Annotated in this window: 58 protein-coding genes (2 of these 58 cut by a window edge); 29 read left to right on the forward strand and 29 right to left on the reverse strand. The window is 56.6% G+C overall.

All coding sequences use genetic code 11. The features are described 5' to 3' along the window. Together XMD517_RS10470 and XMD517_RS10475 are read right to left on the reverse strand one after the other, a co-directional pair. Positions 1 to 738: the 5' portion of a type I restriction-modification system subunit M gene (locus XMD517_RS10470; RefSeq protein WP_173487870.1), read on the reverse strand. 717 nt of this gene lie to the left of the window's left edge; only the first 738 of its 1,455 coding nucleotides appear in the window; it begins with the start codon at positions 736 to 738; its stop codon lies off the left edge, out of view. 20 nt (positions 739 to 758) lie between these two features. Next, complete coding sequence (locus tag XMD517_RS10475; protein ID WP_173487869.1) at positions 759 to 947, reverse strand: H-NS family nucleoid-associated regulatory protein; 189 nt, start codon at positions 945 to 947, stop codon at positions 759 to 761. Positions 948 to 1,091: 144 nt separating this feature from the next. Here XMD517_RS10475 and XMD517_RS10480 point away from each other — a divergent pair, with 144 nt between their 5' ends. The 3 genes from XMD517_RS10480 to XMD517_RS10490 all read left to right on the forward strand — a co-directional run bounded on the left by XMD517_RS10480 (position 1,092) and on the right by XMD517_RS10490 (position 3,193). Continuing rightward, a complete protein-coding gene (locus XMD517_RS10480; RefSeq protein ID WP_173487868.1) occupies positions 1,092 to 1,727 on the forward strand; it encodes a hypothetical protein in 636 nt (211 codons plus the stop codon). A gap of 502 nt (positions 1,728 to 2,229) precedes the next feature. Continuing rightward, a complete protein-coding gene (locus XMD517_RS10485; protein WP_173487867.1) occupies positions 2,230 to 2,472 on the forward strand; it encodes a hypothetical protein in 243 nt (80 codons plus the stop codon). Positions 2,473 to 2,617: 145 nt separating this feature from the next. Further along, positions 2,618 to 3,193, forward strand: a complete 576-nt coding sequence (locus tag XMD517_RS10490; protein WP_173487866.1) for a site-specific integrase — start codon at positions 2,618 to 2,620, stop codon at positions 3,191 to 3,193. A 96-nt stretch (positions 3,194 to 3,289) separates the two neighbouring features. Here the strand turns inward: XMD517_RS10490 and XMD517_RS10495 are convergent, their stop codons facing one another. From XMD517_RS10495 to secA, 3 genes are all read right to left on the reverse strand, one after another. Then, positions 3,290 to 3,667, reverse strand: coding sequence for a hypothetical protein (locus tag XMD517_RS10495; protein WP_173487865.1), 378 nt, complete (start codon positions 3,665 to 3,667; stop codon positions 3,290 to 3,292). 112 nt (positions 3,668 to 3,779) lie between these two features. Beyond that, complete coding sequence (locus XMD517_RS10500) at positions 3,780 to 5,069, reverse strand: site-specific integrase (protein ID WP_173487864.1); 1,290 nt, start codon at positions 5,067 to 5,069, stop codon at positions 3,780 to 3,782. 95 nt (positions 5,070 to 5,164) lie between these two features. Continuing rightward, positions 5,165 to 7,858, reverse strand: coding sequence for a preprotein translocase subunit SecA (secA, locus tag XMD517_RS10505; protein WP_173487863.1), 2,694 nt, complete (start codon positions 7,856 to 7,858; stop codon positions 5,165 to 5,167). Positions 7,859 to 8,037: 179 nt separating this feature from the next. Between secA and XMD517_RS10510 the strand changes: the two genes are divergently transcribed. The 4 genes from XMD517_RS10510 (at position 8,038) to XMD517_RS10525 (ending at position 11,234) form a co-directional block, all read left to right on the forward strand. Next, the gene (locus XMD517_RS10510; RefSeq protein WP_173486226.1) at positions 8,038 to 8,928 is read left to right on the forward strand and encodes a peptidylprolyl isomerase; all 891 of its coding nucleotides are present in this window, start codon (positions 8,038 to 8,040) and stop codon (positions 8,926 to 8,928) included. 11 nt (positions 8,929 to 8,939) lie between these two features. Continuing rightward, positions 8,940 to 10,241, forward strand: coding sequence for a bifunctional glutamate N-acetyltransferase/amino-acid acetyltransferase ArgJ (gene argJ / locus XMD517_RS10515; protein WP_173486227.1), 1,302 nt, complete (start codon positions 8,940 to 8,942; stop codon positions 10,239 to 10,241). Positions 10,242 to 10,432: 191 nt separating this feature from the next. Then, positions 10,433 to 10,831 (forward strand): 8-oxo-dGTP diphosphatase MutT, encoded by a 399-nt coding sequence (gene mutT / locus XMD517_RS10520; protein WP_368493335.1) that lies wholly within the window; start codon positions 10,433 to 10,435, stop codon positions 10,829 to 10,831. A 262-nt stretch (positions 10,832 to 11,093) separates the two neighbouring features. Beyond that, positions 11,094 to 11,234, forward strand: coding sequence for a hypothetical protein (locus XMD517_RS10525; protein WP_173486229.1), 141 nt, complete (start codon positions 11,094 to 11,096; stop codon positions 11,232 to 11,234). A gap of 163 nt (positions 11,235 to 11,397) precedes the next feature. On the opposite strand, the gene infB is transcribed toward XMD517_RS10525, so the two are convergent. The 7 genes from infB to pip form a co-directional block, all read right to left on the reverse strand. Beyond that, the gene (infB, locus tag XMD517_RS10530) at positions 11,398 to 13,890 is read right to left on the reverse strand and encodes a translation initiation factor IF-2 (RefSeq protein WP_173487862.1); all 2,493 of its coding nucleotides are present in this window, start codon (positions 13,888 to 13,890) and stop codon (positions 11,398 to 11,400) included. Further along, positions 13,887 to 14,525 (reverse strand): RNA-binding protein, encoded by a 639-nt coding sequence (locus tag XMD517_RS10535; protein WP_055187185.1) that lies wholly within the window; start codon positions 14,523 to 14,525, stop codon positions 13,887 to 13,889. The genes infB and XMD517_RS10535 overlap by 4 nt, the downstream gene beginning before the upstream one ends. A gap of 23 nt (positions 14,526 to 14,548) precedes the next feature. Next, positions 14,549 to 16,165 carry a transcription termination factor NusA gene (gene nusA / locus XMD517_RS10540; RefSeq protein WP_173486231.1) on the reverse strand — a complete coding sequence of 539 codons (1,617 nt, stop codon included), beginning with the start codon at positions 16,163 to 16,165 and terminating at the stop codon, positions 14,549 to 14,551. Positions 16,166 to 16,167: 2 nt separating this feature from the next. Then, positions 16,168 to 16,752 (reverse strand): ribosome maturation factor RimP, encoded by a 585-nt coding sequence (gene rimP / locus XMD517_RS10545; protein ID WP_173486232.1) that lies wholly within the window; start codon positions 16,750 to 16,752, stop codon positions 16,168 to 16,170. 185 nt (positions 16,753 to 16,937) lie between these two features. Further along, positions 16,938 to 17,552, reverse strand: coding sequence for a class I SAM-dependent methyltransferase (locus tag XMD517_RS10550; RefSeq protein ID WP_217360456.1), 615 nt, complete (start codon positions 17,550 to 17,552; stop codon positions 16,938 to 16,940). 101 nt (positions 17,553 to 17,653) lie between these two features. Continuing rightward, a complete protein-coding gene (locus tag XMD517_RS10555) occupies positions 17,654 to 18,283 on the reverse strand; it encodes a CDGSH iron-sulfur domain-containing protein (RefSeq protein WP_173486233.1) in 630 nt (209 codons plus the stop codon). 111 nt (positions 18,284 to 18,394) lie between these two features. Continuing rightward, entirely contained in the window at positions 18,395 to 19,381 is a 987-nt protein-coding gene (gene pip, locus XMD517_RS10560) for a prolyl aminopeptidase (protein ID WP_173486368.1), read from the reverse strand. Positions 19,382 to 19,431: 50 nt separating this feature from the next. Between pip and ubiG the strand changes: the two genes are divergently transcribed. Continuing rightward, complete coding sequence (ubiG, locus tag XMD517_RS10565) at positions 19,432 to 20,178, forward strand: bifunctional 2-polyprenyl-6-hydroxyphenol methylase/3-demethylubiquinol 3-O-methyltransferase UbiG (protein ID WP_173486234.1); 747 nt, start codon at positions 19,432 to 19,434, stop codon at positions 20,176 to 20,178. Positions 20,179 to 20,275: 97 nt separating this feature from the next. After that, on the forward strand, positions 20,276 to 20,476 hold the full coding sequence (locus tag XMD517_RS10570) for a hypothetical protein (RefSeq protein WP_055187178.1): 201 nt from the start codon (positions 20,276 to 20,278) through the stop codon (positions 20,474 to 20,476). Between the two features lie 89 nt (positions 20,477 to 20,565). Here XMD517_RS10570 and XMD517_RS10575 read toward each other — a convergent pair whose 3' ends face one another. The 4 genes from XMD517_RS10575 to XMD517_RS10590 are packed head-to-tail and all read right to left on the reverse strand — an operon-like array spanning position 20,566 to position 22,860. Then, positions 20,566 to 21,024 carry a MarR family winged helix-turn-helix transcriptional regulator gene (locus tag XMD517_RS10575; protein WP_173486235.1) on the reverse strand — a complete coding sequence of 153 codons (459 nt, stop codon included), beginning with the start codon at positions 21,022 to 21,024 and terminating at the stop codon, positions 20,566 to 20,568. Beyond that, positions 21,025 to 21,843 (reverse strand): carbon-nitrogen hydrolase family protein, encoded by an 819-nt coding sequence (locus XMD517_RS10580; protein WP_173486236.1) that lies wholly within the window; start codon positions 21,841 to 21,843, stop codon positions 21,025 to 21,027. Then, the gene (gene grxC / locus XMD517_RS10585; protein ID WP_055187175.1) at positions 21,843 to 22,106 is read right to left on the reverse strand and encodes a glutaredoxin 3; all 264 of its coding nucleotides are present in this window, start codon (positions 22,104 to 22,106) and stop codon (positions 21,843 to 21,845) included. The genes XMD517_RS10580 and grxC overlap by 1 nt, the downstream gene beginning before the upstream one ends. A gap of 37 nt (positions 22,107 to 22,143) precedes the next feature. After that, the gene (locus tag XMD517_RS10590; RefSeq protein ID WP_173486237.1) at positions 22,144 to 22,860 is read right to left on the reverse strand and encodes a ComF family protein; all 717 of its coding nucleotides are present in this window, start codon (positions 22,858 to 22,860) and stop codon (positions 22,144 to 22,146) included. Between the two features lie 48 nt (positions 22,861 to 22,908). Here XMD517_RS10590 and XMD517_RS10595 point away from each other — a divergent pair, with 48 nt between their 5' ends. From XMD517_RS10595 to XMD517_RS10615, 5 genes are all read left to right on the forward strand, one after another. Further along, positions 22,909 to 23,721, forward strand: a complete 813-nt coding sequence (locus XMD517_RS10595) for an SAM-dependent methyltransferase (RefSeq protein WP_254450026.1) — start codon at positions 22,909 to 22,911, stop codon at positions 23,719 to 23,721. A gap of 70 nt (positions 23,722 to 23,791) precedes the next feature. Then, the gene (gene hemH, locus XMD517_RS10600) at positions 23,792 to 24,826 is read left to right on the forward strand and encodes a ferrochelatase (RefSeq protein ID WP_173486239.1); all 1,035 of its coding nucleotides are present in this window, start codon (positions 23,792 to 23,794) and stop codon (positions 24,824 to 24,826) included. A 105-nt stretch (positions 24,827 to 24,931) separates the two neighbouring features. Then, on the forward strand, positions 24,932 to 25,489 hold the full coding sequence (hslV, locus tag XMD517_RS10605) for an ATP-dependent protease subunit HslV (RefSeq protein WP_173486240.1): 558 nt from the start codon (positions 24,932 to 24,934) through the stop codon (positions 25,487 to 25,489). Then, the gene (gene hslU / locus XMD517_RS10610) at positions 25,486 to 26,793 is read left to right on the forward strand and encodes an ATP-dependent protease ATPase subunit HslU (RefSeq protein ID WP_173486241.1); all 1,308 of its coding nucleotides are present in this window, start codon (positions 25,486 to 25,488) and stop codon (positions 26,791 to 26,793) included. The genes hslV and hslU overlap by 4 nt, the downstream gene beginning before the upstream one ends. A gap of 327 nt (positions 26,794 to 27,120) precedes the next feature. Beyond that, positions 27,121 to 28,125 (forward strand): alpha/beta fold hydrolase, encoded by a 1,005-nt coding sequence (locus XMD517_RS10615; RefSeq protein ID WP_173486242.1) that lies wholly within the window; start codon positions 27,121 to 27,123, stop codon positions 28,123 to 28,125. Here XMD517_RS10615 and XMD517_RS10620 read toward each other — a convergent pair. From XMD517_RS10620 to XMD517_RS10630, 3 genes are read right to left on the reverse strand one after another with little or no spacing between them, the layout of a single operon-like run. Next, positions 28,122 to 28,715, reverse strand: coding sequence for a Smr/MutS family protein (locus XMD517_RS10620; protein WP_173486243.1), 594 nt, complete (start codon positions 28,713 to 28,715; stop codon positions 28,122 to 28,124). The genes XMD517_RS10615 and XMD517_RS10620 overlap by 4 nt on opposite strands. Before the next feature lie 3 nt (positions 28,716 to 28,718). After that, a complete protein-coding gene (locus XMD517_RS10625; RefSeq protein ID WP_173486244.1) occupies positions 28,719 to 29,777 on the reverse strand; it encodes a murein transglycosylase A in 1,059 nt (352 codons plus the stop codon). Next, positions 29,774 to 30,433, reverse strand: a complete 660-nt coding sequence (locus tag XMD517_RS10630) for a Tim44/TimA family putative adaptor protein (protein ID WP_173486245.1) — start codon at positions 30,431 to 30,433, stop codon at positions 29,774 to 29,776. Before XMD517_RS10630 ends, XMD517_RS10625 begins: the two co-directional genes overlap by 4 nt. A 105-nt stretch (positions 30,434 to 30,538) precedes the next feature. Here XMD517_RS10630 and XMD517_RS10635 point away from each other — a divergent pair, with 105 nt between their 5' ends. Then, a complete protein-coding gene (locus tag XMD517_RS10635) occupies positions 30,539 to 31,045 on the forward strand; it encodes an FxsA family protein (RefSeq protein WP_173486246.1) in 507 nt (168 codons plus the stop codon). A gap of 55 nt (positions 31,046 to 31,100) precedes the next feature. On the opposite strand, the gene idi is transcribed toward XMD517_RS10635, so the two are convergent. Continuing rightward, a complete protein-coding gene (gene idi / locus XMD517_RS10640; protein WP_173486247.1) occupies positions 31,101 to 31,619 on the reverse strand; it encodes an isopentenyl-diphosphate delta-isomerase in 519 nt (172 codons plus the stop codon). Between the two features lie 124 nt (positions 31,620 to 31,743). Between idi and secB the strand changes: the two genes are divergently transcribed. Further along, complete coding sequence (gene secB / locus XMD517_RS10645; RefSeq protein WP_173486248.1) at positions 31,744 to 32,226, forward strand: protein-export chaperone SecB; 483 nt, start codon at positions 31,744 to 31,746, stop codon at positions 32,224 to 32,226. Positions 32,227 to 32,238: 12 nt separating this feature from the next. Here the strand turns inward: secB and dnaQ are convergent, their stop codons facing one another. Genes dnaQ through XMD517_RS10665 form a run of 4 tightly spaced genes read right to left on the reverse strand, consistent with a single transcriptional unit; the run spans position 32,239 to position 34,994 of the window. Then, positions 32,239 to 32,976 carry a DNA polymerase III subunit epsilon gene (dnaQ, locus tag XMD517_RS10650; RefSeq protein ID WP_173486249.1) on the reverse strand — a complete coding sequence of 246 codons (738 nt, stop codon included), beginning with the start codon at positions 32,974 to 32,976 and terminating at the stop codon, positions 32,239 to 32,241. Next, complete coding sequence (gene coaE / locus XMD517_RS10655; RefSeq protein WP_173487861.1) at positions 32,969 to 33,565, reverse strand: dephospho-CoA kinase; 597 nt, start codon at positions 33,563 to 33,565, stop codon at positions 32,969 to 32,971. The genes dnaQ and coaE overlap by 8 nt, the downstream gene beginning before the upstream one ends. Next, positions 33,562 to 34,398, reverse strand: coding sequence for a shikimate dehydrogenase (locus XMD517_RS10660; protein WP_173487860.1), 837 nt, complete (start codon positions 34,396 to 34,398; stop codon positions 33,562 to 33,564). The genes coaE and XMD517_RS10660 overlap by 4 nt, the downstream gene beginning before the upstream one ends. Then, on the reverse strand, positions 34,395 to 34,994 hold the full coding sequence (locus tag XMD517_RS10665; RefSeq protein ID WP_173487859.1) for a nucleoside triphosphate pyrophosphatase: 600 nt from the start codon (positions 34,992 to 34,994) through the stop codon (positions 34,395 to 34,397). The genes XMD517_RS10660 and XMD517_RS10665 overlap by 4 nt, the downstream gene beginning before the upstream one ends. A 397-nt stretch (positions 34,995 to 35,391) precedes the next feature. Here XMD517_RS10665 and hemJ point away from each other — a divergent pair, with 397 nt between their 5' ends. The 7 genes from hemJ to XMD517_RS10700 all read left to right on the forward strand — a co-directional run bounded on the left by hemJ (position 35,392) and on the right by XMD517_RS10700 (position 42,767). Further along, on the forward strand, positions 35,392 to 35,841 hold the full coding sequence (gene hemJ, locus XMD517_RS10670) for a protoporphyrinogen oxidase HemJ (protein WP_173487858.1): 450 nt from the start codon (positions 35,392 to 35,394) through the stop codon (positions 35,839 to 35,841). A gap of 134 nt (positions 35,842 to 35,975) precedes the next feature. After that, the gene (gene rho, locus XMD517_RS10675; protein WP_173487857.1) at positions 35,976 to 37,247 is read left to right on the forward strand and encodes a transcription termination factor Rho; all 1,272 of its coding nucleotides are present in this window, start codon (positions 35,976 to 35,978) and stop codon (positions 37,245 to 37,247) included. Between the two features lie 27 nt (positions 37,248 to 37,274). Then, the gene (gene mnmE, locus XMD517_RS10680) at positions 37,275 to 38,564 is read left to right on the forward strand and encodes a tRNA uridine-5-carboxymethylaminomethyl(34) synthesis GTPase MnmE (protein WP_173487856.1); all 1,290 of its coding nucleotides are present in this window, start codon (positions 37,275 to 37,277) and stop codon (positions 38,562 to 38,564) included. A gap of 30 nt (positions 38,565 to 38,594) precedes the next feature. Continuing rightward, positions 38,595 to 40,469: a tRNA uridine-5-carboxymethylaminomethyl(34) synthesis enzyme MnmG gene (mnmG, locus tag XMD517_RS10685; protein ID WP_173487855.1), complete on the forward strand. Its 1,875-nt coding sequence runs from the start codon at positions 38,595 to 38,597 to the stop codon at positions 40,467 to 40,469. Then, positions 40,466 to 41,089, forward strand: a complete 624-nt coding sequence (gene rsmG, locus XMD517_RS10690) for a 16S rRNA (guanine(527)-N(7))-methyltransferase RsmG (RefSeq protein ID WP_371734348.1) — start codon at positions 40,466 to 40,468, stop codon at positions 41,087 to 41,089. The genes mnmG and rsmG overlap by 4 nt, the downstream gene beginning before the upstream one ends. Beyond that, entirely contained in the window at positions 41,082 to 41,870 is a 789-nt protein-coding gene (locus XMD517_RS10695; protein ID WP_173487854.1) for an AAA family ATPase, read from the forward strand. Before rsmG ends, XMD517_RS10695 begins: the two co-directional genes overlap by 8 nt. 9 nt (positions 41,871 to 41,879) lie before the next feature. After that, a complete protein-coding gene (locus XMD517_RS10700) occupies positions 41,880 to 42,767 on the forward strand; it encodes a ParB/RepB/Spo0J family partition protein (protein WP_173487853.1) in 888 nt (295 codons plus the stop codon). Positions 42,768 to 42,775: 8 nt separating this feature from the next. Here the strand turns inward: XMD517_RS10700 and hemW are convergent, their stop codons facing one another. From hemW to rph, 3 genes are read right to left on the reverse strand one after another with little or no spacing between them, the layout of a single operon-like run. Then, on the reverse strand, positions 42,776 to 43,933 hold the full coding sequence (gene hemW, locus XMD517_RS10705; protein WP_173487852.1) for a radical SAM family heme chaperone HemW: 1,158 nt from the start codon (positions 43,931 to 43,933) through the stop codon (positions 42,776 to 42,778). Next, positions 43,926 to 44,537: an RdgB/HAM1 family non-canonical purine NTP pyrophosphatase gene (gene rdgB / locus XMD517_RS10710; protein WP_173487851.1), complete on the reverse strand. Its 612-nt coding sequence runs from the start codon at positions 44,535 to 44,537 to the stop codon at positions 43,926 to 43,928. Before rdgB ends, hemW begins: the two co-directional genes overlap by 8 nt. After that, positions 44,534 to 45,244, reverse strand: a complete 711-nt coding sequence (gene rph / locus XMD517_RS10715; RefSeq protein ID WP_173487850.1) for a ribonuclease PH — start codon at positions 45,242 to 45,244, stop codon at positions 44,534 to 44,536. Before rph ends, rdgB begins: the two co-directional genes overlap by 4 nt. 71 nt (positions 45,245 to 45,315) lie before the next feature. Here rph and hrcA point away from each other — a divergent pair, with 71 nt between their 5' ends. The 3 genes from hrcA to XMD517_RS10730 all read left to right on the forward strand — a co-directional run bounded on the left by hrcA (position 45,316) and on the right by XMD517_RS10730 (position 48,077). Next, positions 45,316 to 46,380, forward strand: coding sequence for a heat-inducible transcriptional repressor HrcA (gene hrcA / locus XMD517_RS10720; RefSeq protein ID WP_173487849.1), 1,065 nt, complete (start codon positions 45,316 to 45,318; stop codon positions 46,378 to 46,380). A 3-nt stretch (positions 46,381 to 46,383) separates the two neighbouring features. Next, on the forward strand, positions 46,384 to 46,971 hold the full coding sequence (locus XMD517_RS10725; protein ID WP_173487848.1) for a nucleotide exchange factor GrpE: 588 nt from the start codon (positions 46,384 to 46,386) through the stop codon (positions 46,969 to 46,971). A 65-nt stretch (positions 46,972 to 47,036) separates the two neighbouring features. Then, on the forward strand, positions 47,037 to 48,077 hold the full coding sequence (locus XMD517_RS10730) for a YgcG family protein (protein WP_173487847.1): 1,041 nt from the start codon (positions 47,037 to 47,039) through the stop codon (positions 48,075 to 48,077). 47 nt (positions 48,078 to 48,124) lie between these two features. Here the strand turns inward: XMD517_RS10730 and mutS are convergent, their stop codons facing one another. Then, positions 48,125 to 50,746 carry a DNA mismatch repair protein MutS gene (gene mutS, locus XMD517_RS10735; protein ID WP_173487911.1) on the reverse strand — a complete coding sequence of 874 codons (2,622 nt, stop codon included), beginning with the start codon at positions 50,744 to 50,746 and terminating at the stop codon, positions 48,125 to 48,127. A gap of 132 nt (positions 50,747 to 50,878) precedes the next feature. After that, on the reverse strand, positions 50,879 to 51,889 hold the full coding sequence (gene galE, locus XMD517_RS10740) for a UDP-glucose 4-epimerase GalE (RefSeq protein ID WP_173487846.1): 1,011 nt from the start codon (positions 51,887 to 51,889) through the stop codon (positions 50,879 to 50,881). A 256-nt stretch (positions 51,890 to 52,145) separates the two neighbouring features. Between galE and XMD517_RS10745 the strand changes: the two genes are divergently transcribed. The 3 genes from XMD517_RS10745 to XMD517_RS10755 all read left to right on the forward strand — a co-directional run. Next, positions 52,146 to 54,407, forward strand: coding sequence for an NADP-dependent malic enzyme (locus tag XMD517_RS10745; RefSeq protein ID WP_173487845.1), 2,262 nt, complete (start codon positions 52,146 to 52,148; stop codon positions 54,405 to 54,407). Positions 54,408 to 54,551: 144 nt separating this feature from the next. Next, positions 54,552 to 55,535, forward strand: coding sequence for a glutathione S-transferase family protein (locus XMD517_RS10750; protein WP_173487844.1), 984 nt, complete (start codon positions 54,552 to 54,554; stop codon positions 55,533 to 55,535). A gap of 79 nt (positions 55,536 to 55,614) precedes the next feature. Next, positions 55,615 to 56,173: the 5' portion of a hypothetical protein gene (locus XMD517_RS10755; protein ID WP_173487843.1), read on the forward strand. Its footprint extends 302 nt past the window's final position; 559 of the gene's 861 nt are visible here — the first part of the coding sequence; its start codon is at positions 55,615 to 55,617; its stop codon lies off the right edge, out of view.

The following is a 56,173-nucleotide window of genomic DNA, read 5'->3' on the forward strand; positions in this document are numbered from 1 at the left end:
GGCTAGGCTTTTCTTCTCCTTGCCGTAGAACGTGTTGGTTTGCAGCGTTTCATATTCTGCTGCACTCAGCTCTTTGCTGTTACGCATCCAGTCATAAGCTTCACACAAAAAGCCCGCACTGCCCACAGCACCGTCATAAACAGTTTCACCAATCTGTGGATTAACTACCTTCACAATGCTTTTGATAAGCGGACGTGGCGTGTAATATTCACCACCGTTACGCCCAGCATTGCCCATGTTTTTGATTTTATCTTCGTACAAGCTGCTCAACTCGTGCTTGTCCGCGTTACTTAAGAACTTAAGTTCGTCTACTTTATTGATAACGTCACGCAGTGCGTAGCCACTTTGCAGTTTGTTACGCAACTCACTGAAGATTTCGCCAATCTTATAGTTGATGCTGCGTGGATTGTCTGTGGTTTGTTTGAAGCTGGCTAGGTATGGAAACAGCTTGAGATTAACAAACTCACGCAAGTCGTCGCCAGTGAGTGCTGTGTTATAGTCCAGTGTTCCGTCTGTACGACGCGGTGCAGCCCATTCTTGCCAACGGTATTCACCGTCAATGATACGGCTGTAGGCTTCACCATTCAGCAGTGCAGCTGTTTCTTTTTCAGCTTCGTAGTCGTCCAAGTATTTGAGGAAAAGCACCCAACTTGTCTGCTCAATGTAGTCAAGTTCGCTGCTGCAACCAGCGTCTTTCCAAAGTGTATCGTCAATGTTTCTAAACGCGGCTTCGTACACGAGTGCTTTTCCTTATCAAATTACTTCTTTGCAGTGCGTGGTTTACGCCCTTCAGCCAAATAGCCTTTTAGCATATTGGCTGTGAAACCATGTGCTTTGCACAGCTGACGCACAGTCTTCAAATCTTCTGTTTTCTGTGCCTTTTTTGCAGCTTCAATCTCAGCAGCCAGTGCTTCTTGCTGAGCTAGCAGTTCTTCAAGTTTGCTCATTGGTGTCTCCCTATGTTCCACAGCACCTGTGCTGCTTGTGAGTACAGTCCTATGTGGAAACCAACTTGGCAAGTCTCAAGTGTACTCCAGTTTTTCCAACGCCTTTGCCCGCAAAGATAAATACTTCGTAGAAGGTAGGAAAACATGAACTGGAACAGACAGATACAAACAGCTTGGCAACAGGAACTAGCGAAAGGCAACTACGACACAGTGGGTGTTCTCAAGTTCAACAAGGGCACTGCGATAGGTAATACCACAGCAGAAGCATTGTATGGTGCATACTGGCACAAGTTGGACAGAGTGCTTTTTGGACGTGCAGCTGACAAAGGTGTGTGCGTAGAGCGTTGGTGCTTCACTGAAGGTGGCGAACTTGGTGACAACACGCATATGCACTTCGTTGCACGTGCTCCTATCAGTACCACCCTGTTCTGTGCAGTAGTGTCAGCACTGTGGGTGAACTTTCACCGTTACACCAGTTCGTACGGATACAGCTGGATAACACCTACACAGTGCAACTCTGCTGCTAGTGCTTACAACACAAAGGAAACGTGGTGGCTACGTGACGACATGACAGGGTTACGCTGTTCACGTCACAACACCACAGACATTGATTACACCACATTTGAAACCCCAGCACAGGCAAACAGAATATTAAACCGCATAGGCATAGAAGAACTGGTTAGAGCCACTGAGGCTGTTGATAGGCACATTACAAAAACAACTGAACGCAGGCAGTTCAGGCAGCGACTTGTTGAATTGCGAGGCATACAACAAGCCTAAGGCTCAACACATTTTGGATTAGGGTACAGCTTCGCCAAGTGGACTGGCGGGGCTTATCCTTAGTATTTCTCAAACAAAACATACAAAGAAACAATCAAACAAAACACATCAACAGACACAAAGACATTCACTGAGCAACGCTCAGCTGTGCGTAGGTGTTAAATACACTACAGGAGACAAGCACATGACATTAATTGAGCAGACATACAGCCTACTACGTGACGCTGATTTGGTTCGTACACGTGAACAGTTCAGCACTGACTATGTAGGCAAGAACCCAAACTGGTACAGCTATCAAACACACGTGGGTAGAGACTTTAGCGTGTTGGCAGCTGCACATTGTCTTAGAACAATCTCCAAGCTATCCAACGCTGAAGGCATACAATCCAAGCAACGACGTTCGCTAGCACGTGCAGGTGCCCTACTTGACGGCTACTTACGCGAACAACACTTGGCACTAGCATAGTCCATGCACTAGGCTTTCAGCATAAGGAGGTGCTTTATGGCAGATGGATTAGACGAGTACAGACACCAGCCACTGCTTTGGTGCTCCCTAGCTGTATTGGAGCTCAATGAATTTGACATAGAAGACGACGCTCAATGCTCGCCAGCACACATCCAGCTACTTGTGGAACGTACTATGGAGTTCATTACGCAGTGCTTTGAGGAAGAAGAGCTGCCAGTTCCAACAGCAGAGCAAGTGTTGCAACATACGCTCAAGCGTGTTGAGTTACTACGAAGCTGAAATGTTATAGAATATGTAATCCCTAACATTTTCGCCAATTCATTTCGATAACAAAGACTTAGTGTTTCCTGTCTTAATCGTCGTCCAAACTATTGTGTGGCTTTATACTCAAACGCAGTAAAACCACACATTTAGGGGCACAAACGTGAAACAAGCCAAACTCTTAACTGACGCGGAATTTCGACGCTTGAGTGCTGTAATCAACAGCCTTCGTCACAGCACACGTAACCACACAGCTGTAGCACTCAGCTTCTATGCAGGGCTACGTGCTTGCGAAATAGCTGCACTGCGAGTGGGTGACGTATTTGAAGCCAACGGTGAACCACGCGACACCATTTACTTGTCAGCTGCACAGACGAAGGGAAACGACACGGGCACAGTGCTTGTAAATCGCCGTCTACGTGCCCAACTCCAACGCTACGCTGCTGCATACCCAAAGCGTGTCGCACAGCCCAGTGCAGCGTTGCTGTACAGTGCTAAAGGTGGAGGATTTACAGCACAAACCACAGTGAACCTGTTTCAACGCCTGTATCGTCTTGCAGGCATAGCAGGTGCTAGCAGCCATAGTGGGCGTAGACAGTTTGTAACGGAACTGGCTGACAAGGGCGTCAATGCACGTGTTGTACAGGTACTTGCCCGTCACAAGCACTTAAGCACCACACAGCGTTACATAGACGTAAACGACAACAAGCTACGTGCTGCTGTTGAGTTAGTTGGATAGGACTATTTGAACTATGCCTCTCTGCCCCACAGTCAATCAGAAATTTTTGCAACTTCAAAACGCAAAAACCGTGAACTTTTGACATAAAAACGCGAGTTAGCCTATTGAGCCAACCGTGCTGTTAGGAGTTACAGGCTGCTGTGGACTGACACTGCGTAAGCGTTCAAAATCCGTGCTACTTGTTGCTGTGCGACGTGCTGTGGGTAACGCAGGCTCATTGGTAGCTGTTGCGGGCTTGGGTTTGTTTCCCGCTGTGTTTGGCTTAGGCACGGGCAACTTGGGTACATTTGGTGTAAATCGTCGTGCTTTAGTTTTGCCCTTTTTCTGTTTGAGCTTCACTTCCAGTTTGTTGGCTATGAAACTTGCGGTGTTGGCGAACAGCTTTAAGTCTTCAACATTTTGCTCAACACTGGCACTCATAACTCCACGTTCAATCACATCTATCAATCGACGCATTTCCTCACGTTCACTCATACAATACTCCTACATATAGGTGCAAAATCACCACCCCAAAACTGTAAGTACTCCACCACAAGATTTTGCAGCTCAAATTTTTCAGTACTAGAACCCTTTTTGGGCAAAGTATTTATCCACCTAGTCGCGTAGCAAGTTCCTGTGCCGTTGCGTGTTTACCATAGTAACTTTCAATAATCTGCACACTGGTGCCCATGTTACGTGCAATATCAAACACGTTCACTTTGCCCCGCCTTAGCATCTGAACGGCGTAAAAGTGCCTCAAGCTATAAAGTGTGTACTTTTCACCGTCAGCGTTATGCATGAGATTTTCACGCTTAAGCACTTCGTTAAACTGGTCTATGAGTGAGATAACTTTGTTGCCGTCTGGCATTCGAAACAGCCAATCGTCGTGTTCAGCTGTTTTACGATTATGGTTCTTAGCACCTTTTTGTGCCGCTTTATCCCACGTTTCCTGCCAACGTGCATTGCGTTCTAAGGTTCTATCTACATAGCGTTTGGCACTGGCTCGCAGGATAACGTAACGCTTTCCTGTCTTACCATTTACTGTAAACGCATAGTTTTCACGTCCACGTTCGTCTGTAAAGCTTTCAATGTCACCCACACGTAGGTTGTTAGCTTCACCTACACGCATTCCACTGTTTGCCAATATCAGCACGTAGTCACGCAGCAGCTCACGTGTATAACGCCAACGAGCGTTATCTTTCTCTTCATGCATCCAACGTCGTATGCCTTTGTACAAACGGCTGTACTCAGCCAACGTGAACGCTGGACGTGTTTTGGTTCGCTGTGCCTTGTGCCTAAACGTGGGCAGTGGCTTGTTGCCCCTATAGCCACGTTCATGTGCGAACTTGATTACAGTGAGTGCAAATGTAGTTTCCCACTCAAGTGTCTTATCAGCAGGATTTATGCTGTGATTACGTGGGCGTTTATTCGCTGGCATTCTGCGATAGTAGTCACGCCGCCAATCCACATAGTCACGCAGTAGTGCATTATCCACTTTATCAACAGGCTTCTTACCACAGTACTCGTGCCAAAACTTGCTCACACGCCGTATCTGACGCAGCATATAGTCACTGGTTTGTTGTTGATTAGCTTTGTTGCTGTGACGATAAGTACCACGCTTGTTTTGGCTCTCACGCAGTCTTTCGTACTCGTTAAGTACGTCACTGAACCGTTTAATCTGTAGTGGTAACTGTTCTTCTTTGCGAAACTCTAACTCGTAGTAGGCACGTACAGCCAAATCACGTGCTTTGGCTAAGTCTCGTGTCTTCAGGCTTTTGTAGATGTACTGACGCTTACCTTTGTACAAACGAACTTGGAAAATGCCATTGCGTGTGAACAACAGCACCTTTCCATCCAACAGCTTTTCTTCATAAGCCGCGTCTTTTTCGCCTAACAAATGCTCAACATCCTATACAAACTGCCGTTTGCATAACATTTGCAGAACATTTTATGCTTTGCAATAAAAAACTAAGCTATTGAAAAATAACAGTTTTAGAATTTGCCGTGACAGTGCTTGAACTTCTTGCCCGATCCGCAAGGGCAGGCATCATTACGAGACGGGTTGCCCCAGGTGGCCGGGTTCGTTTCGTCAAACCCTTCAGCCTCCTGAATTTGGGACTGTTCCATCGCCTGCTCAGCCGCGTCCGCTGCCGCCATGTTCTGTTGCTGCTGCTGGATCATCTGCTGCATCATGGCCGCCTGCTCTTCTTCGCTCATCGGGCGAATTTGCGACAGGCGTTTGGTCACATCCAGACGCAGGCCATCCAGCAGGCTTTCAAACAGCTGGAACGCCTCATTCTTGTATTCATTAAGCGGATCACGCTGGGCATACCCGCGGAACCCGACAACCGAACGCAGGTGGTCCAGCGTCAGGAGATGTTCACGCCATTTCGTGTCGATGGTCTGCAACAGGATCTGCTTTTCGATCGAGCGCATGTTCTCGGGACCGAAATCAGCGGCTTTCTTGGCCATCATTTCGTCCGAGGCGTCACAAAGCCGTTCGCGGATCACATCGTCATCCACCCCCTCTTCCTTTGCCCAGTCGATCACTGGCAGATCGGAATTCAGGTTTTCAATGACGGCCGCATACAAGCCCTCGGTATCCCATTGATCCGCATAGGATTTCGGCGGCAGATAGCCATCCACCATATCGTCAATCATCTGGTGACGCATGTCAGACACGATTTCTGACAGGTCCTCGGCCTCCATGATTTCCATACGCTGACCAAAGATCGCCTTACGCTGATCGTTCATCACGTCATCGAATTTCAACAGCTGCTTGCGGATGTCGAAGTTGCGCCCTTCCACTTTCGCCTGCGCGCGTTCCAGCGATTTGTTCACCCAAGGGTGAACAATTGCTTCGCCTTCTTTCATACCCAGGGTCGAGAGCACCTTTTCCAGACGTTCAGAACCGAAGATCCGCATCAGGTCATCATCAAGCGACAGGAAGAACGCCGAGCGCCCCGGATCCCCCTGGCGCCCCGAACGACCCCGCAGCTGGTTGTCGATCCGACGGCTTTCGTGGCGCTCTGTCGCAAGCACAAACAGACCGCCTGCATCCTTCACCGCCTGTTCATCATCCTTGTGGGCAGCTTCAACCTGTGCCCGGATATCAGCAGGATCCGCCTCCGGGTTGGCCTCAATCGCTTCCATGATCTTGAATTCGACATTGCCACCCAGTTTGATATCGGTCCCGCGGCCAGCCATGTTGGTGGCGATGGTCACGGCGCCAAGCTTACCGGCATCCGCCACGATCTGCGCTTCACGCTCGTGCTGGCGAGCATTCAGGACGTCGTGCTTCACACCGGCCTGATCCAGAAGCTGCGACAGGTATTCCGATTTCTCGATCGAGGTGGTGCCGACCAGGGTCGGTTGCCCCTTTTCATGCGCCTTCTTGATCTCTTCCACGATGGCTTGGTATTTCTCGGCGCTGGTCCGATACACCGCATCATGTTCGTCAATCCGGGCAATCGGGCGGTTGGTGGGCACTTCCACCACACCCAGACCATAGATCTCTTCAAATTCCTCGGCCTCGGTCAGTGCGGTACCGGTCATGCCGGACAGCACGTCGTAAAGGCGGAAATAGTTCTGGAACGTCACCGAGGCGAGGGTCACGTTTTCCGGCTGGGTCTTGCAGCCTTCTTTCGCTTCGATCGCCTGATGCAGGCCATCGGACAGGCGACGCCCCTCCATCATCCGGCCGGTGAATTCGTCAATCAGCATCACCTCGCCATTGCGCACGATGTAATCCTTGTCGCGCGCAAACAGCTTATGGGCCCGCAGGCCCTGGTTCAGGTGGTGCACAATGGTGGTGCTTTCCGCGTCATAAAGCGACTGCTCTTCCGGCAGCAGCCCCTTCACATGCACCAGCTCTTCCAGAAACTCGTTGCCTTCCTCGGTAAAGGTGGCACTGCGCGCTTTTTCATCCAGCGTGTAATGCTCTTCCCTCAGTTCCGGGATCAGGCCATTGATGGTCACGTAAAGCTCGGACCGGTCTTCGGACGGACCGGAAATGATCAGCGGCGTGCGTGCCTCGTCGATCAGGATCGAATCCACCTCATCGACAATCGCAAAATTGTGACCGCGCTGCGCCATTTCCTTGAGGTCGGACCTCATATTGTCGCGCAGATAGTCAAAGCCCAGCTCGTTATTGGTGGCATAGGTCACGTCACAGGCATAGGCGGCGCGCTTTTCCTTGTCCTCCTGCTGGGGATAGATCACGCCGGTGGTCATGCCCAGCGCAGCAAAGACATTGCCCATCCATTCAGCATCCCGGCGCGCAAGGTAATCGTTCACCGTCACCACATGCACACCTTTGCCGCTCAGCGCATTCAGATAGGCCGGGAAGGTCGCCACGAGGGTTTTCCCCTCACCGGTTTTCATTTCCGAGATATTGCCCTGATGCAGGAAAATCCCACCCATCAGCTGGGTGTCAAAGGCGCGCAGCCCCAGCGCACGCCGGGCCGCCTCGCGACAGTTGGCAAAGGCCTCGGGCAGCAGGGCATCCAGTTTCTCGCCCTCCGCCACGCGGGATCTGAATTCTTCGGTCTTTGCCTTGAGCTCATCGTCCGAAAGGGCTGCAAATTCTTCTTCAAGCGCGTTGATCTTTGCCACGATCGGGCGGATCGCCTTGATCTTGCGATCATTAGGGGTGCCAAACACGGCGCGCGCGATTTTTCCAAGCATATTTTTGTGCCTCAATACGGTTTGTCGCTGGTCAGACCAGAGGGTTCTTGCCCGTCCCCGCTCTGCCCCCTATCTAGGGGCATGAGAACCAGCGCACTCAAGCCTCAAAGCGATGTAAGCGTCAGGTGCAAAATAGTCAATGTTGCCGGGGCCCCCGGCGCGCTTGGAAGGAGAATTCCATGGTCAAACGCAACGCAATCCTGCTGGGAACCGCCCTCGCTGCCATGCTGGCGGTTCCGGCCCTTGCACAAGAAACTGCAAGCGACGCGCAGGAGACCCCGGAAGTGGCAAAGATTGACGCCACCGGGTCCACCGTTCTGGCCACAGTGAATGGCGATGACATCACCCTTGGCCACCTGATCGTCGCCCGTCAGGCGTTGCCACAGCAATATCAGACCCTGCCCAACGAAGTGCTGCTGCAGGGGCTTTTGGAACAGGTGATCCAGCAGACCGTTCTGGGGCAGGCCATGGGCGAACTCAGCCGCCGCGCCGAGCTGGAGCTTGAAAACCAGCGCCGCGCCATGGTGGCCGAAGAAAAAATCGACGCGGTGATCGCAACCGCCGTCACCGAAGAGGCCCTTCAAGCTGCTTATGATGAGGTCTTTGCCGACGCCGAGCCGAGCCCGGAATACAACGCCTCACATATTCTGGTTGAGACCGAAGAGGCCGCGAAGGAGCTGGTCACCAAACTGGAAGCCGGCACGGATTTCGCCGAACTGGCCAAAGAGTTCTCCACCGGCCCATCGGGTCCCAATGGCGGCGAGCTGGGCTGGTTTGGTCCCGGTATGATGGTCAAGCCGTTCGAAGAGGCCGTAGTGGCCCTTGAGCCCGGTCAGATCTCATCCCCGGTTGAAACCCAGTTTGGCTGGCATGTGGTCAAGCTGAATGACAGTCGCGTCAAAGGCGCCCCCACCCTTGATGAAGTGCGTGAGGAACTGGCCGCGAAAATCGAAAACGACGCGGTTGAACAGGCGGTGCAAGGCCTTCTCGAAGCGGCCACGATCAAACGGATCGACCTCGAAACCGTAGATCCCGAAACACTTGGCAACCTGTCCCTGCTCGGGAAATAAAGGGAAGTATCATGGGCAAGTCAGACCAGATCAAAGCATTGAAAAAGAAGGTCAAAAAGCTGAAGAAGAAGCTTGCGGCCGCAAAGAACCACGTGAATGCAATCTCACCGCTTGCACCGGCCAGCTTTCCTGACCTTCCGGTTATCGCAGGCGTGCGGTTTGCAGCGGCCAAGGCCGGTGTGAAATATGCGGACCGTCTGGACGTGATGCTGGCGGAGCTCGCACCGGGCACCACCATTGCCGGTGCCTTCACCAAATCCTCCACCCGCTCGGCTCCCGTTCTGGATTGCCAGTCCAAGCTGGGCGGAGATACGGCTGAAGGTGCGGCCTTTTTGGTCAATGCGGGCAATTCCAACGCCTTTACCGGCGCTGCAGGCACAGGCTCGGTCGAGGCGATCACCGGGGCGGTTTCAAACGCGCTGAACGTCCCGGCCAACCGCGTGTTCACCGCCTCTACCGGCGTGATCGGGGAACCGCTGCCGCATGATCGGATCATTGCCAAAATTGATGAACTGACGGGGTTGCTGGTTCCGGATGCGATGGAAAGCGCCGCCCAGGCGATCCGCACCACTGATACTTTTGCCAAGGGCGCCAAGGCCGAGGTGAAAATCGGTGATCGCATCGTGCATATCGCAGGTATCGCCAAGGGATCCGGCATGATTGCCCCGGACATGGCCACCATGCTGGTGTTCATCTTCACCGATGCGAAAGTGGCGCAGGATGACCTGCAGGCGATGCTGTCAGACCTGACCGACACCACGTTCAACGCCATCACGGTGGACAGCGATACCTCTACCTCGGATACGCTGCTCTTGGCGGCAACGGGCGCGTCTGACATCGAGGTTGACCAGAGCAACGAGGCTTTCCGCGCCGCGCTGAACGAGGTGATGCTGGATCTGGCGCATCAAGTGGTGCGCGATGGCGAAGGGGCAACCAAATTCGTCGAGATTCGCGTGACCGGCACTAGGAACGACGCCGACGCAAAGACCCACGCACTGGCCATTGCCAACTCCCCCTTGGTCAAAACCGCGGTCGCTGGTGAGGATCCGAACTGGGGCCGCATCGTGGCGGCGATCGGAAAATCCGGCGCTTATGCGGAACGCGACAAGCTGTCGATTTCCTTTGGCGATGTGCTGGTTGCGGAAAAAGGCTGGGTCTCTCCGGATTACCGCGAGGAAGACGGTGCGGCCTGTTTCAAGGGGGACGAGATCGTGATTTCCGTCGATTTCGGCCTTGGGGACGGCAAAAGCACGGTCTGGACCTGCGATCTGACCCATGCCTATATCCAGATCAACGCCGATTACCGGTCTTAAAGCGTTTCGGGGTAAACTTGAGATACATGTTTATTCCGAAACATCCACGACATTGAGATCTTTTCCGGCGTTTCGACTTTTCCCTGTCTCAGGTGAACGTCGAAACGCTTTAACCTTTGCTTAACAAAACCAGAAAACTCGTTTTCTAGTATTCTGGTTTTGTTACCGCGTATTTGGAAAATCAGATGAGCATCAAAACCGTCCTCGTATCTGCCGTGGCCCTGATTGACGCTGACGGGCGGGTCCTTTTGGCACAGCGTCCGGAAGGCAAATCCATGGCCGGTCTTTGGGAATTTCCCGGCGGCAAAGTTGAGCCAGGGGAAACGCCGGAAGCCGCCCTTGTCCGCGAATTGCACGAGGAGCTGGGCATTGACACTTGGTCGTCCTGCCTTGCGCCCCTGACCTTCGCCAGCCATTCCTATGATGATTTCCATTTGCTGATGCCGGTTTTTGCCTGCCGCAAATGGAACGGGCAGCCGCATCCCCGTGAGGGACAGGTGCTGAATTGGGTGCGCCCGCAAGCCCTGCGCGACTATCCAATGCCGCCAGCGGACCTGCCGTTGATTCCCATTTTGCGCGACTGGTTGTGACCCGGCCCCCCGAGAATCGCTGCCAATCCCCGGATTGGCGCGAAATTTCGCTCAATATCCCCAAAAATAGCGAATTTTAAGAAAATCCTACACAATGCTAGGTTTCAGACTACACTGGTGTCATCAATCTAAAGCATATTGGTTTCATCCTGAGACCCGGGAAAACCGATAGAACGTGAAAGATTCAATATTGCGGCCTTTCGGAGCAAACGCATGCCACGCGTTTTCCAAAGGCGCCAGAATGACTATGGGGGATGTGGTCATGTTGAGAACAATTATGATTGGCAGCCGTATCATGGCACAGGGCCAATATGTGAAAACACTGACAGATGGGCGCATGGTGCTGCGTGTTGATGGCAGGCTGATGGTCGGGCATCCCGTGACGCAGGATAAAGCGGCCTGACATATCCGGCCCGCGTCACGTAAAGCGTTTTGGGAAAAGCTGACAACAGAAGCCTGGCGCGAAATGCGGAGAACCGATCTTTACCTTTGACTGAATACAGCAACTGAAACAAAAAAGGCGCCCTCAGCGGGGCGCCTTTTGCGTTGGTATCCATCCATCCGGATCAGTCCAGGGTGCGGGCGATCTCTTCGCGTTCGAAGATCTCGATCACATCATTCGGACGGATGTCGTCGTAGTTTTCAAATGCCATACCGCATTCCTGACCCGACAACACTTCCTTGACCTCGTCCTTGAAGCGTTTCAGCGTCTTCAGCGTGCCTTCGTGGATCACCACGTTGTCGCGCAGCAGGCGCACACCAGCGGACCGGCGGGCCACACCTTCGGTGACCAGACAGCCGGCAACCTTGCCGACACCCGAGACCTTGAACACTTCGCGGATCTCGGCGTAACCGATGAAGTTTTCGCGCACTTCCGCAGACAGAAGACCTGAGGCCGCCGATTTCACATCATCCACAAGGTCATAGATGACCGAGTAGTAACGGATCTCAACACCCTTCTGGTTGGCGCTGTTGCGGGCCGGCGCATTGGCACGAACGTTAAAGCCGATCACCGGCGCGCCCGAGGCTTCGGCAAGGCCGATATCGGTTTCCGTGATCGCGCCCACACCATAGTGCAGCACGCGCACGCGCACTTCTTCGTTGCCAATCTTTTCCATCGCCTGAACGATCGCCTCGGCAGAGCCCTGCACGTCGGCCTTCACCAGGATCGGCAGTTCCGCCACATCCTGATCGGCTTTCGCCTTGGCCATCATCTGCTCCAGCGTGGTCGCAGCACCGGCGGCGGCGCGTTTGTCCTTGGCCGCCTGTTCGCGATATTCTGCAATCTCGCGGGCTTGTGCTTCGGTTTCCACAACGTTCAGAACGTCACCGGCTTCCGGGGTCCCGTTGAGGCCAAGCACCTCAACCGGCACTGACGGACCAGCTTCTTTCACGCGCTCACCCTTGTCATTGACCAGCGCACGCACACGGCCCCACTGTTCACCCACAACAAAGATATCACCCTGTTTCAGCGTCCCGTTCTGCACCAGAACGGTGGCGACCGGACCGCGCCCAACATCCAGCTGGGCTTCGATCACGGCGCCTGCGGCGGCACGATCCGGGTTGGCCTTAAGCTCAAGGATTTCAGATTGCAGTGCAATCGCTTCCAGAAGCTCATCAAGACCCTGACCGGTGATGGCGGACACTTCAACATCCTGCACTTCACCCGACATTTTCTCAACGATCACTTCATGTTGCAGAAGTTCAGCGCGCACCTTGTCCGGGTCAGCAGCGGGTTTGTCGCATTTGTTGATCGCCACAATCATCGGCACTTCAGCGGCCTTGGCGTGGTTGATGGCTTCGATCGTCTGCGGCATGACGCTGTCATCCGCGGCCACAACCAGAACAACGATATCCGTCACCTGGGCCCCACGGGCGCGCATCGAGGTAAAGGCCGCGTGACCCGGCGTGTCGAGGAAGCTCAGCGTGACGCCATCATCGGTTTTCACCTGATAGGCACCGATATGCTGGGTGATGCCACCAGCTTCACCTGCGGTCACTTTCGCATCGCGAATGGCGTCCAGAAGCGAGGTCTTACCATGGTCAACGTGGCCCATGATGGTGATAACCGGAGCGCGCGGCTGCAGGTCTTCCTCTTTGTCTTCCACCTGATCGATCACGTCTTCAACGTCAGCATCCGAAACGCGCACAATCTTGTGGCCAAACTCTTCGATGATCAGTTCCGCAGTATCCGCATCAATGGATTGGTTCTGCGTAACCATCATGCCCATTTTCATGAGCGACTTGACCACGTCCGCCACGCGTTCCGCCATACGGTTGGCAAGCTCCGACACCACGATGGCCTCAGGCACCTGCACATCACGCACGACCTTTTCACGTTCAACGTTGCCCATGGCTTTCTGACGGGCACGCTCTTGCTGACGGCGCATCGAGGCAACCGACCGCTGGCGGCCACCACGATCACCGGACAGGGCCTGATTCAGCGTCAACTTGCCTGAACGACGGTTGTCGTCACCTTTGCCCTTGCCGCGGTTCTGGCGGGCGGCGTCGGCATTGCCACGATCATCTTTCTTGGACCGGGTGGTCGAAGAGGGGGTTTTGGCAGTGCGTGCCTCAGCAGCCTGCGCTGCAGCCGGATCCGGTTTCGGAGCCGCCTTGGCGCGCTTGGCGGCCTCTTCGGCCTCGCGTTTCTTGCGGGCTTCTTCCTCAGCCTTGGCTTTCAGCGCCTCTTCGCGCTCACGTTCTTCACGCTCTTTGGCCTCGGCCTCCTCGCGGCGACGCTGACGCTCCTCCTCGCGGGCCTTTTCCTCAGCCGCACGCTTGGCAGCCTCTTCGCTTTCACGGGCCTTGGCAGCCTGCAGCGCCTTCAGGCGGCGTTCCATTTCCGCATCGGAAATTCCACCGGGGCGTTTCTTGGGATCACCTTTTGCGGGCGAGGCAGCACCCCCCGCAGCTGCACCCGGCTTGGGGACAACAACGCGTTTGCGTTTCGTTTCGACCACGACATTCTTGGTGCGCCCGTGGCTGAAGCTCTGCTTCACCTGACCTGGGCGGCTTCCGCGCAGGCCGAGGGTCTTTTTGCCGTCGTTATCGCTCATCTGGTCTTCGTACCTTTCCGGTGACCCTTGTCACCGCCGCTGTCTAGCGCCCGCATGGCTGTCAATTTCTTGGCTTCCTCTACAACACGAGAGGCCAAACCACCAGCCGCAAGAGCACCATGTATCACATTTTCCCGTCCAAACGCCAATCCGAGCTCATCCCCGGTCAGGCAGTTGATGTAACGGTCACGCTCCCGAGGGGGGCGTAATTTCGATTTCTGACGGTCGGACCCGTCAATTGCCTGGATCAGAACCTTGGCCTCATCCTTGGCCAGCCAGTCCTTGACCTTTTCATATCCGGCCACCGCCTGACCTGCTTTGCGTGCCATGGCGATCAGGTGAACCACCCGGTCGGCATAGCCCTTTTCGAGCAGATCCAGGAGCCCATCCGGCACCGTCACGGGCTGGCGCGCAGCGCGCGAAAACAGCCCTTTCTTGATCGCCGTGGCAATGGCCGCCCGGTTGGCAGCCACATAAATGCCCCGCCCGGGCAGCTTGCCCAGAAGGTCAGGCACCACCATGCCGTCAGGCCCCACCACAAAGCGGATCAGCCCCGCCTTTGGCTGGCTTTCGCCCGTGGCGATGCACTTGCGTTCCGGCTCTTGGGGCCGCGATTTTGATCCACCGCGCGTCATGCGCCGACCTCTGAGGCCTGAAATCAGGCCTCAGCCTCCTCGGTGGTTTCCTCGTCACCTTCCTCGGCTTCGGGCAACAGTTCCTCCGGGTCCACCCAGCCCAGCATGACGCGGGCGGTCATGACCATATCCTGTGCCTCTTCCAACGAGATGCCGAATTTCTCAAGCGAGCCATCATCCTTTACGCGCTGGCCATCCACGGTGGTCCAACCACCGGCCAGTTCCCAGTCAGCGCAGGTTGCAAAATCTTCCAGCGACTTCACACCGTCTTCTGCCAGGGCCTCAACCATCTGCGCGGTCAGACCTTCGAACGCAATCAGGCTGTCCTCGGCGCCCATTGCACGGGCGTTTTCGAGGGCCTTGGCTGCCTGAGCTTCCAGATAATCACGGGCACGGGCCTGCAATTCCTGTGCGGTGCCTTCATCAACGCCGTCAATGACCAGCAGTTCATCCAGCTCGACATAGCCCACCTCTTCGAGGTTGGTGAAGCCTTCGGCCACCAGAAGCTGGGCAAAGAACTCGTCCAGATCCAGGGTTTCCATGAAGAGGGCGGTGCGGGCGGCGAATTCCTTCTGGCGACGCTCGCTCTCTTCTGCCTCGGTCATGATGTCGATATCGAGGTTGGTCAGCTGGGACGCCAGACGCACGTTCTGACCGCGGCGGCCAATGGCCAGCGACAGCTGCTCATCCGGCACCACAACTTCGATCTTCCCGGCTTCTTCATCCAGCACCACTTTCGACACTTCGGCCGGCTGCAGCGCGTTCACAAGGAAGGTCGGCTGATCTTCGTTCCACGGGATGATGTCGATTTTCTCACCCTGCAGCTCGTTCACAACCGCCTGCACGCGCGAGCCGCGCATACCAACACAGGCCCCCACCGGGTCAATGCCGCTGTCATAGGAGATCACGGCGATTTTGGCGCGCGAACCGGGGTCACGAGCCACGGCCTTGATTTCGATCACGCCGTCATAAATCTCCGGCACTTCCATCTTGAAGAGTTCCGCCATGAATTCCGGCGCAGTGCGCGACAGGAAGATCTGCGGGCCACGGGTTTCGCGGCGCACATCCTTGACATAGCAACGAATGCGGTCATTCGGGCGATAGCTTTCACGACCGATCTTTTCATTGCGGCGCAGGATCGCTTCGCCGGTGCCTACGTCGACAATGACATTGCCATATTCTTCGCGTTTGACCTGACCATTGATGATGGTGCCAACGCGGTCTTTGAATTCTTCGAACTGACGATCGCGTTCCGCTTCGCGCACTTTCTGCAAAATCACCTGCTTGGCGGACTGGGCGGCGATCCGGCCCATCTCAACCGGCGGAACCTCTTCCGAATACACGTCGCCCACCTGCGGGTTTTCCATGTATTGCTTGGCTTGTTCGACGGTAAACTCAGCCTGGTAATTCTCCAGCTCCTCATCCGCCACAACGGTGCGCACGCGGGTAAAGGTGGCGCGGCCGGTCTTGCGGTCGATCGACACGCGGATATCCATTTCCGCGCCGTAACGCGATTTGGCGGCCCGTGCGAGGCTTTCTTCCATCGCTTCGATCACCAGCGCCGGGTCGATCATCTTTTCGCGGGCCACGGCCTCGGCGGTTTGCAGCAGTTCAAGCTGGTTGGCAGACGTGATTGCCATGGTCAGTCCTCCTCGGAACCGGTGATTTCCTGAATTTCGTCAAATTGGGCTTCGTCGATCTGGCCCGCATCCTTGCGCGCACGCAGCACGTCACGGATGAGCTCATCGGTCATGACCAGCTTGGCGTCTGCCAGCCAGTCAAAATCAAGGCCGATGGTGACCATCTCGCCCTGGTTTTCAATTTCGATCAGCACTTCATTGCCTTCGGTCCCCATCAGGGTGCCCTTGAAGCGCTTGCGCCCGTCAATCAGTTCGGTGGTTTCAATCTTGGCGGTGTAATCCTGCCAGGCGTCGAAATCCTTGAGGCGCGTCAGCGGGCGGTCGATGCCGGGGGATCCGACCTCAAGCGTGTAATTGTCCTCAATCGGGTCTTCCACGTCGAGCACCGCGCTGATCGCGGTTGAGATCTCGGCGCATTCATCCACTTCGATCCCACCATCGGGACGTTGGGCCATGATCTGCAGCATCGGCGTATTGCCGCCCTGCAGACGCAGGCGTACCAATTCAAATCCCATGCCTTCGATCACCGGGCCGACGATGCCGGCGAGGCGCTGATCCATTGCGGTTTTGGCAACCAGTTCGGTCACTGTATTCTCCTATCGGGGGTCATCGGGATACCAATCCCCCAAAAACAAAAAAACGGGCCAGCGGGCCCGTTCGTCTTACCGGTGGAGCTTCGAGTTTGGACCCCGACGCGCCGCTGTTGAATTGGGATATAGGCGGGATTGGCGGGAAATGCAAGGGGGCAGGGACATTGCCCCCATTTCAGCACTTATTCCGGCTTCTTCGCAATCAGAAACAGCGCGGTAATGCCGCCTTCGGGTTTCCAGTCTTCGACGATCTCAAACCCCGCACTCTGCATCATCTGACGCAGGGCATCTTCGGTGAACCATGTCACGGAGGGTGCTTTGCCCAGCATCTGCGCAATCGGCAGGGCCAGTTTCAGCCACCACAGCTTGCCCAGGCAGGCGGTGGAGGTGACAAACACCCCGCCGGGTTTCAACGTGTCATAGGCTTTGCGGATCGCGGCGGCAGGATCGTCCAGCAGGTGTAGGATCGAATGGCCCTGCACCATGTCCACGCTTTCCGGCTCCAGCGCCATGGTGGTGAAATCGCCCACCTCAAACCTGATCTTGTCCGCGCCATCCTTGGCCCGCGCGATACGGATCATCTCGGACGACAGGTCCACCGCGTGATATTCGGCCACATGGGGCGCGTGGATCAGCGCGGTCGACCCGGTGCCGCAGGCAAATTCCAGCACCGCCATGTCAGGCCGCATATGTTCCTGCGTCTTGGCCAGCTTGTATTCATAGCTCGCCATATCCTTGATCTGATCGCGAGAATACTTCTCGGCAACCTTGTTCCAGAATTTATCCGCCGCGATCATGCGCCTCTCCTTTAAAGCGTTTCGAGTTTGCGTTGAGCCATAGCGTGAACTCGAAACGCTTTAATCAATCTGCAAATGCAATTTGTAGAGGAGATGGGGTGTCAGTCATCGCTTTTCCACCCCGCATCGCGGTGCGACCCGTCACAGAAGGGTTTATTGCCCGACAGGCCACACCGGCAGAGCACATATTTCTGCGCAGATTGCCCTTCGCCCTTTGGCAAGACCGGTGGCTCCACCCCGCGCACCCACAGGGGTCCGTTTTTTTCGACGCGGATTTGCGGGCCTTCCGGCACCAGATGTTCCACAGCACCATCCGCGCCTTTCAGGGACAGCGCACCAGAGGGGCAGGCGGTGACCACCGCGCGCAGCTCCTCCATCGTGCCCTTGTCCGGCTGCACCCATGGTTTTTCCGCCGGGTTGAAAATATTCTTGGCAATCCGCCCGCATTCGGCAGCGTGCGAACACAGCATCGGGTTGTAATAAACCGTGGCCTCGGCCCCTTCATAGGCGATCAGCCGATCGCGCCCTGCGGGTGTGCCGGGGCTGCTGTCAAACCCGGCCTCGACATGGCTGCCGTCACAATAGGGTTTGTTTTTCGACTGGCCGCATCGGCACAGACCCATGACCGGCTTACATTCTTCCGCCTGGCCGGTTGCGGTTTCCAGACTGCTGACGCCCTTGGCCACAAGGGGGCCGTTGTCGCGTGCCTCAATTTTCGGCTGATCTGCCATGGTCTCTCCTCCCATCCAGATTGGCTGCCCCACCAGTCTGCGCAGAGAGGCGGATTTGCACAATAGGGCAGGGCGCACAGAATGGCCTGCGCGGACGCACCAAAGCCGGCGTCAGACACCCAGCGTGTCGCGTTGGCGCGCCAGCTTGTCCATCGTGTAAGTCAGCTCATCCGTGATCCCACGCTCTGACAGCGCGTGCCCGGCCAGATGGATCATACGCAGGGTCGAGCTGGGCCAGCGTTTGTGCAATTCATAGGCCGATCCGGGCGGACAGATCATGTCATGACGCCCCTGCACAATCGTGCCGGGCACATGGGCAATCTTTGGCATATGGCGCAGGATCTGCCCCTCTTCCAGCCAGGCCCCATTGGCGAAATAGTGGTTTTCAAGCCGGGCAAAGGCACGGGCGTAATCTGCCGGCGCATCCACCATGTGGCCCCGGTTCTGGATCGAGGCAAGCGCGTTTTCCCACCCGGCCCAGGCCTTGGCAAACCGCACCTCCTGCGCGTAATCGCCGGAAAACAGACGGCGGTTGTAGGCCGCGATCAGATCCTCATGTTCGTCATGCGGCACCATCGACGTGAAGTCATCCCACAGCTCGGGCCAGAACCGTCCCGCGCCACCCCCGTAGAACCAATCCAACTCAGCCTTGCGCGCCAGAAACACCCCGCGCAACACCAGCCATGCCACCCGTGACGGATGGGCCTGCGCATAGATCAGCGCAAGCGTTGCGCCCCAGCTGCCGCCAAAAATGATCCAGCGATCAATGCCAAGGGTCAGGCGGATATGCTCGATATCAGCCACCAGATGCCAGGTGGTGTTGGCGTCAATCTCGGCATGCGGGCGCGACCGGCCACATCCGCGCTGGTCAAACAGGACAATCCGATAGGCGTTCGGGTCAAAAAACCGGCGCATCTGAGGCGAGCTGCCACCCCCCGGCCCACCGTGAAACACCACCACCGGCATCCCCTGCGGATTGCCACTTTGCTCAACATAAAGCTTGTGACCATCCCCCACATCCAGCATATGCCGATCATATGGTTCAATCGGGGGATACAGCCCTCCGGCTGTGCTGTTTTTTCCTGCGGCCTTGTCCATGGAAATACTATATAACGCCATTCAGGCCCCTGCTATCAGAAAGACGTGAGATGACCCAGAGCTCTGTTGACCCGTCCGAAGTGGAGAAATTCGCCGCCATGGCAGCGGAGTGGTGGGACCCAACCGGCAAGTTCAAACCGCTGCACATGATGAACCCGGTGCGGTTGGATTACATCACCAGCCAGATCGCGGCAGAGTTTGGCCGGGACCTGTCCGATGACAAACCCTTTGCCGGACTGCGCATTCTCGATATCGGCTGTGGGGGTGGGCTTTTGTCGGAACCGATGGCGCGGCTGGGTGCGGATGTGGTGGGGGCGGATGCCACCGAGCGCAATATCCCGGTGGCCCGGGCGCATGCGGAAGAGATGGGGCTTGAGATCGACTATCGCCACACCACCGCTGAAGCGATCGAAGAGGCAGGCGAACGGTTCGACGTGGTGCTGAATATGGAAGTGATCGAACATGTGGCCGATCCGCTGGCGTTCCTGATCTCCTGCCAGAACCTGCTCAAACCCGGCGGGCTGCTCCTGTGCTCCACCATCAACCGCAATCCGAAAAGTTTCATGGTCGCCATCGTCGGCGCCGAACATGTCATGCGCTGGCTGCCCAAAGGCACACATGAATGGTCGAAATTCATCACCCCCGATGAGCTTGAGGACCTGCTGGCAGAAAGCATGTTGCGGGTGGTGGACCGCAAGGGGTTTGTGTTCAACCCGATTTCCTGGCAGTGGTCGATCTCGGATCGGGACCTGTCGGTTAATTATGTGACTGCCAGCGTGAAACCCAGGAAAGACTAGTGTAATAATTTGAAAATAAACGGATTTCTATGAGATAGTGTAGATCTGTTTGCTTTCTGTACAGCGGCACCCACTGTACATAATACACCCACAGAAGATGAGCGACAAAACCGAAAACCTGATCCGCACCCACAGCTCCTGGCGCGACCATGTCACGCCGGAAGAGCGCGCGCGGTTGTTGGTTCTGGAAGAACGGATTGAACGCAAGCGACGCAGTCTGGATGAAACGATCGCGGAGCGTCAGAAAATCATGAGCCGGTCAATCCGGCGCATGCGGCGCAAGGCTGGAAAGGACTAAAGCGTTGCGTGACCGGGCAGTGTCGCAAACGCGCACCAACCGAAATGCATCATGAGATCGCGGGGAGATCGCTGGAAACACCAGCGACGTCATTCCGCCTCACTCAGCAATTGCCGCATTTCACGCAGCACCGGCAGGGCCTGCTTCACCCGGTCCTTGCCGATTTTTGTCACCATATTGCCAATGATCGGAGTGATGGATTGCAGCGCCGCATCCCGCGCCGCGCGCCCGGCAGGGGAAATGGTGACGAACTTACGCCGCGCATCATCCCAGTCGGGGCGGATATGGATATGCCCGGCCCATTCCAGCTTGTTCAGCGTGTTGGTCATGGCGCCGCGGGTCACATGGAACGCCTTTGCCAGCTGCGCCGGACTTTTCTCTTCCCCTGACCGTGCCAGGTGATTCAGAACAGAGAAATGGCTCAGCTCCATCCCCTTGGGCAGAGCTTTCGACAGGCGGTTGCGGGCCAGCTGATCGGCCATGAACATCTCGCTGAACAGCGCGACAGAAAGGTTATCCCTGCTTTGATTTGTGCTTTGGTCGGACATTCAGGGGCCTTCATATTTGCGATCATGGGTCAAAGAGGGCACACGCGCCCGGGCCCGCTTTACCTCATCCAAGTCGATATCGACCAGAGTGACGCCGGGTTTCTTCCCCCCATCTGCCAGAATTTCCCCCCAAGGCGCAACCACCAGTGAATGTCCAAATGTCGCACGCTTTTCAGTATTTTGCCCACATTGAGCGGGCGCCAGCACGAAACAACCGGTCTCAATCGCCCGCGCGCGCAGCAGCGTTTCCCAATGGGCCGCACCTGTTACCGGGGAAAAAGCAGCGGGCACGGTCAGGATCTCGGCGCCGTTTTGCGCCAATTGCCGGTAGAGATGCGGAAACCGGATATCATAGCAGATCGTCATGCCGATCCGCGCGAAATCCGTCTCGGCCAGAACGGCCTGCTCACCGGGCCTGTAATGGGCACTTTCGCGATAGCTTTCCTGCGCATTGATCTCGACATCAAACATGTGGATCTTGTCATATCGGGCCGTGATCTGGCCAAGGGGTGAAATCAGGAAGGATCTATTGGCAAACCGCCCGTCCGGGTCATGGGTTTTCACCGCAAGCGATCCCAGCAACACCCAGATGCCCAGCGCCCGGGCCTCCTCCTGAATTTCACGCAAGAATGCACAGTCTTCTTCATGGGAAATCTGCGCTTCCTGCGTTCTGCGCGAAGAGGAGAGCAGGTTGGTAACCTCTGGCGTCAGCACAAACCCGGCCCCACCTGCCGCCGCCGCGCGCAAGGCATTGCGGGTTGAGGTCAGGTTGGCGCCCATATCCTCACCCGAGGTCATTTGCACCAACCCGATTTTCATCACAGCCCCCCGGTCAGGGCGCCATCCAGCTTACCGGCGCGGTCCAAATCATAAAGGTCGTCACATCCGCCAACATGATTGTCGCCAATAAAGATCTGCGGCACGGTATGACGCCCATTTGCGCGCGCCATCATTTCCTGCCGACGCGCCGGATCAAACCCAACATCGATCTCATCAAAGGACACGCCTTTCTGCTTCAAAAGGCGCTTTGCCGCGTGACAGAAGCCACATAGGGCGCTGGTGTAAATGGTAACGGGTTGCATGGTGATCCTCGGTTTGTTGCCAAGGATATATAGGATGTCAGGGCTCTTTCGCAACGCGTGCCAATGACAAGACCGTGACCGACGCGGCCCCGGCATCAAGGCAAGCGTCCGCTCCTGCGGAAAAAGTGGCCCCGGATGTCATCACGTCATCGACCAGAAGGATGTGGCGTCCTAACAGGGTGTGCTGCCGTTTCGGATGGGGTTTGATCGCACCTTTCATGTTTTCAAACCTTTCTTCCGCCGACAGCCCATCATGGACAGATGTGCGTCGCGGGCGGATCAGCAGATCGGGCGCAAATTCCAGCTCCAACCGGTCCGACAGGGCCCTGCCAAGCTCCGCCGCCTGGTTGAACCGCCGTTTGAGGAGGCGGGTCCAGTGGATCGGAATTGGCACAATCAGCGCATTTTGGGGCAGGACAGGGGCAATAGCCCGCGCCATCCAACCCGCCGCCGGGCGCGCCAGATCGGTCCGATCGCCATGTTTCAATGCCAACACCATGCGCCGGGCATTGTCCCGGTACTGCAAGGCCGACCGCCCATGCCCCCAGGGACGATCCGTTTTCAGGCAATCATCACAATGGCTGACATGATGGTCTTCTTCTCCCAACAGGGGGGCACCACACAGATCACACACCACCCCTTCGATAAACGGGGTCTCCCGCCAACAGGCGCCACATAAGCCAAACTCGCTTTCCACCTGATCACCGCAGCACACGCATTGAGGCGGATACAACAGACGAAGCGCGGATTGCATTTCCTGTTTCTCCTTCTATGGTCCCAGCTTATGACCAGAGCAAGCCAGATGCCCCACGCCCTTACCGACCCCGAACGCCTGGCCCGCAACCGGGCCCGGTCCCACGCGGATGGGATGTTCCTGCAATCCCTTGCAGTGGATGAGGTCCATGATCGCCTGGATATGGTTAACAGAACGTTTAAAAACATCGCCATTGTCACTGGTTTCCCGCAGGTCTGGGGACCCGCCTTCCCCCAAGCCACCCTTGTCGATGACCGGGATGATCTGCCGCTGAAGGCAGGTCACTATGATCTGGTGATCCACGCGATGGGGCTTCACTGGGCCAATGATCCGGTTGGGCAACTCATCCAATCACGACTTGCCCTGAAACCCGATGGCCTGTTTCTTGGCGTGTGTTTCGGCGGGCAGACCCTGGCCGAGCTGCGCGCTGTTTTGGCTGAAACAGAGACCAAAATGATGGGCGGGCTGTCTCCTCGTGTGGCCCCCATGGGGGAAATCCGCGATTTGGGGGCTTTGCTGCAGCGCGCTGGGTTCGCCCTTCCGGTGGCAGACAGTGCCCCGCGAACCGTATCCTATAAGGACCTGTTTGCGCTGATGGCGGATCTGCGCCTGATGGGAGAGCGGAACGCGCTTGCCGCCCGCAACCCCCGGCCACTGCCGCGCCGCTTTTTCATCGCCGCTGATCAGCATTACAAATCGCATTTTCCGGCGGAACAGGGTCGCATCTCGGCAACTTTCGAATTCATAACCCTGACCGGATGGGCCCCGGATGACAGCCAACCCAAACCGCTTCGGCCGGGATCTGCCGCCGCAAGGCTGGCCGATGCCCTTGGCACCGATGAGACAAAACTCCCGAAATAGAGCCGAAGCAATTGACCCACCCCGAAAAGTCGCTATCTGAGACCAAGAACATGCGCGCAGGAGCAAGCCAATGATCATGGAGAAACCCACAGACCACCCCGCCATCAAACCTCGGAAAGTGGGCATTCTGTTTGCCAATCTGGGTACCCCGGATGGCTATGATTACTGGTCAATGCGTCGGTATCTGAACGAATTTCTGTCTGACAAGCGGGTGATTGATTACCCGGCCTGGAAATGGCAGCCGATTCTGCAGGCCATTATCCTGACCAAACGTCCGAAATCCTCGGGCGAAGCCTATAAGTCGATCTGGAATGAGGAGCTTGGGGAAAGCCCGCTGATGACCATCACCAAGCAGCAGGTGGCCAAGCTGCAGGCTGAACTGGCAGAGCTTTACGGTGATCAGGTCATGGTGGATTTCTGCATGCGATATGGCAATCCATCCACCAAGTCGAAACTGTCTGAAATGGTCTCTAACGGCTGTGATAGGGTCTTGTTTTTCCCGCTCTACCCACAATATGCCGGCGCCACGATGGGCACGGCAAACGATCAGTTTTTCCGTGCCCTGATGGAAGAGAAATGGCAACCTGCCTCGCGCACCATCGAGCCCTATTTCGACGACCCGGCCTATGTCGACGCGCTGGCGCAGTCAGTTGAGCGGGGATATGCGGCGCTCGACACACGGCCCGATCTTCTGGTTGTGTCCTATCACGGCATGCCGATCCGCTACCTGACCGAAGGCGACCCCTATCATTGCCAGTGCCAGAAAAGCACCCGCCTGCTGCGCGAGCGGCTGGGCTGGAGCGAGGCAGACATCACAACCACCTTTCAATCCGTATTCGGTCCCGAGGAATGGCTGAAACCCTATACGGTCGAAGAAGTGGCGCGTCTGGCAAAGTCCGGCAAGAAAAACATCGCGGTGATCGCCCCGGCCTTCTCGGCGGATTGCATTGAAACCCTTGAGGAAATTCAGGAAGAGATCCAGGAAGCCTTCATTGAGGCGGGCGGTGAAACGTTCACCTATATCCCCTGCCTGAATGATGATGACGCCCACATCAAGGCGCTGGTCGGTGTGGCGGAACGCAACTTGCGGGGCTGGCTCGACTAAGGCCTAGCACGGTCGTCCCTGAGCCGCGACACAGCTTTTCAGGAACAAGAACTTGTCTGCCCCGTGCCCCACCTCCATATAGGGGGAAACGGATTTGGAGGCATTATGGCGGATACGGACTTTCCCGGCTGGCACGGCACCACGATCATTGGGGTGCGCAAAGGGGACAAGGTGGTTGTGGCAGGCGACGGGCAGGTCAGCCTGGGCCAGACCGTGATCAAAGGCTCCGCGCGCAAGGTGCGCAGGCTCAGCCCCGGCGGATTTGATGTGGTGGCGGGCTTTGCGGGATCAACCGCCGATGCCTTTACCCTGCTTGAACGTCTGGAAGCCAAGCTGGAAGCCACGCCCGGACAGCTGGCGCGCGCCTCTGTTGAGCTGGCCAAGGACTGGCGCACGGATAAATACCTGCAAAAACTCGAAGCGATGCTGATCGTGACCGACGGGAGCGAGCTTCTGGTGATCACCGGGGCAGGGGATGTGCTGGAGCCGGAACATGATGTGGCAGCCATCGGATCTGGCGGCAATTTTGCCCTCGCGGCGGCCCGCGGATTGATGGAAAGCGATCTGGATGCGGAGGGCATCGCGCGCAAGGCCATGGCGATTGCGGCGGATATCTGCGTCTATACAAATGGCAATCTGACGGTTGAGGAAATCAGCAAATGACCGACCTGACCCCCCGTGAAATCGTATCCGAACTGGATCGCTTCATCATTGGCCAGAACGATGCAAAGCGCGCGGTTGCCGTGGCGCTGCGCAATCGCTGGCGCCGCAAGCAGCTTTCTGCTGATCTGCGCGATGAGGTCTATCCGAAAAACATCCTGATGATCGGGCCGACCGGCGTCGGCAAAACCGAGATTTCGCGTCGGCTGGCAAAGCTGGCGCGCGCGCCGTTCATCAAGGTCGAAGCCACGAAATTCACCGAGGTGGGGTATGTGGGCCGGGATGTGGAACAGATCATCCGCGACCTCGTGGATGCGGCGATCATACAGACCCGTGACCACATGCGCGAAGATGTGCGCGCGCGGGCCGAAGAAAACGCCGAAGAGCGGGTGATCGAAGCAATTGCCGGCAGTGATGCCCGCGACGCCACGCGCGAGATGTTTCGCAAAAAACTGCGGGACGGGTTGCTTGACGACACGATGATCGAACTGGACGTGGTGGACAATTCCAACCCGATGCAGATGATCGACATGCCGGGACAGCCGGGGCAGGGCATGGGAATGCTGAACCTTGGGGATATGTTCGGCAAGGCCTTTGGCGGGCGCACCACGCGGCGCAAGATGACCGTGCGCGAAAGCTATGACATTCTGATGGGGGAAGAGGCCGACAAACTTCTGGATGACGAAACCGTCACCAAGGCCGCCCTGGAAGCGGTGGAACAGAACGGCATTGTTTTCCTTGATGAAATCGACAAGGTCTGCGCCCGCCAAGAAGCCCGCGGTGGGGATGTGTCACGCGAAGGCGTGCAGCGCGACCTGTTGCCGCTGATCGAAGGCACCACCGTTTCGACCAAACATGGGGCGGTCAAGACCGACCATATCCTGTTCATCGCCTCGGGGGCATTTCACATTGCCAAACCCTCGGACCTGCTGCCGGAACTGCAGGGGCGTCTTCCGATCCGGGTTGAGCTTCGCGCCCTGACCGAAGCGGATTTCGTGCGCATTCTGACCGAAACCGACAATGCCCTGACGCTGCAATACACCGCGCTTATGGGCACGGAAAACGTGAATGTGGAGTTCACCAAAGACGGTATCGCGGCCCTTGCCAAGATCGCCGCTGACGTGAACCGGGATGTGGAAAATATCGGTGCCCGGCGCCTTTATACCGTGCTTGAACGCGTGTTTGAGGAGCTCAGCTTCTCAGCCCCGGATCGCAGCGGCGAGATTGTCACCGTGGATCGTGCCTTTGTCGATGACAACCTGGGCTCCTTGATGAAATCCGCAGATCTGAGCCGGTACGTCCTTTGATATCTGCGCCCGATCAGGCACAAGTTTCAGACAAATGAACGCGCCGCCCGGATCAGGGCGGCGTTTTTTCATTTCTCAGCTATACTCATTTCTATTCCGCTGAATGCGTTTCGGTTTTAACCTGTCGCGGGGAAAGACAGGAACGTGGTGAAAAAGATCAATAACAAGGCATTTCGATATATTCCCGTATCTCATGCCCGTTCCGAAACACTTTGAGAGTGATTGACCGTGCGCCGACTTATTTTGTTTTTCGTTTTCTTTCCGCTGATGGCCTGCGCTCCGCGGGGTGAAATCACCCTATATGCCGGCGCGGGTGAGGTCGGAAACGTGCAGAAGATCTTTATCGGCACCACGCGTGAATTCGACCTGCTTATCGGTCGTCCCACCGGAAATCGCGGCGAAGAGCTGGTCTTTGGACGGGTGGATGTCTCTGTTCCCCCCGAGCGTGAAACCGGCAGCGTGACCTGGCCTTACAATGCAACGCCGGACCCCGCCAAACATTTCCTAGTCGATGATTTCGCCAGCTACCGGGACAGCAGCAGCTTTACCAAGGCTGTGCAAAAGGCGCTGCGGGGGCGCACAGGGGATGAGCGGGTTGCGACCATCTTTGTGCATGGGTTCAACAACACTTTCTCCGAAGGGCTCTATCGTTTTGCCCAATTGGTCGAAGACCTGGATCTGCCCTTTCTGCCGATCCACTATTCCTGGCCCAGCGCCGGGCACCCGCTGGGATATGGCTATGATCGGGACAGCATGCTCTATGCCCGCGACGGGTTGGAAGAGCTGATCCGCGCCACGCTGCGTTCCGGGGTGAAAGAAGTGATCCTGATCGGCCATTCGATGGGCGCGCTTCTGACCATGGAAAGCCTGCGTCAGCTGGCAATTTCCAATGAAACATCGGTGATGCGACGGATCGGCGGTGTTCTTCTGTTGTCACCGGATATTGATATTGACCTGTTTCGCCAGCAGGCCAAGCGGATCGGGAAACTGCCGCAGCCTTTCTATATTTTCAGCTCAACCAAGGACAAGGCACTGCGCCTTTCGGCCGGGCTGACCGGGCAAACTGCCCGGCTCGGCAATGCCGAAGATATTGGCCCGCTTGCGGATCTGGATGTGACACTTGTCGATATCTCCGCCTTTTCAGACGGGCTGGCGGATCACAATGTCGCGCTGTCCTCCCCCGGATTTCTCAAACTGATCCGCTCGGTTCCTGATCTGGTGGGGACAATCGGCAAGACACGTGGTCCGAACCTGTTGCCGGGAACGGTTCTTGTTGTGCAGAACGCCACCAAGCTGGTGATTGGCAACCCCAGCCAGCCGGACGATGGCTAACGCAACCGGCGCAGATAGACGTAATAGGCCCCCTGGCCGCCATGCTTCAGATGCGCCTCTGATATCTGCAACACATGCTGTTTCAGCGGCGGCATATGCAGCCAATGCGGCACCTGATGACGCAGCACCCCGTGACGCACGGGAATGGGTCCGCCCTCGTCCCGGTGCTTGCCCTTCCCGGTGATCACCAGAACCAGCCGCCGTTGATCCGCCACGGCCTCCAGAATAAAGCGGGTCAGGATCGGGTGGGCCTGGGCGATGGTCATGCCATGCAGGTCGATCCGGGCTTCGGGTGACAGGCGCCCCTTCTTCATCCGCCCAAAGGTTTTCTTGTCCATGGCCAGACGTTGCTGAGCGATCTGATCCGCCATCGGAGGGGCAAGATCATGCCCTGCATTGCGGGGATGTGCGGCCTCTCCAATCCGAAAACGAGGGGTCTTGACCTCAGGGGGTTTAGGGGCCGGCCTTGTGTTTTCCGCTGGAAGAGTGCCTGTTTCCGGTCGGGTAGGGTGCAGGCGCTGCGTGTTCTCAGCCACTTTCTGCCAAAGCGCCTTTTCCTCTTCATTCAGCTTGCGCGGACGTCGGGCCATGGATCACTCCTCAACCTCAAGCGCAAAGGCGCGCTGGATCGGCATCAGAACATACATCCGCCCCCCGTCACGGATCTTACCCGCCAGAATGCCCGCCTGTTTTCCGGTGCCCCAGAAAATATCCGCCCGCTGCGCGCCCTTGACCCGCGACCCGGTATCCTGCGCCACCATCAGACGGCTGAATGGCTCTGTCCCCGATTTTTCCAGCCAGACCGGCGCCCCCAGGGGCGTATATTTCGGATCAACCGCCAGCGACCGTTGCGCGGTGATGGATCGGTTCATCGCCCCCAAAGGGCCTTTGTCACGGGACAGCTGCTCCAGTTCACGGAAAAACACATAGGAGTTGTTGGACATGAGCAGATCATGACCATCCACCGGATTGCGTTTGACCCAGTTGCGGATCACCGCCTGCGAAACCTGATGCGGATTGTAAATCCCGCGCCGCACCATCTCTTTCCCAAGCGATTTGAACGCGTGGCCATTATTTCCCCCATATCCCAGACGGATGGCGCTGCCATCGGTCAGGCGAATGCGACCCGAGCCCTGGATCTGCAGGAATTGCAGGTCAACCGGATCCGCCACCCAGGCAATTTCCAGCCCAAGCCCAACCAGCGCGCCGCCTTCCTCGATCTCGCGCCGGGTGCGCCAGGCCTGCCCTTTAGGAAGGCCACTGGGTTTGCGATAGACAGGATAGCGATATGTCTCGGTCCGGATGCGCGACCCCGCAATCTCCGGCTCGTAATACGCGGTGAACAGCGGGTCCATCCCGTTCTCAATCAGCACCGGACGGAAAAACAGCTCAAAAAAAGCGCGCCCGGCCCCTCCACTCAGCGAATGGCGCTGCGCCACCGCGCAAAGGGGCGCCCAAAGCGGTTCATCGAGATCAATACACGTGTCGATGAAAACGGAAAGGGCCGCATCATGATCGTCAGCGGCCCAGCCTTTCAGCTCGGTGAACTCCACGACGGACACGCGCGCATCGGTGGGCAATTGATCCCCAAGACCTGCAAACGCAGGGCCGCCCCAAAGGGCCAGCGCACATGCCAGCCCCCGAAAGATCATCCGCCAGTGGCCACCAGCTGCCAGTTCGGGTTGTCGGTGCCCATCTTGCGGGCGAAGGTCCAGATATCTTTCTGGCGCTTCACCTCATTGGGGTTGCCTTCGATGATCTCACCGCCATTGTCACGCACAACCGAGGTCAGCTCACCCACAAATCGCACGGTGATTTCACCTTCATTTGTGGCGGGATCAAAGGTGGCATCTTCCAGCTTCAGCTCACGCAGGCCAACAAAGCTGGCTTCGATCGTCAGACCCTGCTCACGGCGGCTTTCGACCACCATGGCAAAGCTTTCATAAACATCGTCCGACAGGAACGGCTTGATATCCGCCATTTCACCTGCTTCGAATCCCATCAGGATCATTTCGTAAGCGCCGCGCGCCCCGCCCAGGAACTCTCCGACCGAGAAATCAGGCTCCAGCGCCTTCATCGCCACCAGCGCACGGGCGGCCTCCGAGTTCTCTTCCACGTGGTCGGTGATGTCACTGTCCGGTCCACCTTCGATGACCTCGAAACTCCCCCGCGTGGCGCGTGGATTGTCCTGCCGCGTTACCTGCGGTTTTTCATATCCTTCGCGCGTGCCCAGCACATCGCGCAGGCGCAGGATCAGGAATAGCGCAATGCCGGCCAGCACCAAAAGCTGGATCAGGGGAGAACTCATATGGACCTCATTTTCTGGACGCTCTGGAAACACGTTCACCGGAAACATATGTAAGTACTGCTGGCGGACAAGTCCACCACGCCAAACGAATAAACGAGGTGTATCATGTGGCTCTTTGCCCTGTTCATAGCGGTTCCGCTGATCGAAATCGCGTTGTTCATTCAGGTAGGAGGTCTGATTGGCCTGTGGCCGACCCTTCTGATCGTGGTTTTGACCGCTGTGATCGGCACCCAGCTGATGCGCGCGCAGGGGGCGATGGCGATGGCGGATCTGCGCAACAGCTTTGGTCAGCTACAGGACCCGACCGAACCCCTGGCCCATGGGGCGATGATACTGTTTTCCGGGGCGCTTCTGCTCACGCCGGGTTTTTTCACCGATACGGTTGGCTTTGCGCTTCTCATCCCTGCGGTGCGGCGGGCAGTTTTCAACCATCTGAAATCAAAAGTGAAAGTTCAAAGCTTCACCATGGGAACCCAGGCTGAATTCAGCGAAACCCGCCCGCAGTCAGGCCGTGACGACGACGTGATTGATGGCGAATTTACCGATGTGTCCCCCGATAAACGCCCCACCCATCATGTCGAAAAAGGCCCGTCAGGCTGGACCAAGCACTAGAACGTTTCGGTTTTCCCTGCCTCAGGTAAAAACCAGCCCGCGTCAGGCCCCGAACTCAGGCCCCGAACACCGACGCCCGGTGATCGCGCAGGTAGATCCTGAGCCAGGGCGTAAAGACCTCCGGTGTCCGGGCAATATCCGTGTCTAACGCGGCCGGATCGGCCCAGCGCGTGGCCTGAACTTCCTCCGGGTTCAGATCAATCTTGGGCAGGGTGTCACAGCGGATCACAAAAAGGTCGACCACCTCATGTTCGATCAACCCGCCCCCGACATCCGCCCGATATTCAAGCTGCTCTACCCAGACCGGATCAAGCCCGGTGATCCCCAGCTCTTCCCTCAGACGCCGAATGGCACAATCCCGCGGATCCTCATCCCAATGCGGGTGGGTGCAGCAACTGTTCGCCCAGAGGTTCGGCGTGTGATATTTCCCGGCCGCGCGCTGCTGCAACAGCACCTTGCCCTTGTGCAGAATAAACACCGACACCGCCTTGTGGCGCAACGCTTTCACATGCGCCTCCAGCTTGTCGACCGGGGTCAGGGTGCCATCCACCCAAGTGGGGATCTTGGTATTCATACCCGTCCTTTAGCGATTTTGCCCCGCTCCGAAAACCCCTTCTCCTTGGACTTGACCACATCGGTTGTGCCTGCCTGAGCAAGGTGCTAGGCATCTTTCCAACCAAATTCTTAAGGAGATCCCCATGGCCGAGGAACAACAAGCCCCCGTGCCGCCCAAGATGCAAATCCTGGGCCAGTTCATCCGCGACATGTCGTTTGAAAACATCCTGGCCCAAAAGGGTGTCGAAGGCGAAGTGCAGCCCGAAATCAGTGTCGAAGTGGCGCTGGATGCGCAAAAACGCCCAGCCGACAACCAGTACGAAATCACCACGAAATTCACCGTGGGTTCACGCAACAAGAACGGCGGTCAGCAGCTTTTCCTGCTTGAGCTGGAATATGGTGGCATCTTCCACGTGGAAAACGTGCCGGACGAACAGCTGCACCCGTTCTTGATGATCGAATGCCCGCGTATGCTGTTCCCCTTCGTGCGGCGCATCGTTTCTGACGTGACCCGCGATGGTGGCTTCCCGCCGCTTAACCTGGATACCGTTGATTTCCTTGCTCTTTATCGTGCAGAAATCGAACGCCGCGCAGCGGCAGAGGCAGAAACTGCCACGCAGAACTGATCCTGCCGGGGATCAGCTCTCCGACAGTTTTTTCCAAAGCGCGTCGTCGCCCAGCTTGTCAATAAACTCGGCATGGGCGGCGGCTTCTGCATCACTGATCCGCGAAGGAAGCGGGCTTGGGCGCGCGGTTGGGCGCCAATTATCAGCCACATCCTCGTTTGATGCACTGCCGGGTCCACCCGCCAGAACCAGATCCGGCTGCCGCCCACCGATCAGCTCCAGATACACTTCTGCCAGAATTTCACTGTCAAGAAGCGCGCCGTGCAGGGTTCGGTTCGAGTTGTCGATCCCAAAGCGACGGCAGAGCGCATCCAGTGAGGCAGGCGCACCGGGAAACTTTTTGCGCGCAATCGCAAGCGTGTCGAGCGCCCGCTCCCAAGGCAGTTCCGCAAGCCCCATCCATTTCAGTTCGGCATTCAGGAATTTCATGTCGAACGCCGCGTTGTGAATGACCAGCCGCGCGTCCCCGATGAACTCCACAAAAGCCTGTCCGACCTCTTTGAAGACAGGCTTGTCTTTCAAAATCACCTCACCGGGCGCGGCAGGGCGGGGTGTCGGCAAAAGATCGGGCCCAATCCCATGCACGCCAAATGCCTCTTCCGGCATGCCGCGTTCCGGGTTGATATATTGATGATAGGTGCGTCCCGTGGGCATGTGGTTGATCAGCTCCAGACACCCGATTTCCACAATCCGGTCGCCGGAATTTGGATCAAATCCCGTGGTTTCAGTATCAAGAACGATCTCACGCATTCAGCTTCTCCCGAATATGGGCCAGAACTTCCTCTACGGCCGCCTTGGCACCGTCCAGAGTTTCGGTCGGAATGATCACGTCAGCCCGAGCACGTTTCTCTGAATCAGACACTTGTTTGGCAAGAATAGTCTCGAATTGTTGCTGGCTCATCGTGCCGCGCTCCATCACGCGGGCGCGTTGCAGATCAGCCGGCGCTGACACGACAACCACCAGATCCACATGTTCATGTGCCCCGATTTCAAACAGAAGCGGCATGTCCAGAAGCACGATATCCGCCCCTGAATCTGCCAGAAACCGCGCCCGGTCTTCGGCGACCAGCGGATGCACAATCTGTTCAAGCTGTTTGAGGGCACTTGCCTCGCGTCCGATCCAGTCCTTAAGCACATCCCGGTCAACCGCACCGTCAATGATCGCCTCGGGGCAGATGGATCTGATCGGTTCAACCGCAGCGCCACCGGCGCCGTAGATCCGATGCACCGCTGCATCCGCATCCCAGATCGGAATCCCATAGGCGTGAAACATTTTGGCCGTGGTGGATTTCCCCATGCCAATTGATCCGGTCAAACCTATGATAAACGGCGCGCTCATTGGCCCAGCACTGCGCGGCGCAGCTCCTCAGTCACTTCAGGCCGCGCGCCGAACCAGCGCTCAAACCCCGGCACCGCCTGGTGCAACAACATGCCAAGACCATCAACAATCTGGCACCCGGCTGCTTCGGCGGTCTGCAACAAGGGTGTTTTCAGCGGGGTATAGACAATATCGGTCACGACCTGTCCGGGTTTCAGCCCATCAAGCGGCACCCTCAACTCCGGTTTTCCAACCATCCCCAGAGAGGTGGTGTTCACAACGGTCAGGGCTTCTTCAATCATATTGCCGGCCTGCACCCAATCGACCACGGTGACACGGGCGCCAAACTCGGATCGCAGCGCATCGGCGCGGGTGCGGGTGCGGTTTGACAGGAAGATTTCCGGCACACCCACTTCCAGAAGCGAGGCGATCACGGCGCGCGACGCCCCACCAGCCCCTAAAACTGCGGCTGGACCTGACCTTGGGTTCCATCCTTTCGCACCCTGACGCAGATTTTCGATAAACCCGTACCCATCCGTGTTATCCGCATGAATTTTGCCGTCTTTCCGGAAAATCAGCGTATTTGCCGCCCCCATCAAAGCCGCCCGATCGGTCACCAGATCAGCCAGCTTCAGCACCTCTTCCTTATGGGGAATGGTCACATTGCAGCCGACAAAACCAGCCTTGGGAAGGGTGCGGATAACCTCTTCCAGGTCCTTCACCTCAACCCGCATCGGCACATAATGCCCGGCCAGTCCCATTGTTTTCAGCCAATACCCATGAAGGCGCGGCGACAGGGAATGTTCGATCGGATCCCCGATCACCCCAGCCAGCGGAATGCGACGTTCGCTCATATCATCACCTCTTCTCGTTCGATCAGATATGACAGGAGTTCCGTCAGCGGCAAACCCAGCACATTGAAATAATCACCTTCCACGCTGGAAAAGAGGCGCACCCCTTCTTCTTCCAGCTTATAGGCCCCAACGGAATGACGGATGCTGTCCCAGTTCCGCGCCACATAGTCCTGAATATAGCCTGCGCTGAGGTCGCGCATTTTCATCCGCACCGATCCCACGTGGCGCCAGAGGGGTTTGCCATCCTGATACAGCACGGCAGCAGAGAGGAGCCGGTGAGTTTTTCCCGACATTTCAGTAAGTTGGGAGATTGCATCTTCTTGGGTGGATGGTTTTGACATCACCTCTCCGCCCAGATCAGCCACCTGATCACATCCCAAAACCAGCGCGTTTCGGTATTTTTCACTGATCTTCCGGGCTTTGAATTCGGCTAGGGCATCCGCAAGGTCACGCGAATGGGCGCCTTCTGCCTTAAGTGACATTTTAATCATATCTTCATCAATTCGTGCAGGAATAACCTCAAAGCTCAGCCCTGCATTGCGCAGGAGTGTTGCCCGAATTTCGGAGCCTGATGCGAGGATGAATTGTGTCGCCATGGGAAAACCCTGTGGAAAAACTCTGTTTGTTCCGGTGTTTGCATCCGGGGGTAACTGAACCCTCCCTCTGCACCTGCGGATAGTTCCTCAGTTCCTACGTGAAAATCCGCAGATCTTCCACTGTTGAGAAGTTTTCCACGGGAAAAACAAATTGGCCAACGGGCTGGCTTTCATCCGCCGAGTTATCCCCAGCCAGCTGGGCCCGAATCTGCTATGAAAACTTGGCAAGCTGAAACTTGTCCACGATCAAAGAGCAAACTTGTCCACCTGTGTAAAAAGGCCGGGAAAAACCAATAATCCCCATTATCCACAGACCCTACATAATCATCATCTTTTCTTTTAAATATTTATTATTTTAAGAAGGGAAAAACGGGCGCGTCAGAAAGGCAGGCATAACATGGGTGACATTCTTTCGGATTGGTATTTCTGGACCAAATCCCTGCATATCGTCTCCGTCATCGCCTGGATGGCTGGCTTGTTCTATTTGCCGCGCCTGTTTGTCTATCACGCGGAAGTGGTCGGATCGGGTAATGAAACCGATGATCTGTTCCAGATTATGGAAAGACGGCTTTTGAAGGCGATCATGAATCCTGCGATGATTTCAACCTGGATCTTTGGTCTGTGCCTTGTGGCCACGCCCGGTGTGGTGGATTGGAGTGACCTCTGGCCCTGGCTCAAAGGTGGGTCCGTGCTTGGGATGACATGGTTTCACATGTGGCTGGCAGCCCGGCGCAAGGAATTCGCCGCAGGCACCAATCGTCTGCCCGGGCGGCGCTATCGCATGATGAATGAGCTGCCCACGCTTCTGATGCTTCTGATCGTCTTCTCCGTGGTGTTCAAATACTGAGATCACCCCGAATTTCTTGACTCACCGGCCCCCTTTGGCCTATGTGGCAGACAAGCAGGCCGTCCGGCCAATGCATCTTCACGACTGCACATCTGTTCCAACGACGCTTTAATGCGTATCGCAAGGCTATTCCTATGTCCGAAAACCGTCTGAATCTGGCTGATCTGAAAGCCAAAAGCCCAAAAGAGCTTGTGGCGATGGCCGAAGAGCTTGAAATCGAAAACGCCTCGACCATGCGTAAAGGCGAGATGATGTTCTCGATTCTCAAGGAACTGGCCGAAGAGGAGTGGATCATCGGTGGCGATGGTGTGCTTGAGGTGGTCCAGGACGGGTTTGGTTTCCTGCGCTCAACCGAAGCCAATTATCTTCCGGGCCCGGATGACATCTATGTCTCGCCCACGGTGATCCGCCAGTATTCGCTGCGCACCGGGGACACAATTGAAGGCATCATTCAGGCCCCCGGCGAGAACGAGAACTATTTCGCGATCACCAAAGTGGAAAAGATCAACTTTGGCGATCCGGAAGCGGCAAAACACAAGGTGGCCTTTGACAACCTGACGCCGCTTTACCCGGATGAACGCCTGAAGATGGAAATCGAAGATCCGACCATCAAAGATCGTTCTGCCCGGATTATCGACCTTGTTTCGCCGATCGGTAAAGGCCAGCGCTCGCTGATCGTGGCGCCGCCGCGCACCGGTAAAACCGTGCTGCTGCAAAATATCGCCCATTCGATCGAAGCCAACCACCCGGAATGTTACCTGATCGTGCTGCTGATTGATGAACGCCCCGAAGAGGTGACCGACATGCAGCGATCAGTGAAAGGCGAAGTTGTCTCCTCGACCTTTGATGAACCCGCGTCGCGTCACGTGGCGGTCGCTGAAATGGTGATCGAAAAGGCCAAGCGACTGGTCGAACATAAGCGCGACGTGGTGATCCTGCTCGACTCGATCACCCGCCTTGGCCGCGCCTTCAACACCACGGTGCCGTCATCGGGTAAGGTTCTGACCGGTGGTGTGGATGCCAACGCGTTGCAACGTCCGAAACGCTTCTTTGGTGCTGCCCGGAATATCGAAGAGGGCGGTTCGCTGACCATCATCTCTACCGCGCTGATCGACACCGGGTCACGGATGGACGAAGTGATCTTTGAAGAGTTTAAAGGCACCGGCAACTCGGAAATCGTGCTCGACCGCAAAGTGGCTGACAAACGCGTCTTCCCGGCAATTGACATCCTGAAATCCGGCACCCGGAAAGAGGATCTTCTGGTGGATGCCAAGGACCTGCAGAAAACCTATGTTTTGCGCCGTATCCTGAACCCGATGGGCACCACGGATGCGATTGAGTTCCTGATTTCAAAGCTGAAACAGACCAAGACAAACGGCGAATTCTTCGACTCGATGAACGCATAATTCTTGTGAATTAACAATGGCTTAGATATGGATACAATCTTTGCATTGGCATCTGCTCGCGGTAAGGCGGGCGTCGCGGTGGTCCGGATATCCGGGCCACAAGCGTTTCTGGCCGCCGAAACTCTTGCGGGATCGCTGCCGGAACCGCGCAAAGCAGGGCTGCGCCGGCTGACCGCTCTGGATGGCACCTATCTCGATCAAACCCTGGTGATTTGCTTTGAATACGGGGCAAGCTTTACCGGCGAAGATGTTGTTGAATTTCAGTTGCATGGTTCAACCGCCGTGGTCCGGGCTGTATTGGAAGAGCTTGGAAAGTTCGAAAATCTCCGTATGGCTGAACCGGGGGAATTCACCCGTCGTGCGCTGGAAAATGAACAGCTGGATCTGGCGCAGGTGGAAGGGCTTGCGGATCTTCTGGACGCCGAAACTGAGGCGCAGCGGAAGCAGGCGCTGAATGTTCTGTCCGGCGCGTTGGGAGAGATTGCAGAAAGTTGGCGCCGAGATCTGATCCGCGCCGCGGCTTTGCTGGAAGCCACAATTGATTTCGCAGATGAAGAGGTGCCAGAAGATGTGTCTCCGGAAGTTGATGATCTTTTGTCCGGTGTCATGCAAAGTCTGGGGCGCGAAGTAGATGGCGCAAAAATTGCGGAACGTATTCGAGACGGGTTTGAAATCGCCATTATCGGCCCGCCAAATGCCGGAAAGTCTACGCTCCTGAATGCGCTGGCCGGTCGCGATGCGGCAATCACATCAGAAGTGGCCGGGACAACCCGAGACGTGATTGAGGTCCGTATGGATCTGGCTGGGCTTCCGGTCACGCTTTTGGACACGGCCGGCATTCGTGAAAGCTCTGATCAGGTCGAAGCCATCGGCATTGATCGTGCGGTAAGTCGCGCGGCTTCGGCTGATCTTCGCATTTTCCTTCTGGACCAACCTGAGGCGAAACTCGGGATCAACCCGACAGAGGGTGACATCGTCGCCCTTGGAAAGGCTGATCTGACCGATGGCGAAGGGTTTCGGATTTCGGGAAAAACGGGTCAGGGGATTGATCGGTTGATCGAAAAGATCACGTCCATTCTGGAAGACCGGGTGCAGTCCGCTGGAATTGCAACCCGTGAGAGGCATCGCCAGGAAATGCTGCGTGCTTTCGACGCTTTGGAGCGTGCTCGAATCGAGATAGAGTTTGGACAGGACCGCGCCGAACTGGCAGCGGAAGAATTACGGAGCGCCGTTCGCGCTTTGGATGGCCTTGTCGGACGTGTGGATGTCGAAATGGTTCTCGATGAGATCTTTTCGAGCTTTTGTCTGGGTAAGTAGATCCTTGGGATTGGGAAAGGAGTGTTTCACGTGAAACATTCGAAATTCGATGTGATTGTGGTTGGCGGTGGCCATGCCGGCGCAGATGCGGCTCATGCCTCTGCGCGCATGGGGGCAAAAACCGCTCTGATCACTCTGAAAAAAGAAGATCTTGGGGTGATGTCCTGCAATCCCGCTATTGGTGGGCTGGGTAAAGGGCATCTGGTTCGGGAAATTGATGCGCTTGACGGGTTGATGGGGCGTGTTGCCGATAAGGCAGGTATCCAGTTTCGCTTATTGAATCGCCGTAAAGGACCTGCGGTGCAGGGGCCGCGCACACAGGCGGATCGGGCAATTTATCGACGCGAAATGCAGGCGGAGATTGCGGCGACGCAAAACTTGACCCTGATTGAAGGCGAGGTTGCCGATTTCTTGATGGACCGCGCGCAGGTCAAAGGCGTTGTTCTGGCGGATGGGGCGGAAATATCCGCAGGCGCAGTCATCCTTACCACGGGCACGTTTCTGCGTGGCGTTATTCATATTGGGGATGTGCAAAAGCAGGGCGGTCGCATGGGGGATAAGCCCTCCATTCGTTTGGCAGAACGGATGGAACAGTTTGATCTGCCTCTTGGTCGCCTGAAAACTGGGACGCCACCGCGCCTGGACACAAGAACAATCAACTGGTCGATTTTGGAAACCCAGCCGGCCGATGATGATCCGTCCATGTTCTCCTTTTTGCACAGCGCGCCGTTTGCGCGACAAATCTCGTGCGGTATCACCCATACGAATGAAAAGACCCACGAGATCATTAGGGAGAACCTGGATCGTTCTGCGATGTATGGGGGGCACATCGACGGCGTTGGGCCGCGGTATTGCCCATCAATCGAAGACAAAATTGTCAGGTTTTCCGATAAAACCTCTCACCAGATCTTTCTTGAACCAGAAGGCCTGGATGATATTGCGGTTTATCCAAACGGCATTAGCACCTCTTTGCCCGAAGATGTGCAGCAAGACTATGTGCGATCTATTGTTGGTCTCGAAAATGTCTCCATCCTGCAGCCAGGATATGCGATTGAATATGATTATGTTGATCCCCGTTCGCTGACTGAGACCTTGCAGGTCCGAAATGTTCAGGGCCTTTATCTTGCGGGTCAGATCAATGGGACAACCGGATATGAAGAGGCTGCCGCACAAGGTTTGGTTGCAGGTTTGAATGCAGCTGCAGAAGTGTTGGGGCGCAAAAAAATCCTGTTTTCCAGATCCAGTTCATACATCGGGGTGATGGTCGATGATCTTATCACCCGTGGTGTAACAGAACCCTACCGCATGTTCACCTCCCGGGCTGAGTTCCGTCTTTCTTTGCGCGCAGACAACGCTGATCAGCGCTTGACGCCAATCGGGATTGAGATCGGATGTGTTGGAGAGACACGGAAGGCGCGGTTCCTGAAAAAGCAGGAGGATCTGGAGAGTGCCCGCAAAATCCTGACTGAGAAGACTTTCACACCACAAGATCTTGAAGGTTCCATTTTTCAAGTTCGCAAGGATGGGACAAGAAGAAGTGCGTTCACGCTCCTTTCCTTTCCTAAGGTAAGTTTTGATGATGTTCTGAACCTCGATCCTGCATTTGAAACTATCTTGCCTGAAATTCGTGAACAGATCGCAAAAGACGCGCTTTATTCCAATTATCTGGAACGGCAAGAAAAAGATGTCGCGGCGATCAAGCGCGACGAAGCGCAGGAAATTCCAGAGAATTTCAAGTTCCAGGGAATGGATGGTCTTTCAAATGAACTTGCGGCGAAACTCACTGCTGCCCAGCCAAGAAACCTTGCCCAAGCAGCGCGTGTTGAGGGGATGACGCCGGCGGCCTTGACACTTTTATTGGCAAAAATACGTAAGGCTGAGCGTTCAAAAAAAGGTGTAGCGTGACCAATACCAAAATTTTTTCACAACAGTTCGATGTTTCACGTGAAACATTGGAACGGTTGGAGATCTACGCGAGTCTACTCAAAAAATGGAACCCGGCCATTAATCTGGTCGCGCCCTCAACCATCAATGACTTGTGGAAAAGGCATTTTCTAGATTCGGCGCAGGTGTTTTCTGCCCTTCCTCAGGACGCAAAGAAATGGTGTGATGTGGGAACGGGCGGGGGGTTCCCTGGTCTTATCGTTGCGATACTTTCTCAGGAAAAAGTACCTGAACTTCAGGTAACATGTATTGAAAGCGATCTTCGAAAAGCAACGTTCTTGCGAACTGTTTTGCGCGAGACCGGCGTTCAGGCGAGTGTGCTTTCAGAGCGAATTGAGCAGGCCGAACCACAGGCCGCTGACGTATTTTCCGCGCGCGCCCTTGCCTCACTTGATAAGTTACTGGAATTTTCGGAACGGCATTTGTCACCGAATGGCGTGTGTGTGTTTCAAAAAGGCGCCAGGTATCAGGAAGAAGTTGAAGAAGCCCTTGAAAACTGGTCATTTCAATTGGATAAAATACCAAGCGTTACAAATTCAGACGCGGTCATTTTGAAAATTGGAGCGATCAAACGTGCTTGACCTTACTTGTCCTGCAGGGACCAAGATTATCGCTGTTACCAATCAAAAAGGCGGCGTGGGTAAGACAACGACAACCATCAATCTGGGGGCCGCGCTGGCCGAACAGGGGCGAAATGTACTCTTGGTTGATCTGGATCCGCAGGGAAATGCATCAACAGGGCTGGGAATCGAACTGGCAGATCGTTCTTTGACCACCTACGATGTGTTGATTGAAGAGGCGCCACTTTCCAGCGTTATTGTCGAAACCGACGTTAAAGGTTTGTGGATTGCACCGGCGACCACAGATCTTTCTTCAGCAGATATTGAACTGGTTTCGAACGAAAAACGCAGCCACTTGCTTCATGATGCACTGCGTACACAAGATGTTGAGGGGTTTGACTATGTGCTTATTGACTGTCCCCCCTCTCTTAATCTTTTGACCGTGAATGCCATGGTGGCCGCCCACAGCGTTTTGGTGCCGCTGCAAAGCGAGTTTTTTGCGCTTGAGGGGCTGTCTCAGCTGATGCTGAGTGTTCGAGAGGTGCGCCAATCCGCCAATCCGGATCTGCGGATCGAAGGAATTGTTCTCACAATGTATGATGCCAGGAACAACCTGTCCCGTCAGGTTGAGGCCGATGCGCGCGACAACCTCGGAGAGCTGGTTTTTGACACCATTATTCCAAGAAATGTAAGAGTTAGCGAAGCGCCATCCTTTGCCTTGCCCGTGCTGTCTTATGATCCGCATTCTAAAGGCAGCCAGGCGTATCGCGACTTGGCAGCAGAACTTGATGGCAGGAAATAGGAGGCAAGAATGGCAAATAAAGCAAAAAGCCGTGGTCTGGGGCGTGGTCTATCCGCATTAATGGCCGATGTAACGCCGGAGCCGACCGTCCAAGCGGGTGCAGTTGCCGTTCGGAAGGCTGATCAGATGATGCCGATTGAAAAGGTTCATCCTAATCCGGATCAGCCGCGCCGCACATTTACCCAAGATCAATTGGATGATCTGGCCGCCTCGGTAAAGGAAAAAGGGGTCATCCAGCCTCTGATCGTTCGTCCTGATCCAAAAGATGATGGCACCTACGAAATTGTTGCGGGTGAGCGGCGCTGGCGTGCGTCGCAGATGGCTCAGTTGCACGAGATCCCGGTTATTATTCGGACATATACCGACACTGAAGCGCTCGAAGTTGCCATCATCGAGAATATTCAGCGTGCTGACCTGAACGCGATCGAAGAAGCGGCGGGCTATCGCGATCTGATGGATCGCTTTGGCCATACGCAGGAAAAAGTGTCAGAGGCGCTCGGAAAAAGCCGGTCCCACATTGCCAATTTGCTCCGCCTTTTGAACCTGCCCGCTGATGTGCAGGAGTTTGTACGTGACGGGAAGCTGACCGCTGGTCATGCACGAACACTGGTCACGGCGGAAGAGCCCCTGGCCTTGGCAAAGCAGATCATCGCAAAAGGCCTGTCGGTGCGCGAGGCAGAACGTCTGGCGAAGAAACCGAAGGGAGAGGCCAAACCGGTTGCGCGTCCGAAATCTGATAAGGATGCGGATACGAAGGCGCTGGAGGGGGACCTTTCGGCCACTTTGGGAATGAAGGTTTCCATTGACCACAAACCGGGCACCGAAGGGGGCGTGGTGACCATTCGTTACCAAAGCCTTGATGAACTGGACGATATCTGCGGAATTCTGGGCGCGTAACCCGGAAATCAGTCCGGCAAAATCTCTCGCAGTATCGCATTCAACACAGGGCGGCCATCCTCGGTCGCCCTTAGTGTTTTCTGATCCATGGAAATCAGTTTAATTTCAGATAAGTCTTTGATTTTATTGTGATTAAGAGATGTCTGGAATTGTTGGGACAGGCGGTCCAGATCTACGCCCTCGGTGGTGCGTAACCCCATTAAAAGGTATTCTGTTACCTGCTCCCCCAAAGGCAGAGGGGCTCTCTCGCGCTTGTCAGTGTCCCCCAGGGCGTTCTCCAGCCATTTGCTCGGCGAGAGAGGGGTTTCTGTTGCCCATCTGTTCTGCCCAAAAGACAGCCGACCATGGGCCCCGGGACCGATCCCGACCCAATCCCCTGACCGCCAATAGATCAGGTTGTGCCGGCTTTCCTCACCGGGGCGGGCGTGGTTGGAAATTTCATAGGCCGGAAGCCCCGCAGCGGCCGTGGCCTCCTGCGTATGGAAAAACATGTCAACCGCCAGATCTTCCTCAGGCAGGCCCGCCAGTTTCCCCGCATCAAACCGTGCACCAAACGCGGTGCCAGGTTCGATGGTCAGCTGATAAAGAGAAAGATGATCCGGGCTGAAGCTCAGCGCGCGGTCCAGTTCAGCCTGCCACTCAGGCAGGGTCTGATCCTGCCGCGCATAGATTAGATCGAAGTTGACCCGCGAAAAATGCTGGCGCGCAATTTCCAGCGCGCGCAGACCTTCGTCAACGCTATGCAATCGTCCGAGTTTGCGAAGGTCGTCGTTATTCAATGCCTGAAATCCCATCGAGACACGGTTAACGCCCGCCTCGCGATACCCTGCGAAATTCCCGGCCTCGATCGAGGTCGGGTTGGCCTCAAGCGTGATTTCGATATTGTTTGCGAAGGTCCAAAGGTTAGAGGCTTTGTCGATGATCGCCGCTACTGTGGCGGGGTCCATCAGGCTGGGGGTGCCGCCGCCGAAGTAGATCGAAGACAAAACCCGGCCCGGTGTCTCGGCGCCATAACGGTCCAGCTCTTTCAGATAGGCAGATGCCCATTTCGATTGGTCAATCTGCGCCGAGACATGGCTATTGAAATCGCAATAGGGGCATTTTGAGGCGCAAAACGGCCAGTGGACATAAAGTCCGAATCCAGCCGTTTGCCAATTCTCAGGCAAAGCTGCCTGCCACGAGCTTTGCGAAGGCGTCTGCGCGATGGCTCATTTCGTGTTTTTTGTCGGGGTCCATTTCACCAAAGGTGATGTCGAAGCCTTCGGGCACAAAGATCGGATCATAGCCAAACCCCTGATCGCCGCGCATCGGCCAGGTCAGAGATCCTTCAACTTTGCCCTCAAACAGCTCGTCATGGCCATCCGGCCAGGCGAGGCAGAGCGTGCAGCAAAACCGTGCGGTGCGGGGCAGGGGGGCGTTTTTCTGTTCCAGAAGGGTCCAGGTTTTTTCCATCGCCATCGGGAAATCCCGGCCATTTCCAGTCTCGGCCCAATCGGCCGTATAGACGCCGGGGGCCCCGTCCAGCGCATCAACCATGATCCCGCTGTCATCGGACAGAGCAGGCAAACCCGTTGATTTTGCAGCAAAATGTGCCTTGATCCGGGCGTTTCCGGCAAAGCTGTCTTCGGTTTCTTCCGGCTCTTCCAATCCGTGATCGGCGGCTGAGGTGACGGTGACCCCAAAGGGGGCCAGCAAAGCTGCGATTTCGCGCAGCTTGCCTTTGTTGTGGCTGGCGATGACCAGCTCTTTTCCGTCAAACTTGCGGGTCACTTGGTGGCCTCAATCGCAGCGGCTGCCAGTTCTGCACCGCCTTTTTCAGCCAGATCCATCAACTGGTTCATCTGATCACGGTTGAAGGTTGCACCCTCGGCCGACATCTGCACTTCGATCAGTTTGGCTCCGGACATGACAAAATTGCCATCCACGCCGGCCACGGAATCTTCGGGGTAATCCAGATCAAGCACGGGCTGGCCAGCATAGATGCCGCAGGACACGGCGGTGACCGGATCGCCCAGCGGATCGGTGGAAATGTCACCGGCTTTCAGAAGCTTGTTCACAGCAAGACGAAGTGCAATCCAACCCCCGGTGATGGAGGCGCAGCGCGTGCCGCCATCAGCCTGGATCACATCACAATCGACGGTAATCTGCCGCTCGCCCAGACCCACAAGATCCACACCGGCACGCAGGGAACGGCCGATAAGGCGTTGAATTTCCACGGTCCGGCCTTGCTGTTTGCCGCTTGCGGCCTCACGGCGCATCCGTGATCCAGTAGAGCGGGGCAGCATGCCGTATTCGGCGGTGACCCAGCCTTTGCCAGTGTTGCGCAGGAACGGGGGCACACGCTCTTCCAGCGAGGCGGTGCAGAGCACATGGGTGTCGCCCACGCGGATCATGCAGGACCCTTCTGCGTGCTTTGTGACCCCGGTCTCGATTGAAATCGAGCGCATTTGATCTAAATTTCTACCAGACGGGCGCATGGCATTCCCCTTTATTTGAAACCTATAGGCGTGATACCCATGGGTCCGGCAGAAAGGCAAGGCATTAGCGCATGGAAGACGGATCTGACCTGATCAAAGACATGAATACCCGCTCGCGCGAGGTGTTCCGCTGTCTTGTGGAAAGCTATTTGGAAACCGGGGATCCGGTCGGGTCGCGCACATTGACCCGCGCGATGACCGAGAAAGTATCGGCGGCGACCATTCGCAACGTGATGCAGGATCTCGAGTTTATGGGGCTTCTGAATTCCCCCCATGTGTCAGCCGGTCGGGTGCCCACGGATCTGGGGCTGCGGTTGTTTGTGGATGGGTTGCTGGAAGTGTCCAACCTTGATCACAGTGACCGGGAAAAGATTGATGCCACGGTTGGGAATGTGCCCGGCGATGTGGGCACGATGATGGATCGGGTGGGGCAGGCGCTGTCGGGGATCACTGCCGGCGCCAGTCTGGTTCTGACACCGAAACATGAAGCGCCGATCAAGCATATCGAATTTGTGTCACTTGGCCCGGAGCGCGCCCTTGTGGTGCTGGTTTTTGCCGATGGTCAGGTGGAGAACCGGGTGTTCACCCCACCTGCGGGCCAGACGCCATCCTCCCTGCGCGAGGCGGCGAATTTCCTCAATGCAATTGCCGAGGGGCGCACCATTACCGAGCTGCGCGGCGATATGGGGGATGAGATTGCACGCCGCCGGGCGGAGCTGAACACATTGGCGCAGGAGCTGATTGATGGTGGGGTGGCACTGTGGGCCGATCAAGGGGGGCAGAACGAGCGGCTGATTGTGCGGGGCCGGTCGAATCTCCTGTCGGGCACCGAAGAAGAAGCCGATCTTGCGCGCATTCGCACCCTGTTTGACGACCTCGAACGCAAGCGCGACATCGCCGATTTCCTTGAACTGGCGGATCAGGGGGACGGGGTGCGCATTTTTATTGGCTCCGAGAACAAACTTTTTTCACTTTCGGGTAGCTCTTTGGTGGTTTCCCCTTATATGAACGCTGATCGAAAGATCATTGGTGCCGTGGGGGTGATTGGACCGACCCGGCTGAATTACGGACGGATCGTGCCGATCGTGGATTACACGGCGCAACTGGTTGGCAAGATGATCTCGGATCGAGGATAGAAGATGACCGACGCGAAAAAGACACCGGCGGAAGACGTGGAAGCCGCCATTCAGGAGTTGATGACCGAGCAGGCCGGAGATGAGCCGATGTCGCTGGACGATCTGGCCAATGAACTGCCGCCAAGCGAGGAGATCCTGGCGCTGCAGGCGGAGCGGGATGAGTATAAAGACCGGTTCATGCGCGCCTTGGCGGATGCGGAAAATGCCCGCAAACGGTCCGATCGGGACCGTCGTGAGGCCGAGAATTACGGCGGATCAAAGCTGGCCCGTGATATGCTGCCGGTCTTTGACAATATGAAACGCGCGGTGGAAGCGGCCTCGAAAGTGGACAATGAAGCGTCCAAACCGCTGATCGAAGGGATCGAACTGACCATGCGTTCGCTTCTGGGCATTTTTGAAAAACATGGCATCCGTCTGGTTTCGCCGGAAGTCGGTGACAAGTTTGACCCGGAACAGCATGAAGCGATGTTCGAAGCTCCGGTGCCCGGCACCAAGGCGGGGGATGTGATCCAAGTGATGGCGGAAGGGTTCATGATCCATGACCGCCTGCTGCGTCCGGCCCAGGTGGGTGTGTCCTCGACCCCGGCTTGAATTTTCCCCTCAACAGGGACGATAAAACCGCGTATGAAACTCCCGTCATTGACGGGAGTTTTCTTTTGCGCATCCTTATTTCCCTCCTCGTTCTCGTCTGGGCAAATATTGCTCAGGCTCAGAATTATCCCTATTACTCAGAGCTTTACGTAAATGATTTTGCCGCCATCCTCTCACCTCAAGAGGCGGATCGCCTGCGCGCCACGCTTGAGGAGCTGCGCGAAAAACGCGGGGTAGAGTTTACGCTTGTCACTCTCAAAAGCCTCGCAGATCACGCCTATGAGGGTCCGATTGAACCCTTTGCCACTGGACTGTTCAATGCCTGGGGCGTTGGCGATGCGACCAGAAATGATGGGGTGATGATGCTGGTCGTGCGTGACGATCGGGTGATGCGGATCGAAGTCGGCTCGGGCTATGGAACAGACATGAACGGGCCGATGCAGCGGGTGATCGACCATACGATCCTGCCTGAATTTCGCGATGGGGATTACGTGAACGGGATCCTGTCCGGCGTTGATGAGGTGATTTATGAAATCACGGGTGTCTATCCCGGAGATTACGATGTCCCCCGGTATCAGGTCGTCGCAAAACAGGGGTTGCGGCAGGTGAAACGGTATTGGCCACTGTCACTTGCGGGCGTCGGTGCCTTCTTGTTTGCCGCTTGGCGGTTCCTGCGCCGCCGCGCGCCACGCCGTTGCCCCAATGACGGGACATGGATGATCTGGCTGAGCGAGACTGATGATGATGCGCATCTGATCAAGGGGCAGCTTGCAGAAGAACGGCTGAAAACCGCAGATTATGATGTCTGGCTTTGCCCGGCCTGTGACAATGCGCATGTGATCCGTCGCAAGAAATGGTTCACCTCCTACAGCCGCTGCCCGCGATGTGATTTTCACACATTGAAGACGGACACCACCACGCTGGAAAGTGCCACGCGACAGTCAACCGGGCGGGCCCGGGATGACTTTTCCTGCGCGCAATGCGGCGAAAGCTGGAGCGCGACACGGACCTTGCCAAAGATCACATCCAGCCGCTCCTCCTCGTCGTCATCCGGTGGATTTGGTGGAGGCAGTTCCAGCGGGGGCGGCGCGTCCGGGCGTTGGTAGCTGGGGCGCTGCCCCAGACCCCGAGGTATTTTGGGCAAGAAAAAGGGCTATTCCTTGATCATGGCGCGCAGGTCATAGACCAGGTTCAGCGCTTCACGTGGCGAGAGGCTGTCGGGCAGGACCTCCCGCAATGTTTCTTCGACCCTGGATGGCGCTGTTTTCACCGGCGCAGGCGCGGGCGGAGTGGCGGCAAACAGCGGCAGATCGTCAATCATCGCTTTGGCGCCCGCACCATCGCGCTCACCCTTCTCGAGCGCCTCAAGCACCACGTTGGCGCGGGCAATCACGGTTTCAGGCAACCCGGCGAGCTTGGCCACCTGCACCCCGTAAGACCGATCAGCAGCGCCTTTCTTCACCTCATGCAGGAAGATCACCTCGCCTTCCCATTCCTTGACTGAAATCGTCGCGTTTTCAACGCCGGTCAGCTTGGCTGCAAGCTGGGTCATTTCGTGGTAATGGGTGGCAAACAAAGCACGGCTGCGGTTTGTTTCGTGCAGATGCTCCAGCGTGGCCCAGGCGATTGAAAGGCCATCATAGGTGGCGGTGCCGCGGCCGATTTCATCGAGGATGACAAGCGCTCGATCATCGGCCTGGTTCAGGATGGCGGCGGTCTCCACCATTTCGACCATGAAGGTTGACCGTCCCCGGGCCAGATCATCCGAGGCCCCAACCCGGCTGAACAATTGTGAAACAATGCCGATATGGGCGGATTTCGCGGGAACGAAGCTTCCGGTCTGGGCCAGCAGCGCAATCAGGGCATTCTGGCGCAGAAATGTCGACTTACCCGCCATGTTGGGCCCGGTCAGCAGCCAGATATGGGCGTGGTCATTGCCGTTTGAGAGGGAGCAATCATTGGCGATAAACGGCTCACCGGTTTTGCGCAGGGCCGCTTCGACCACCGGGTGGCGTCCGCCGGTGATTTCGAATTTACGGCTCTCGTCCACATGCGGCATGGCCCATCCCTCGGCGCGCGCAAGATCGGCAAACCCGGTGGCGAGGTCGATTTCAGAGAGCGCACGAGCGGTGTCGGCAATGGCGGCGGCGCGGTCCAGAACCTCTCGTGTCAGGCTGGAATAGAGACGTTTTTCGATCTCCAGCGCACGGCTTCCCGCGTTGTGGATCTTGGTTTCCAGCTCGCTCAGGGCGATGGTGGTAAAACGCACGGCGTTGGCGGTGGTCTGGCGGTGGATGAAGGTCTCTGACAGGGGTGGATTCAGCATCTTGTCCGCATGGGTGGCGGTGGTTTCGATGAAGTATCCCAGCACATTGTTATGTTTGATCTTGAGCGAGCTGATCCCGGCAATCTGCGCGTATTCCGCCTGCATTCCGGCGATCACACCCCGGCCCTCATCCCGCAATTTGCGGGCTTCGTCCAGATCTTCGTCATAACCGGGGGCGATGAAACCGCCATCGCGGGCGAGGAGGGGGGGATCCGCCACCAGTGCCTCTTCCAGAAGAGACAGCAATGTATCGTGTCCGAGGAGCTTTTCCCCGGCCACCATCAGGCGTTCGGGGATCGCTTCGGCATTGGCGAGCTGTTCAGACAGGTCAATGGCGGCGCCCAGCCCGCCGCGGATTGCGGCCAGATCACGGGGGCCGCCCCGGTCCAGCCCCAACCGGGACAGGGCCCGATCCATATCGGGTGTTTTGCGCAAAGAGTCGCGCAGATCTTGGGAAATGCGGGACTGTTCCACCAGAAATGACACGGTTTCAAGGCGGGCGTGGATTTCGGAAAGGTTGCGCGACGGAGAGGAAATGCGCCGCTCCAACAGCCGCCCCCCGCCGGCGGTTACCGTGCGGTCCACCACTGACAAGAGGGATCCCTGGCGGCCGCCGGACATGGCATGGGTCAGTTCCAGATTGCGCCGCGTGGCGGCGTCGATCTGCAGCGTGCCATGGGACAATTCGCGCACGGGCGGGCGCAGCAGTGGCAATTTGCCTTTCTGGGTGATTTCCAGATATTCGACAATGGCGCCCATGGCGGCAATTTCTACACGGGTAAAGCTGCCAAATGCTTCGAGCGAGCCGACGGCGTATAGTTCTTTCAGACGTTTTTCCGCGCCGGTGCTGTCAAAAGCGGCCTGTCCAAGCGGGGTGGGGGCTGCGCCGGATTCAGTGACTATTCCATCAAGATCATACATGATCTGGTCGGGAAGAATGACCTCACGCGGGGCCAGGCGGGCCAGTTCCGGCGACAGGCGCATCCGCGAGCAGGGCATGACGCGGAACGCGCCGGTTGAAATATCGACCCAGGCAATTGCGCCGTCCTCGCGGATCTCGGCAAAAGCGGCGAGGAAATTGTGCCGACGCGCGTCCAGCAGGCTTTCTTCGGTAAGGGTGCCGGGGGTGACAAGGCGCACCACATCCCGTTTCACCACGGATTTCGCGCCGCGCTTCTTGGCCTCGGCCGGGTTTTCCAACTGTTCGCACACCGCCACACGAAACCCTTTGCGGATCAGCGTCAGCAGATACCCTTCGGCAGAATGCACCGGCACGCCACACATGGGAATATCCTTGCCCAGATGCTTGCCCCGCTTGGTCAGGGCAATATCCAGCGCCTCGGCGGCGGCAATGGCATCGTCAAAGAACAGCTCGTAAAAATCGCCCATACGATAGAACAGGAGCGCATCGGGATAGCCTTCCTTGATGTCGAGGAATTGCGCCATCATCGGTGTTACTTTGGCGGTTTTGTCGCTCACGTCGCTGGGATCCTTGATCTGGTCTGCATTGAGGTGGGTTTGGTTGATAAAATCAGAAAACAGGAGGGCGGGAAAACCGGTTTTCCGGGATATTTCCCGGCGTCAGGTGTTTTTCCGCCGAGAGACCCAGTTCCAGCTGGATTGGCACATCTCCTCCAGTCCCCGCTTGGCGGTAAAGCCCAGAAGTTCGCGGGCCCTGGAGGGGTCGGCATAGACGCTTGCCACATCCCCGGCACGGCGAGGGGCGATCCGGTGGGGCAGGGGTTTGCCCGCAGCCACCTCATAGGCGCGCAGCATATCCAGCACCGAATATCCCGTGCCAGTGCCAATATTTACAGTGTGGCTTCGGTCTGTTTCCAGCAGGGATTTGACCGACAGAACGTGGCCCTGCGCAAGATCCATCACGTGGATATAATCGCGCACACCGGTGCCGTCGGGCGTGTCGTAATCATCGCCAAAGATCGACAGCTCTGCCAGTTCTCCGGTGGCCACCTTAGCGATATAGGGCATCAGGTTGTTGGGCGTGTCATTTGGATCTTCGCCGATCAGCGCGCTGTCATGGGCGCCGGCGGGGTTGAAATAGCGCAGGATCCCAAAGGCCCATTTGTCATCGGAGGCGGCGATCTGGTTCAGCGACTGCTCACAGGCCAGTTTGGTAAAGCCATAGGGGTTGGTAAAGCCGAGATCAGCGGTTTCGGTGACGGGCAGCTGATCGGGCTGGCCATAAACCGTCGCCGAGGAGGAAAACACCAGTCGCCCACATCCGGCACGTTCCATCGCGCGCAGCAGCGCATAAAGCCCGGCAATATTGGTATTCAGGTATTCCAGCGGGATCTGGCTGCTTTCGCCCACGGCCTTGAGGGCGGCAAAATGAATGGCGGCGTCGATCTTGTGCTCGGAAAAAATGCGATCCAGCAGCCCCTCATCCAGCACGTCACCCGTATAGCAGGTGACCGGCGCGCCGGTGATCGTTTCAAGCCGGTCGATCACATCCGGCCGTGCGTTTGAGAAGTTATCCAGAATGACAATATCAAAGCCAGCCCTTGCAAGCTCGACATAGGTATGAGAGCCAATGAAACCCGCGCCGCCCGTCAACAAAATCGTCTGTGTCACTTGTCACTCCTGATGAAAGGTTTGGCCAAGATATAAATCATCACCCCGTGAAAGGCACGGACGGAATTTTTCGTGCCAGGGGGCTGCAATATCTGCAAATAAATTTCTGAATATTGCGCCACGGCAGGGATGAATTTTCGACTATTGCGCAAAAACTCCCGAATTGAGTTATAAAATGCTCAAATGAGGTTGAGCCTGCGCGCGACCCCCTGTAAGGGAGGAGGGTCTGTCTGTCGCAGGGAAAGGGCCAAGAGGAATGGCAAAACAACGCATCACCGATGAAGAGGCTCTGGCCTTTCACATCTACCCGACACCGGGCAAGTTCGAGGTCACGCCATCGGTGCCAATGACCACGCAACGCGATCTGTCGCTGGCCTATTCGCCGGGGGTTGCCGTGCCATGTGAGGCCATCGCAGCGGACCCGTCGACCGCGTATGATTACACCAACAAGGGCAATCTGGTGGCGGTGATTTCCAACGGCACAGCGGTGCTTGGATTGGGGAATTTGGGTGCGTTAGGGTCTAAACCGGTGATGGAAGGCAAGGCGGTCCTGTTCAAACGTTTTGCCGATGTGAACTCGATCGACATCGAACTGGACACCGAAGACCCGGAAGCCTTCATCAATGCGGTCAAGCTGATGGGGCCGACCTTCGGGGGCATCAATCTTGAGGATATCAAGGCGCCGGAATGCTTTATCATTGAGCAGAAGCTGAAGGAAGAAATGGACATTCCGGTGTTCCATGACGACCAGCATGGCACGGCGGTGATCTGTGCGGCGGGGCTTTTGAATGCGCTGCACCTCAGCGGCAAGAAGATCGAAGACTGCAAGATCGTGCTGAACGGCGCAGGGGCTGCAGGGATTGCTTGTATCGAGCTGATCAAATCCATGGGTGCGCGGCATGAAAACTGCATTGTCTGTGACACAAAGGGTGTGATTTATCAGGGCCGCACCGACGGCATGAACCAGTGGAAATCGGCCCATGCGGTGAACACCGATCTGCGCACGCTCGAAGAGGCGATGGACGGCGCGGATGTCTTTCTTGGCGTGTCGGTCAAAGGGGCCGTGACGCAGGATATGGTGAAATCCATGGCCGACAACCCGGTCATTTTCGCCATGGCCAACCCGGATCCGGAAATCACGCCGGAAGAGGCGCATGAGGTGCGCAATGACGCGATTGTTGCCACGGGCCGTTCGGATTACCCGAACCAGGTGAACAACGTTCTGGGCTTTCCCTACCTGTTCCGCGGTGCACTTGATATCCACGCTCGCGCCATCAATGACGAGATGAAAATCGCCTGTGCTCAGGCCCTTGCCGAACTGGCCCGCGAAGATGTGCCGGATGAAGTGGCGATGGCCTATGGTACCAAGCTGACCTTTGGTCGCGACTATATCATCCCGACCCCGTTTGATCCGCGCCTGATCTATACCATCCCCCCCGCCGTGGCGAAGGCCGGTATGGATACCGGGGTGGCACGCCGCCCGATCATCGACATGGAAAGCTATGCGCTGAACCTGAAATCGCGCATGGATCCCACCGCCTCCATCCTGCGGGGCATCACCGCTCGCGCCCGCAAGAACCAGGCCACGATGATCTTTGCCGAAGGGGATGATCCGCAGGTGCTCCGGGCTGCCGTGCAATACCAACGCAACGGGTATGGCCGTGCGCTGGTGGTGGGGCGTCAGGAAAATGTGCGCGAGAAGCTGGAAGCCGAGGGGCTGGGGGATGCAGTCCGCGAATTGCGTGTGGTGAACGCCGCCAACACGGAAAACCTCGGCCTTTACAAGGACTTCCTCTATGAGCGCCTACAGCGTCAGGGCTTTGATCGCCATGATGTGCATCGCCTCGCGGCTCGTGATCGCCATGTGTTTGCGTCGCTGATGCTGCAACATGGTCATGGTGATGGCCTGATCACCGGCGCCACGCGCAAATCGGCTTACGTGCTGGACCGGATCAACCATGTGTTTGATGCCCGCGCCAGTGACGGAGCGGTCGGTGTCACCGCCGTTCTGCACAAGGGCCGTATCGTGCTGATGGCTGATACGCTGGTGCATGAATGGCCCGAAACCGAAGATCTGGCCAATATCGCAGAGCGTGCCGCCGCCGTGGCGCGTGGCCTGGGGCTTGAACCCCGCGTCGCGTTTGTCAGTTTCTCGACCTTCGGCTACCCAATCTCGGAACGTGCGCAGAAACTGCATGAAGCGCCGGCAATTCTGGATCAGCGCGGCGTTGATTTCGAATATGATGGTGAGATGACTGCAGATGTGGCGCTGAACCCGGATGTGATGAAGCATTACCCGTTCTGCCGCCTGTCCGGGCCCGCCAATGTGCTGGTGGTTCCCGCCCGCCACTCGGCCTCGATTTCGGTCAAGATGATGCAGGAACTGGCGGGTGCCACGGTGATCGGCCCGATCCTGTCCGGCGTCGATAAACCGATTCAGATCTGTTCGACCAACTCCACGTCAAATGACATCCTGAATATGGCGGTTCTTGCCGCTGCACGTCTGGGTGAAAAGTAAAAACAGGCTCTGATCCTGCCTAAAACCGGCCCTTCCTTGGGGGCCGGTTTTTCTGTGCATATTTGCAATTTCTCTCTGCACCCACGGATGTTGAGCGCCCGATCCGCACCCCCATATACTCATTGCAGCATAAAGGAGCGGATCATGGGCCAGCTTGTGAACGGGAAATGGGAAGATGTCTGGTATGACACCAAATCCACCAAAGGGAAATTCAGGCGAAGCGAGGCGCAGTTTCGCAACTGGATCACCCGAGATGGATCCGCCGGACCAGGCGAAAAAGGTGGTTTTCAGGCGGAACAGGGTCGATATCATCTCTATGTCTCGCTGGCGTGCCCCTGGGCACACCGCACGTTGATCTTTCGCAAGCTGAAGGGGCTGGAGGGGCTGATCGGCGTCACTGTGGTCTCTCCCGACATGTTGTCAAACGGATGGGAGTTTGACCCGGACCGCGGTGGTGACCCGCTTTATGGCCATGCCTATCTGCACCAGCTCTATACACAGGCCAGCCCGGACTATTCCGGCCGGGTCACGGTGCCGGTGCTGTGGGACAAGCAGACCCAGATGGTGGTCAGCAATGAAAGTTCGGAAATCATCCGTATGTTCAATTCCGCCTTTGATGACATCACCGGAAACACGCTCGACTTCTATCCCGAAACCCTTCGCGCCCAGATCGACGAGGTGAATGCGTTTGTCTATTCCAGCATCAATAACGGGGTCTACAAATGCGGTTTCGCAACGACGCAAGAGGCCTATGAGCACGCATTTGACGCTTTGTTTGACGCCCTGGACCAGGTGGAAGATCGCCTGTCCCGGCACCGGTACCTCGTTGGCAATACGCTGACCGAGGCGGACTGGCGCCTGTTTACCACCCTGATCCGCTTTGATGCGGTCTATCATGGTCACTTCAAGACAAACCTGAAGCGGATCGAGGATTACCCAAACATTTCCAACTATTTACGTGATCTTTATCAGCATTCGGATATCGCGGACACCGTGGATTTCCACCAGATCAAACGGCATTATTACGCCAGTCATGAGACGATCAATCCGACCCGGATTGTGCCCAAAGGACCGGCGCAGGACTTCACCCGCCCCCATGACCGGACCCGGTTTGAGGTCGGTGTTTGACCGCAGTGCAGGAGCAACCCAAAGCGTTTCGGAATAAACATCTGTTTCATGTTTGCCCCGAAACGCCCTAAGCTGACCCATGTCCTACATTCTCACCCATTGGCGGGGGCATTCCCCGCTTTGGCGTGCCTTCTGGATCAATGGGGTGGCGTTGCGCGCCCTTGTCCTGCTTGGTTTTGGTGCGCTGGGGGCGGCCGCTCCGCTGGCCGTGTCTCTTGTGGCGGTCCTGCTGGGCGCCGATCTTCTGTGCCTGATCTGGCAATCTATCGGCTATTTCCGGAGCGCCGAGCGGAATTTGCGTGAATTAGGGTCTGTTTTGCCGCTCTGGGCGGGGATGATCGCTCTGATCATCGCGGTTTTTGCCTCGCTGTCGCAATGGTGGGCGCTGGCCTTGCAAACCACCCCGTTCCTGTCTGATGAACCGTATGCAGAGATGCGCAACCGGCATTACGCGGCGCAATATGACCTGTTTGCTGAGGGGGAGGTGGTGCAGTTGACGGGTGTGATCGCTCTGGGCGCTACCCGAGATTTGCAGCACCTCTTGCAGACCCACCCGGATGTGACCCGGATTGAACTGGACAGTGACGGTGGACATATCTTTGAGGCGCGCGGCATCGCGCGGCTGGTTCTGGAGCAGA

The organism is Aliiroseovarius sp. xm-d-517, assembly GCF_013283135.1.
In the GTDB taxonomy this organism is placed as follows: domain Bacteria; phylum Pseudomonadota; class Alphaproteobacteria; order Rhodobacterales; family Rhodobacteraceae; genus Aliiroseovarius; species Aliiroseovarius crassostreae.

What these genes read in the sequence shown, in the direction of transcription:
- mutS (WP_173487911.1), bottom strand. Translation starts at nt 50,746, where the DNA reads ATGATGGCGCAATTCCTCGACATCAAGGAAGGCTATCCCGATGCGCTC.
- mnmE (WP_173487856.1), top strand. Translation starts at nt 37,275, where the DNA reads ATGGATACAATCTTTGCATTGGCATCTGCTCGCGGTAAGGCGGGCGTC.
- hslU (WP_173486241.1), top strand. Translation starts at nt 25,486, where the DNA reads ATGACCGACCTGACCCCCCGTGAAATCGTATCCGAACTGGATCGCTTC.
- XMD517_RS10510 (WP_173486226.1), top strand. Translation starts at nt 8,038, where the DNA reads ATGGTCAAACGCAACGCAATCCTGCTGGGAACCGCCCTCGCTGCCATG.
- XMD517_RS10485 (WP_173487867.1), top strand. Translation starts at nt 2,230, where the DNA reads ATGGCAGATGGATTAGACGAGTACAGACACCAGCCACTGCTTTGGTGC.
- XMD517_RS10550 (WP_217360456.1), bottom strand. Translation starts at nt 17,552, where the DNA reads ATGATCGCGGCGGATAAATTCTGGAACAAGGTTGCCGAGAAGTATTCT.
- secB (WP_173486248.1), top strand. Translation starts at nt 31,744, where the DNA reads ATGGCCGAGGAACAACAAGCCCCCGTGCCGCCCAAGATGCAAATCCTG.
- hrcA (WP_173487849.1), top strand. Translation starts at nt 45,316, where the DNA reads ATGGAAGACGGATCTGACCTGATCAAAGACATGAATACCCGCTCGCGC.
- XMD517_RS10535 (WP_055187185.1), bottom strand. Translation starts at nt 14,525, where the DNA reads ATGACGCGCGGTGGATCAAAATCGCGGCCCCAAGAGCCGGAACGCAAG.
- XMD517_RS10660 (WP_173487860.1), bottom strand. Translation starts at nt 34,398, where the DNA reads ATGAGCGAACGTCGCATTCCGCTGGCTGGGGTGATCGGGGATCCGATC.
- grxC (WP_055187175.1), bottom strand. Translation starts at nt 22,106, where the DNA reads ATGCAACCCGTTACCATTTACACCAGCGCCCTATGTGGCTTCTGTCAC.
- nusA (WP_173486231.1), bottom strand. Translation starts at nt 16,165, where the DNA reads ATGGCAATCACGTCTGCCAACCAGCTTGAACTGCTGCAAACCGCCGAG.
- argJ (WP_173486227.1), top strand. Translation starts at nt 8,940, where the DNA reads ATGGGCAAGTCAGACCAGATCAAAGCATTGAAAAAGAAGGTCAAAAAG.
- hslV (WP_173486240.1), top strand. Translation starts at nt 24,932, where the DNA reads ATGGCGGATACGGACTTTCCCGGCTGGCACGGCACCACGATCATTGGG.
- ubiG (WP_173486234.1), top strand. Translation starts at nt 19,432, where the DNA reads ATGACCCAGAGCTCTGTTGACCCGTCCGAAGTGGAGAAATTCGCCGCC.
- XMD517_RS10750 (WP_173487844.1), top strand. Translation starts at nt 54,552, where the DNA reads ATGGGCCAGCTTGTGAACGGGAAATGGGAAGATGTCTGGTATGACACC.
- XMD517_RS10580 (WP_173486236.1), bottom strand. Translation starts at nt 21,843, where the DNA reads ATGAAAATCGGGTTGGTGCAAATGACCTCGGGTGAGGATATGGGCGCC.
- XMD517_RS10575 (WP_173486235.1), bottom strand. Translation starts at nt 21,024, where the DNA reads ATGTCCGACCAAAGCACAAATCAAAGCAGGGATAACCTTTCTGTCGCG.
- hemH (WP_173486239.1), top strand. Translation starts at nt 23,792, where the DNA reads ATGATCATGGAGAAACCCACAGACCACCCCGCCATCAAACCTCGGAAA.
- XMD517_RS10480 (WP_173487868.1), top strand. Translation starts at nt 1,092, where the DNA reads ATGAACTGGAACAGACAGATACAAACAGCTTGGCAACAGGAACTAGCG.
- rph (WP_173487850.1), bottom strand. Translation starts at nt 45,244, where the DNA reads ATGCGCCCGTCTGGTAGAAATTTAGATCAAATGCGCTCGATTTCAATC.
- hemJ (WP_173487858.1), top strand. Translation starts at nt 35,392, where the DNA reads ATGGGTGACATTCTTTCGGATTGGTATTTCTGGACCAAATCCCTGCAT.
- XMD517_RS10595 (WP_254450026.1), top strand. Translation starts at nt 22,909, where the DNA reads ATGCCCCACGCCCTTACCGACCCCGAACGCCTGGCCCGCAACCGGGCC.
- XMD517_RS10475 (WP_173487869.1), bottom strand. Translation starts at nt 947, where the DNA reads ATGAGCAAACTTGAAGAACTGCTAGCTCAGCAAGAAGCACTGGCTGCT.
- infB (WP_173487862.1), bottom strand. Translation starts at nt 13,890, where the DNA reads ATGAGCGATAACGACGGCAAAAAGACCCTCGGCCTGCGCGGAAGCCGC.
- XMD517_RS10625 (WP_173486244.1), bottom strand. Translation starts at nt 29,777, where the DNA reads ATGATCTTTCGGGGGCTGGCATGTGCGCTGGCCCTTTGGGGCGGCCCT.
- rho (WP_173487857.1), top strand. Translation starts at nt 35,976, where the DNA reads ATGTCCGAAAACCGTCTGAATCTGGCTGATCTGAAAGCCAAAAGCCCA.
- XMD517_RS10630 (WP_173486245.1), bottom strand. Translation starts at nt 30,433, where the DNA reads ATGAGTTCTCCCCTGATCCAGCTTTTGGTGCTGGCCGGCATTGCGCTA.
- XMD517_RS10635 (WP_173486246.1), top strand. Translation starts at nt 30,539, where the DNA reads ATGTGGCTCTTTGCCCTGTTCATAGCGGTTCCGCTGATCGAAATCGCG.
- XMD517_RS10725 (WP_173487848.1), top strand. Translation starts at nt 46,384, where the DNA reads ATGACCGACGCGAAAAAGACACCGGCGGAAGACGTGGAAGCCGCCATT.
- dnaQ (WP_173486249.1), bottom strand. Translation starts at nt 32,976, where the DNA reads ATGCGTGAGATCGTTCTTGATACTGAAACCACGGGATTTGATCCAAAT.
- XMD517_RS10525 (WP_173486229.1), top strand. Translation starts at nt 11,094, where the DNA reads ATGTTGAGAACAATTATGATTGGCAGCCGTATCATGGCACAGGGCCAA.
- XMD517_RS10700 (WP_173487853.1), top strand. Translation starts at nt 41,880, where the DNA reads ATGGCAAATAAAGCAAAAAGCCGTGGTCTGGGGCGTGGTCTATCCGCA.
- XMD517_RS10590 (WP_173486237.1), bottom strand. Translation starts at nt 22,860, where the DNA reads ATGCAATCCGCGCTTCGTCTGTTGTATCCGCCTCAATGCGTGTGCTGC.
- XMD517_RS10570 (WP_055187178.1), top strand. Translation starts at nt 20,276, where the DNA reads ATGAGCGACAAAACCGAAAACCTGATCCGCACCCACAGCTCCTGGCGC.
- pip (WP_173486368.1), bottom strand. Translation starts at nt 19,381, where the DNA reads ATGGACAAGGCCGCAGGAAAAAACAGCACAGCCGGAGGGCTGTATCCC.
- XMD517_RS10620 (WP_173486243.1), bottom strand. Translation starts at nt 28,715, where the DNA reads ATGGCCCGACGTCCGCGCAAGCTGAATGAAGAGGAAAAGGCGCTTTGG.
- XMD517_RS10495 (WP_173487865.1), bottom strand. Translation starts at nt 3,667, where the DNA reads ATGAGTGAACGTGAGGAAATGCGTCGATTGATAGATGTGATTGAACGT.
- idi (WP_173486247.1), bottom strand. Translation starts at nt 31,619, where the DNA reads ATGAATACCAAGATCCCCACTTGGGTGGATGGCACCCTGACCCCGGTC.
- XMD517_RS10665 (WP_173487859.1), bottom strand. Translation starts at nt 34,994, where the DNA reads ATGGCGACACAATTCATCCTCGCATCAGGCTCCGAAATTCGGGCAACA.
- XMD517_RS10555 (WP_173486233.1), bottom strand. Translation starts at nt 18,283, where the DNA reads ATGGCAGATCAGCCGAAAATTGAGGCACGCGACAACGGCCCCCTTGTG.
- secA (WP_173487863.1), bottom strand. Translation starts at nt 7,858, where the DNA reads ATGCTTGGAAAAATCGCGCGCGCCGTGTTTGGCACCCCTAATGATCGC.
- XMD517_RS10745 (WP_173487845.1), top strand. Translation starts at nt 52,146, where the DNA reads ATGGCAAAACAACGCATCACCGATGAAGAGGCTCTGGCCTTTCACATC.
- coaE (WP_173487861.1), bottom strand. Translation starts at nt 33,565, where the DNA reads ATGAGCGCGCCGTTTATCATAGGTTTGACCGGATCAATTGGCATGGGG.